Consider the following 57671-nt stretch of genomic DNA (forward strand, 5'->3'; position numbering starts at 1 on the left):
TTACGGCTTCATACATATTAGCGGGGCCATCTGCACTAATGGCCGTACTTGGCCGCATTGCCCCGGTTAAAATAACCGGGCGTGCATCCCCAATCACGTTATCCAGGAAGAAGGCCGTTTCTTCCATCGTGTCAGTTCCGTGAGTGATCACAACGGCATCAGCTTCGTTATTGGCAAACGCTTGCCGAATACGTTCAGCCAACTTGAACCAAACCTGACTGTTCATGTTCTGAGAAGCAATGTTGGAGATCTGCTCCACCTGCAATTGTGCCAGTTTTTCAACTCCCGGCACACCTGCAATCAACTGCTCACCAGTTACGGCACCAGCATCATAGCCAATGGCAGAACGAGTATCGGCCTTACCGGATATTGTGCCACCTGTAGCCAGCACAAGCACACGCGGCAAGGAAACCTGCTTATGCGCAGCAGGAGGTGCACTGGCCCCTTCTGCGTGGGAAAAAACAGGCATAACAGAAGCTACCCCCAAAATTGCAGCAAGAATAGGCAGACCACGCACAGAAACCATAAAAGAACACTCTTTCCGACACAGAGAGATAAGGGAATGCCCTTACCTCTCCTTCTCATCGTTTAAAAAACCAAACCTACCGGAAGAAGAACCCTCTCCTTCCAGACACAACGTTCATTACGCCTGAGGCTTCACAAACTCAGCATGATATTCCTCAACCATCTTGCGCAATGAACGACCAATTGCGGCATACTGGAATTCATTCAGATTGGCGAGAGATGCACGGGCTGATGGGCGTGTGGTTCCAAACCCTGCGCCGGGAAGCAGCACAATACCGGTTTCATCTGCAATCCGGAACAGAATTTCACCTGTGCTGGCACGCTTGAGCATCCACTGAGCAAAGTCTTCGCCATACAGAGCGCGGCAGGTATCTTCCAGATCAATCAGCGTGTAGTAATCTACCGCGTTTGCATCTTCTGATGGTGCCACACCTAGTTCATGGTAGAGCGCGGCTTCTCGACGGCGGATAACACTCTTGAGTGTAGCTTTATATCGGCCTTCGTGATCCATAAGTGCAAACAGAGAGAAAAGCACCATCTGAACCTGTTGTGGCGTAGAAAGGCCCGCCGTGTGGTTAAGTGCCACAGCACGACTATCCGCCACCAACCGGTCAATAAACTTCAGATCAGCGGAATCTGTGGTCAGGCTGGAATAACGCTTTGCCAGTGCTGCTTTTGCATCTGCCGGAAGCTGCGCCAAACGTGCATCAATCGCGTTATCCTTGTGCATACCGATAACGCCGAGACGCCACCCCGTTGCCCCAAAATATTTAGAGAAGGAGTAAACAAGGATCGTATTGCGCGGGCAAATTGCATACAGCGAGCGGAAGCCATCGGCAAACGTGCCATAGACATCATCTGTCAGGATCATCAGATCTGGACGATCTTTAACAATGGATGCAATTTTCTCCAGCGATGCATCATTCATTTTGACTGATGGCGGGTTGCTGGGGTTTACACAGAAGAACATTTTAACTGCTGGATCACGCAGCTTTTCCAACTCGCTTTCCGGATACTGCCAATCCAGAGAAGGATCTGCCTGTACAGGCACAACTTCAAGACCGTATTCTTCAAGCTGTGGAATTTCGATATAGGGAGAGAAGATTGGCATACCGATAGCCACCTTATCTCCCTTTTTGATAAGATCATTCTGCTTGAGCGAATTAAACACATAGGCCATAGCCGCCGTGCCGCCCTCGGTTGCGAAAAAATCTGTGGAATCCAGAGAGATCCGGCCCCCCACCATTTCACGCAGCACATATTGGCCAACAATTTTCTCGCTCAGTGTCAGCATACGTGGGGGAGTTGGATAGTAACAGCCCAGAATACCTTCCACCATTTCAACAAGAAATGTATCGGCAGGCAGCCCCATCTGATCACGCACATAACTTAGGGCATGCCCCAAAAGTGCTGCTTCTTCTTTATCTTCATTGCTTTCAATAAAGCGATCAAAGCGTGCTTCAATGCCTTCAATCCGTACCGTGCCCCCAAGCCCCGGTGACAGGTAGGAAAGAGATAGGCGCGCTTCTGCCAAAGCATATTGCCCCAGCAGGAAAAAAGCAGCACGCGGCAGTGTTGCCAAAAAGTTGGGGTTCCCCCGGCCTGCATTTAGCATAACGCGATCAGCCTTTGATGAAGCAAGACTGATGAGCGTATCTTTAAGTTCAAATGGGCTGAGATCACGAAACTTCGAATAGTCGAGTGTCATTATTGCGTTTCCTTTTTTCAGTATTCAGGAAAATGCGACCACAAGTGGTCCAAGTAGCGTAAGCAGTACGTTTGCAACCGCGTAAGTAATGGCAAAGGGTGTGGTGGGAACAGCGTTACCCGCCTTGTTCAGCACCTCACCAAAGGCAGGGTTGGCACTGCGAGAACCTGCCAGAGCACCTGCAAAAATGGCTGTATTATTATAGCGCAGCACATAGCGCCCAAAGAGCATGGTGAGGATAAGTGGCACCAGTGTAACAACCACGCCCAAGAGAAAGAGCGTTATGCCATGCTGCATGATGGTGGCAATGGCTTGCTGGCCCGTTTGCAAACCAGTTACGGCCACAAAACCAGCCAACCCGAAGTCTACCAGAAAAGTTGAGGCCCCCTGCGGCATATTCCCCATAACGGGATGGCGGCTTTGATACCAACCAAACAACAGCCCAGACAGCAAAGCTCCGCCACCACTGCCAAGTGTAAGCGGAACAGACCCCATATGCACCACACCCAAACCAATCAACAAACCAAGGGCAACACCCAGAGAATGGAAAACAAGATCGGTTTTGATACTGGGGAGAAGGATTGTGCCAATTTGTGCTGCTGCCCTCTGCACATCTGCTGATGTACCAAGCAACGTCACAATATCTCCGTCTTTTACCTGCATGGAGCCCGTAACAGGCACGGCCTTACCAGCGCGGGAGAGCGCAACAAGGTAAACACCATGGCGCACAGCAGCAGAAAGAGACTGCACGCATTGATCAACAGTTTTTCCTACAAAATCCTTACGGGACAAGACAACATCCCGGCGAATGAGGGAAAGATCCAGACCCGGAACTTCACCAATTTCCTGCCCGATGTTCTGCCCAGCGGCCAGAACATTAGGGCGTTGCCCAACAAGCAGAACCTGATCACCCGGCAATAACGGCGTGTCGGCCCCTACTCCGGCCGGTTTACCATTACGCAGTACCTGCTCTACCGTAACACCAGCGGCCATGCTTTCCACGCTTGCAACAGTCAGATCAGACTGTGTTAAACGGTACGCACGCCCAACAAGATTAGGGAAAGCAGAAACCTCACCTTCGCCCATAACATGCACACCGCCTGCCTGCTCGGCTTCAGCGCGGATGGCATCTTCACGGATACCACGCTTCATGAACCATGGCAGAACGTTAACGCATAGAAGAATGGGCCCGATGGAACCAAAGATATACGTTACGGCATATCCAACAGCAACATTGCCCTGAAGCTGCTGCACCTGTGCAAGCGGCAGACCAATTTTTTCCAATGATGACCCTGCCGTACCAATAATGGCTGACTGGGTAAGCCCACCTGCGGCAAGCCCCGCAGCAAGCCCTTTATCAAGATGGAATATGCGCGCAACAGCTACAACGGTAATTAACCCCGTAATAGCTAGCACAACAGCCATCAGAATTTCCTTAAGAGACTGCCGCCCCAAGGACCGGAAAAACTGCGGGCCACTTTGATAGCCTACAGCATAGATAAAAAGAGCGAACAGAACGCTCTTGATGCCAGAATCAATATGAACGCCCACTTGGCTAATAAGCACGGCCGCCAAAAGCGAGCCCGCTACACCACCAAGCTGGAACGAACCGAAACGAAAGCGCCCAATCCAGCACCCTATAACCAGCGCAAGAAACAGAGCCATTTCCGGACACGCACCAAACAGGCCGGATAAAAGAGCGGTGAATGCGTGCAAAATGAAGTTCCTTAGAATTTATTCTATCCGAACTGCGCAACATATATATGAACTGACACACTTGTAATTGATTCGAGTCAATTAATTTAATTTTATTTTTGCTATTACATTCCATTTAAGTAATAATACTTAAATTATTCTTATTTTATACTTTATTTTAATATTTCTTGTTTATTTATTTTAATTTTTACCATCGTTAATATGATTACTTTAAATATATTATTTTTATTTTATTGTCATATAAAGAAATAATATATTATTGTTTTCCTAAAATAACGTATAAACATAATTTTTTAATTATAGATATAAAAAATGCAGCTTCATAATTGCCCAATTAAAATAGACACTTATGTCAAATTTTTCTTATATACCGGCTACGCAAAGCATCAATAAATACCGTAATTATACATATCTCCACTTAACTTTTAAGATAAATCTTACCCTTAGATTCTTTCATCAATCAGCAGAATATTTAGAAAACCAAGATGTATCCGTATAGCAACTTCTCATGATCAATTAATTTCCTGCTTTGCAATAAAAACAAAGTAGCACTCTCTCTCACCAAGAGACTGTAAATTCTCACAAACACCACAATGCTTTAAGATATTACGTGTCCATCGCTATCAGAGCTATGAAATATTAAATTGAACTTTCATGCCTCTGATACGTTTTAAAAAATCACCTTATCTTCTTTGACGAGGCGTATCATTATGTCTTCAGAAGATCCTGATAATCAGGCTTTATGCATTCCCTATATTGCCTACCGGCAAAACCTATTTTGGAAAAAACAGAAAATTATCGTCATTCCAGCCTGCAATGAGGAAAACCATATCATCCCCTGCTTGCTCGCACTCGCAGCGCAATATCTTGCACTTCCAGACAAGGTTATTCTGTGGATTAACAATACCACAGATCAAACCTATAAACGGGCGTTATCTCTACAGAAGAAGCTTCCATTCACGCTGGAGATTATACAAATCGTCTATGATCCTACCATAGCAAATGCAGGAACAGCACGCAGGGAAGCTATGGCGTATGCGGCTAAAAATGCACCTCATGATGCCCTGCTATTTACGACCGATGCTGACGGTGAGGTTTCTAGAGATTGGATATACCGCACTCTTAAAGCTTTTGCACAGTACCCTGTTGAAGCTGTTTTTGGGCAAGCTCAGCTTTTACCGTCTGAATATGCAAAAATTCCTCTACACCTCCATGAAGATGAAAGAGCAGAACAAGCTTACGGTGCCCTTCTGGAACAGATTACCTTGCTTCTTTACCCGCAACCTCATGATCCGTGGCCTCGGCATATAGAACATTCAGGAGCGAGTATTGCAGTCACTCACCAAGCATGGACACAGGTAGGAGGAATTCCGAATGTTCCATCCGGAGAAGATCGACAGTTTTATGAAGCCTTAAGGCAACATGACATTTGCGTACGTCACGCGCCAGAAGTAATTGTTTATGTTTCTGCGCGCCTTGCAGGCCGTGCGCAAGGAGGTATGGCAGAAACTCTGGCACGAAGAATGATCGCGCAAGACAAATATATTGATGATGCTTTTGAGACGGTATCCAGACGGTTATTCCGCGTTCGCAGAGAACTTGCTTACCGACAGACAAACCCATCTGCTCCCATAAGCAAGGCACATACTGAACTTTTACCCACCCGCATCCTTCGGGAGGATCTGCCCAAGCACTATAAACGTGCCGAGCGCGTTCTCAACTTTCTCCGTCGTACAGAATATTGCCTTTCTGAGGATTGGGGAAGTAAGACAACCGATCAATACGGTATCCCTCCCCGCGTTCACTATGATCCTGTCGCCAATGCTGGTTCTGACAGGCCTGAATAAAACAGTCCGCGGCCTCATCCCCTGTGCAGGGTGTATCTGTCGGGCCAATCCAGTTTACAATCAGAATACTGCCATCTGATTTCAAACTTTTTATTACACATTCAGCAAGGCACTGGATATCTAACGGACTGAGGAAATAGAGAACTTCTGAAATAAGAACCAAACCGCACCCAGATACTTCTGCCGCAGGATAGAATTGCGGCAAAAAAGCCTTGATAAAACTGATATGTTTTTGCTGTGCACATCGTCTTTTGGCTATAGCAAGAGCAGTTTCCGAAGCATCTATACCCACAATACGCTTGCAATGTTTTGCGAGTGCCAAAGTGCTTACACCAATTGCGCACCCCAACTCTACAGCCAAAGAAACCGGCCCCGCAGGAAGACATTGTAGAACCCTTGTGAGTTTCTGCTGCTCGTAAAGACTATTTTCAAAATTCCACGGATCCGGACTTTTCTGAAAGAGATTTTCAAAAACACCCGGTTTCCACGTCTCATTACTCATGATGTAATGAACACTTCATAGGGCTGAAGCATTTTTTCCAATAAATGTTCTGGCAAAACAAAACCATTTGGATCATCTTCCACAACCAATCCCATCTGGCTTCTATATTCCTGAATGGCATTCCGTTTCTGGCTCAGAAAACCCTCAATATTCAGGCGCCATCCAACAGGTAATGCTTCCTCAATATCCATTTCAGGGGGAAGCGTAATACCAACCGTTGATTGCTATAACCCATGAGCCCAATTGCGCAGTCCGATTGACATGATGCGCCAAGGTTGATCGACGAGCTGGTTCCAGGCATGGCAGGCGATATCGATGATATCGTCATAGGTTCTGAATATCCTGTTTGAGAGCCACGTATTGCGCAGGAACTGCCAGAGATTTTCCACTGGGTTCAGTTCAGGAGCCCGGGGAGGCAGTGGGAAAATAGTGATATTTTCAGGCACATTCAGTTTCTGACTGGTGTGCCAGGCCGCCTGATCCACTATGAGGACGGCGTGAGCGCCCGGCGCGACTGTGCGTGAAATCTCCGCGAGATGGAGTTGCATTCCGTGTAGGTTGCAGACAGGGAGCACGAGGCCTGCTGCCGTTCCCTTTTCAGGGCAGATAGCCCCGAAAATCCACGCGGATCTGGTGCGCAGGTCAGCTACAGCCCGGGGCCGGGTGCCCCGTTTCGCCCACCGCCGCGTCAGCTTCGTTTTCTGGCCGATCCGCGCCTCATCAGACCACCAGATTTCGATGTCTTTTCCCGGATATCTGGCCCTGATTGCCGCCATGACACCGGGGAACTCTTTTTAAAAATGTCCTGCGCTTCTGTATCCTGGCGGTAGTGCCGTGGCCGGGCTGTCAGCAGACGAAACCCTTCACGACGTATAATCTGACCCAGACGGGTTTCCGACAGGGTGACGCCATAGCTCTCATGCAGCCAGGCGCACAGATCGCACAGTCTCCAGCGGACAACACCATGCACCGCAGGAATTGGCCCTTCTTCGAGCCGGGTTTTCAGGGCAGACAGCATCTGTGGTGTCAGGCGGGCTTTTTGTCCCCCGCCATGACGATCCACAAGGCCATCCGGGCCATCCGCATTGAAACGCACCACCCAGTCACGGATACTCTGACGGTCTGTCCCAGCAAGCAGGGCCGCCTCGCCGCGCGAGGCGCCATCATAAATCGCCGCAAGCGCCAGCAGGCGACGCGACTGACCCGCATGCCGGCTTCTGCGCGCAAGGTGCCGCAACTCCGAACTATCATGATCGTCACGCAGGGACAGAGGGCTGCCCATACAGAATGCCTCCTTCTGAGAATACTCAGCATCCTGTGAATCACATTTTTGACCCGATGGGTACCCCCTGAGTCACCTCAAGCAACGGTTGGTATAAGCCCCCAAACAGGATAGGATAATATTCTCAACGCTGGCTGTAAGGATTTTAGCCTTTGCCCCATACTCCATACAGCCACATGGTCACAATGCGGATCGTGACGCCATGGCACAAGAATATTTTGGCAATTATACTGGCTTACAAGAGAGCGGAAATATTGCACTGCATTTTCAAAAACTGTGCCTACGGTTGGAACTGCTGCATCAGGCAAACCTAGAAACAGCAACCGATCAGCGGTAAGGCCGAGCGCAGCAACTGCATTTCGACTTTCTGTCTGCCGACACAAAGCGAGACGCTCAGGTGGCCATGTATGAGAGCTTGGATGGGAAGCGGAACCGTCCGAAACAATCACCACCACCGGAGGCCGACCATGCTGCACTGCCGTTGCTATAAAACCAGCGCACCCCAAGCTTTCATCATCAGAATGCGGGGCTAATATAAGTGATGTTCCCGGCGCAATTTTATCGAAAGAGGCATTTGGGAGGGCAGAAAAATGCTCGATAACCTGCTGAACTTTCATAGTTCCCCCTTGGGCCAATCATGGTTGACAAACCAGGCTGCGGCCTCAGTCAAAGCTTCGTCTGGTGCGGGCTGCCGCAGATAGGTCATCAAATCCCTCATGACCAATTCTACGGCCCTCCCTCTTACAAAAGCCGACACTCCCAAGCTTCTTTGAACAAGCGTGATCAACTCCAACGCTGCGCGTTCAACGGCAAGGCGTGCGAGATTAACTGTTGCAATCACGTCTGCTGGCTTCATCTTGGCCGCATAGGCTGCTTTGACAGCCTCCTGAACCCACATGCTCGCCGTTTTCTGTAAAATAAGAGCCTCTCCAAGCCGATACAGCTGATGCGGATTGTTTGCGCGCTCCCTATCCAGAAGTTCCTGCCGCAAAAGGTCAACCAGTCGGTCCATTCCCCCTAGGGCTACAGCAGATCCACGCCAAGCCCCGGCAGAAAATTCAGGTTGCCGTAAATAGTCTCCGACTGAGCCAAGAATACAATCTGAAGAAATAACAATATCTGTAAAATCGTAGGCACCTGTGCCGCTTGCTTGCATCCCCATCAACTTTCCGGGACCAGACTGCCTTCTGCCGAACTCAGTTGTGGGGGCAAGAACCATTATGGAATGCCCTTGTGGTGTTATGGCGGTTATAAGGGCCAGCTTGACTTGCGTAACACCGCTGGCAAACCCCTTGATACCAGCAAGCCTGTAACCCCTATTCTCTTGCTTGATCGTAACAGGGGGAACGCCATCCGTAACCCAAATGCCTGCTAATATTCCGCTTCGGAGGCGCTGAGCAAACTCATGACGTTGCTCTGATGTGCCATAAAGCTCTATCAATCGGACAACATTGACATGCCCTTCTAAACATCGCCCCAATGAAAGATTCAAATACCCCGCTCGCCGCAGAAGAGTTAAAAGCGCAAACCCTCCTTCTAATGACCGACACAGGTTGAGCCCTCCCTCTTCGTGCGACAAAAGAGCATTTAATGCGCCAATCTCACGGAAGGCATTGAGAATATCTGTTGGAAAAACATTTTCCGCAGGCATGGGAGAAGCATATTTCCACCTATCGAGCAGATTTTTGAGATCTGTTTGAAAGGTAGAAAGGTCGTTTTTAACAATCTTTCCATCTGAAGCCAGCATCCTTAGGCATCCCAATTTCGCAAAACGTTATACGTGTAACGTATGGCCTACGATGACAGATCCATGCCTCATGAACGCAAAATGCTCACTTTATATTGAGAAATATTTAAGCTGTTTGCTCAATTTCAGAAATATATGAAATTTTTATCTACAAGTAGGTAAATTTATAAAAATACTGCTTCCAATGAAAACACTATTCTTCCTGCTACCTGCATCCAAACATTCTGTGCCTAGAGGCACCAGCAATCTTGCTGATGCCTCCAGTATTGAGCACGAAGTCAGGTGTTTTTATGACTCTGCTGGCCAGCTTTAACATGTTGCTCATGTGTGCCGCCCCGAGTGCCAGAGCTATGTTCGCCCGTGCCCCTCTCATCGTGCGATGTTCCTGTATTTTTGTGGCTCTGCTCGCCAGCTTTTACATGCTGTTCATGCGTGCCGCCGCGCGTGCCAGAGCCCTGTTCACCCTGGCTTCTTTCATCGTGCGATGTGCCAGCATTTTTGTGGCTCTGCTCGCCAGCCTTAACGTGTTGTTCATGCGTGCCGCCCCGTGTGCCAGAGCTATGTTCCCCCGCATTCTTTTCAGTATGCGAACTACCGGTGTTTTTATGGCTTTGCTCACCAGCTTTTACGTGCTGTTCATGGCTGCCGCCTTGATTGACCATTGTGCTCTTCCTTTTTTTGAGATGAGACGGTCTTTTAATCTAGCCGCCAGACACAAAACCTCTCGGTCTGTGTGAAGTTTCAAAAAAGGAAAATGATTACAAATATTTTATAAGAAAACCGATACGATACTAAAATAAACAAGATATTTTTCTTTATGTTTTTATGCATTTACTACAATGAATATTCATAATATTTTGAAAAATAGGTGAGAAAATTAACTCACTCTCTTTCGTTGCCCGTGTAGCCAACATATTTTTATTCACATGGGCCGAAAAAACTTACTCTTCCAATCTTCTACCTATTAAGCAACACATCTACTTTTATTGCGCTACAAGACAGCACAATCGCCCGCACTTCTTACAGAAACCATGGTAAGCCCATGGTTTGAAATCTGTAAAAGAAGATACGGGCCGAACTGTATCGGAATAAAATCCAAGTTCAGTTTGAATAATGCATCACTCATGCAGTCCTGGCGCTTCACGTCCGGTTCGCGCAACGTATTCCGTATATCCACCATCGTAACGGAGAAGCCCTTCTGGGGTAAGTTCCAGAACACGATTGGAAAGAGCAGCTAGAAAGTGACGATCATGGGAAACAAAAAGCATTGTGCCTTCATAATCGGCCAAAGCTGTAATCAACATTTCCTTGGTTGCGATATCAAGGTGGTTCGTTGGTTCATCAAGCACCAAAAAGTTCGGCGGATCGTACAGCATCAATGCCAAAACCAAACGCGCCTTTTCCCCTCCGGAAAGAACGCGGCATAATTTATCAATATCATCGCCAGAAAAGCCAAAACTGCCCGCTAATGACCGTAATGATCCTTGAGATGCAAGCGGGAAAGCATCATTGAGCGTTTCAAAAATAGTACGGTCACCATCCAATAGGTCCATGGCATGCTGCGCAAAATATCCCATCTTGACGCTACCACCAAGGGTAACCGTGCCTGCATCTGGTTCTGTGCTTCCGGTAACAAGCTTCAACAAAGTTGATTTCCCTGCCCCGTTGATACCCAGCACGCAACAACGCTCTTGCCGACGGATCAACAGATCAAGGTTTTTGTAAATCACTCGGCTGCCATATGCTTTATCCACACCACGCAGGTTAACAACAGCATCACCAGAACGTGGAGCAGGAGGAAAAGTAAAGGAAAGCGTTTGGCGGCGTTTTGGAGGCTCAATACGGTCAATTTTATCTAATTTCTTAACGCGGCTCTGCACCTGTGCGGCATGAGAAGCCCGCGCCTTGAAACGTTCGATAAACGCCACTTCCTTGGCCAACATAGCCTGTTGGCGCTCAAACTGAGCCTGCTGCTGTTTTTCATTTAAGGCGCGTTGCTGTTCGTAAAACTCGTAATCACCTGAAAAACTGGTTAGCACACCGCCATCAATTTCAATTACTTTATTGATGATGCGGTTCATGAATGCACGGTCATGCGAGGTCATAAGCAAGGCGCCATCATAACCAGCCAGAAATTGCTCCAGCCAGATCAGGCTTTCCAAATCAAGATGGTTGCTTGGTTCATCCAACAGCATGACGTCTGGTTTCATTAACAGAATACGCGCAAGTGCCACGCGCATTTTCCACCCGCCAGAAAGACGGCCTACGTCACCGTCCATCATTTCCTGGCTAAAGCCTAATCCATGCAAAACTTCGCGCGCGCGGCCATCTAGCGCATAGCCGCCTAACTCCTCAAACCGCCCTTGCACTTCGCCAAACCGTTCGAGAATGGCATCCAGTTCATCCATGCGTTCTGGATCTGCTAGCGCGGCCTCCAGCTCGGCCAGTTCAGCCCCAACCTCGGCAACCGGGCCAGCACCATTCATAACCTCTGCCACAGCGCTGCGGCCGGCCATCTCCCCCACATCCTGATTGAAAAAACCGATTGTGATGCCCCGATCAATCAAGACATTCCCTTCATCGGGCTCTTCTTCTTTTGTAATAAGGCGGAACAATGTTGTCTTACCGGCACCATTTGGCCCAACTAGCCCGATTTTCTCACCTTTTTGGAGCGAAGCAGAGGCATCGACAAAAATGACACGATGGCCATTGTACTTGCTGATAGTGTCAAGACGGATCATTGGGCCTCAGATAACTAAAATGGAATAAGCAAAACCGGAGGCCCCTTATTGCGTAACCCTTGCTGAGCGTAAATAGGAAAGCTCAAATTTACATGTGAAGAGGCGTAACCGCGCGTAATCTGCCCCTGTTATCAAGAATATCAACAAAACAATGAATATATATTTTATTAAATTGTTTTTGTTATTTTATTAACTATAAAATCACTGGCATATTGTGCTGCGGCGCTAAGTTGCGTGTCCTGCAAATAGACCATTCCTACTTCCAACTGCATTTCAGGCAAAAATCTTAACTTTGTTTCGGGATCAATAATATCGCGACCAAGCTCCCTTAGCATCGTCAAGGGAAGCAGGGTAAATGCATCTGCAAGAGCGACTATTCTTTCCCCCCCCACAACAGAATTGATTTCAATACGCCGAGAAGGAAGAGAAAGACCTCTTGCAGCTAAAACACTATCAAATCGATCTCTCATAGCCATTCCGGAGATAGGGATAACCCATATTCCAGTAGAAAACTCATCCCACTTTTCAAGAACATCGGGGATTGAAAAAGTTTCTTTTGTTGTCGCGACAACATATTGCTCCGTACCCAACTGCTGGATACCAAAGCGTTTATTTTGCGGAATATCTGCAAGGTTTACAAAAACAAAATCATAATGGTTGGCCGCCAAGCCAGACAGAAGTTGTTGGCGGGATGCATATTCAAGCGTCAAGTTCAGGCCGGGATGGGTCTTTTTTATTTTGGCAACGCTTCTTACAATTGGATCTTGCAACAATGTTGCCTGAAAACCAATTTTTACGTTTCCATGAAAACTTTCTTCGTACAGCATAATATCGGCTGTAAGATTTTTAAGTTCAGAATCAATTCTTCTGCCCGCAATAATAAAGCGTTCACAAATAGGATCTGGAATCAGGCCGCCTTTATTTCTAATAAAAAGCTTTATGCCAAGAATGTTTTCTAATTCCAGACAAGATTTTGAAACAGCTGCTGGCGTAATATTGAGCTGCTCTGCGGCAAGCCGAATACTTTTGGTTGCAACCAGCATTTCAACAAGCCTGAAATGGCGTAATTTCATGTGTATGCGTAGGTCTGGCAGTTTAGCCACCTTCTTCATTCCAGCTTAATTCCTTATCAAGGTTAAGACTCAGCATACCAGAGATATAAATTTATTTTAAGCTTCTATTTGAAAAAACCAAACAGTTGCTTGGTGTCAACTTTTTTTCAATTCCCGTTTGTCAGCAAACCTTGTATATTTGTCATTGTGAAGGGTTTAATTATTGGCTGCTCTTATTGCTTTCGCAGACGGAAAATTCATCCATTACAAATATTTGTTTGAATAATATTTAAGAAAATAACCCAAACGACGGACGTTACAAGCTGAGTATTATGGATTGATTGTGCATGCACAAATGGCAACGCTGCGCTGTCTCTAGATGACCATCTACATCATGGCAGAATGGGCATTCTCTCCATAACGATCCGTGCTGCTGCCTCCTGCCTTACTCCGGCCTGAAGCTGACGAAACCGCCTTAACCAGCATTTTATCCGAACCCTTGGTTGGCGGGAAAATTTATTAAAATATGCTCTCAGCTTCCCATAGAACTATAATCGCATTTAACGGTTTATGCCTACCAAAGTGGGTTCTCTCAAATGTTGCAAATACGCCACAAATTTAAAGTTCCTCCACATAATACAAAAAATATGTTGAAAATATTAATCTACTTATATGATCGTGTTTTTAGGAATTCTATGCGTTTTTCAGGAGCTTATTGTGCGTTCATCCCGTTCGATCATGGCTCGTCCAGCTAACATCACACGCCCTCTCTTTTTGGGAACAACCTCCATATTCTGCTTATTGGCTGAGCCGGTGCATGCCCAGAATGAAAGCAGCTCCTTACCTAAACAGCATCAAACCACAGGGAAAAAAGCCCCTTCAACCTCCCGCGCCCGGCAATTAACGGTATCCGATCCGCATCCTGTTGCAGCACAACCCGTAACTGGCGGTACTGAAGCCGTTATTGTGACCGGCACCCGTGAAATTGGCAAAAAGGCACGAGATAGTATTTCACCTGTAGATATCATTACGGCACGCCAGCTTTCAGAAACAGGCATGCCCTCTCTCCGTGAAGCACTCACCCAACTTGCCCCTTCTTTAACCATGCCAACCAGTGGTTACGATGCAGGTGCCCTTACATCGGCCTTCAGCTTGCGTGGGCTAAGCCCGAATGAAACTCTTGTGCTTGTGGATGGTAAGCGTCGGCACACCACCGCCAATATTTATGCAGATCCCGGCCCCCAACAGGGAAGTACGCCTGTTGATGTAGACATGATACCTCTTGCTGCCATTGATCATGTTGAAATTTTGCGAGATGGCGCATCAGCCCAGTACGGATCAGATGCTGTGGCTGGTGTGGTGAACATCATTCTTAAAAAGCAGGATCATGGCTTTCATGCCCAATCCCTTACGGGCATCACGGCCTCAAAGGATGGGTTTGAGCAAGGCATTTACATGGATGGCGGCGCAAAGCTGACAGATCGCGGGTACATCCATGTCAGCGGTGATTATGTGCATGAAGATCACACATACCGTAGTGCACCAGACCTGCGCACGAACACAAAAATCAACAAACTTCTAGGTCAGCCTGAACAAACGCGCGAGACCGTGGCTGTAAAAGCCGGATATCATATACTGGATAATCTGGAAGCTTATGCGGTAGCCACCTATGCGCACCGCCATGCTGAATCCTTCCAGAATTATCGAACGGCCAGCTCTTTGGATAATTACCCGGCTTATGCCGCCATTTATCCAAATGGCTATTCCCCTGTCATGACAATGGATGAAAATGATTGGGAAGTAACAGCAGGCCTACGTGGCGAAATTGATAACTGGCACTGGGATCTGTCATCCGTTTACGGGCGTGATTATGACCGGATCGGAATTGCCAATTCAGCCAACCTTGCCCTTTCAACAGATACAGGACGCACGCCTACAAATTTTGATGCTCAGGGCTACAATAATGAACAATGGAGCAATACATTTGACCTCAGCAAGGCCTTCCATATTCCCGGCTGGCCTTATGCTATCAACGTAGCTGGTGGTGCATCCTATCGCTACGAAAGTTACAGCATTGGCACAGGATCTCCAGATTCCACCTATAGCAGCGGGTCTGATGCATTGCAGGGCACAGTAGCCGCCAATGCAGGCAATTATAGCCGCGATGTTATTGGTGGTTATATTGATATTGCCACTCATCTTGCCAAGAACGTGCAACTCGATCTGGCGGGCCGTTACGAACATTATACAGATGTAGGCGATACGGAAACAGGCAAGGCCGCGCTGCGTTATGATCCGCTGCCGTGGCTTGGCCTCCGTGCAACAATATCAAACGGGTTTCATGCCCCCACATTGGCGCAAGAATATTACAGTGCCGTTGCTGTTTCTCCCACAGCGGCGCGTGGCATTATTGCAGCAAACTCACCTGGTGCGCGTGCAAATGGCGCCAGTGCGCTTAAACCAGAACGCTCCACCAATGTTTCTGGAGGCATTGTGCTTGAGCCCGTCAAACGGCTGCATATCACGGCAGATGTTTACCAGATAAACCTGCGCGATCAGATCCTGCCGGGCGGTAACGTATATGGCACGGATGCTCTTTCTGCCTTGCAAATGAACGGATTTACACTTCCGGCTGATGCCGCCACGTGGGGTAGTTCTCTTTCCACCCACTGGTTTGCAAACGTGGCCAGCACGCGCACGCAAGGGCTGGATATTACCGCCACATATCCAACGGAATTAAGCCCTACAATAGGCCGTATTGACTGGGATGTGGGCATCAACCTGAACCGCACGCGCCTGACACACCAAAGCAACGCAGCAGATGGCACGCCCCTGCTTACAGCCCAAAGTATTGCCTACATCACAACAGCTTACCCACGTAGCAAAATGATCTGGGGTGGCCGCTTTACCAGCAGTGATGGCAAATGGACTGTAGGCGTGCATGAAATACGCTGGGGACAAACCACTTCAGAACTTACTGACTATACAGGGCCAACCAATAGCGCCAGCGTAAGCGCTTATTCCTTTACGCAATTCCACAACACGCCCAAATTTGTAACCAATCTGGACATTACGTACCGGGTTATGCCGCAACTATCCTTTACGCTTGGGGCAAACAACCTGTTCAATGCCCTGCCCTCACGCGTGCCAGACAGTAACCGCTACCTTGGCGTGCCTCAGTATTACATGAGCACATCACAGCTTGGTATCAATGGTGGTTTTTACTACTTAAAAGCGGATGTAAGGTTTTAGAAATATCGCATCCATCCTGCATCTACGGGGCCATCATGATCTGGCCCCGTAGAAAAATAGCTGTAAAACTATGCTGCACAAAAGCTGTAATGCCCTCGTGTTAGGCTTCAACACTGTTCGGCATGGAAGCCATATCTATAACAAAGCGGTATTTTACATCAGAACGCAAAACCCGCCCATAGGCCTCGTTAATCTGATCTGCGCGCACAACTTCAATATCGCTTGTAATATTGTGTTTGCCGCAGAAATCCAACATTTCCTGTGTTTCCTGAATGCCGCCGATGGCTGAACCCGCAAGGCTTCTCCGCTTAGCCACAAGGCTGAACGCGCCAATGGACATCGGCTTTTCTGGCAGACCAACAAGAACCATGTGTCCGTCCTGCTTGAGCAACGCAAGATAGGCATTAATATCGTGCTCAGCAGAAACAGCATCCAAAATAAAATCAAACTGGTTGGCTTCTGCTGCCATGGCCTCTGCATCACGCGAAATAACCACGCGATGAGCCCCCAAGCGTTTGCCATCTTCCACCTTATTTGCAGAGGTGGTGAAAAGCGTTACTTCCGCCCCCAGTGCCACAGCAAACTTTACTGCCATATGGCCAAGCCCACCTAACCCAACAATGCCAACCTTATGGCCAACCCCCACTTTCCAATGCGATAGCGGAGACCATGTGGTAATGCCCGCACAAAGCAAAGGCGCTGCAGCAGCCGGATCCAAATTTTCAGGCACACGCAGCACAAAACGTTCATCCACCACGATTGCGCGTGAATATCCACCAAACGTATAGGCATCCGTTTTGGAAAAATCGGGGTCTGGGCTATTGTAAGTCCACGTTGGTCCGGCATCGCAGTACTGCTCTAACCCGGCTTCACAAGAAGCACATGTCTGGCAGGAATTAACCATACACCCCACACCTACCAACTCACCGGGCTTAAAGCGCGTTACATCCACACCCACGGCAGCAACGCGCCCGATGATTTCATGCCCGGGCACACATGGATAAGACGCAGGGCCCCATTCGCTCCGAACAGTGTGAATGTCAGAATGGCAGATACCGCAATGGGTGATATCAATCTGCACATCGAGAGGGCCGCAATCACGACGCTGGAAGGTAAAAGGAGCCAGCGGAGTAGTGGCGCTGGAGGCAGCGTAGCCGACGCAAGTAAACATAAAACATCCCTATTAAAACTGAAAACAGGTTTCAGATAACCAGCCAAAACTAACAGAAATTTCCTGCCTGATGTAAGCACATCAACTTGACCTCTACGTTGTCATTTTTAGGCAGGCCCGTAACATCGGCGCTTCCTATGTTGTACGAGCAGCAAAAACCGCCCCCATAAAATGAAATACATATAAATAATAAATTCTTTTTCGAAACATCCATGTTCAGACCATAATTCTTACTCATTAGATGGCCTGTGAGTTCAAACACTATGGTATCGGCAGTATCAAGCGGCTGGAAATCCGGATAGAGTAAAAAGTCAACGGTTCTGATCATGCCCTGAAATGAGGGACCATTATCACTTCAATCAACGTTGCAAAGGAAACACTGCGCTGTAGCAACGTTAAATGCTGCATCAGATCAGGAGTCTATCTATGTCACGACCGCCCTTTCCACCTTTTGATATCGAGAGCGCAACACGCAAAGTCCGCCTTGCCGAAGATGCTTGGAACTCCCAAAACCCTGAACAAGTGGCACAGGCTTATACTGTAGATAGTCAATGGCGCAACCGGACGGAATTTATTCATGGCCGTAATGAAATAGTGGATTTTCTGGAACGCAAATGGAAAACAGAGCATGAGTATCGCCTCATTAAGGAACTCTGGGGTTTTCGCAATAACCGCATGGCTGTTCGCTTTGCGTATGAATGGCATGATGACGCGGGACAGTGGTTTCGATCTTACGGCAATGAGGTATGGGAATTTGATCCCGATGGGCTGATGCGCCGCCGCTTTGCATCAATTAATGATTTACCTATCGAAGCAGAAAACCGCTTGTTTCATTGGCCCCAAGGACGCCGACCGGACGATCATCCTGGGCTTTCCGATCTTGGACTTTAGCACCTAAAAAGAGAACGCTTTCCAAACTGCTATTTAATGAATTCGAGTTCCTTCATAAAATAGGTAATGCCTGTCTGCCAGATACCGAGCAGACAGGCAGTTTTCCTATACAGCAAAGGGAAATCATCTTTTAATATTTTTTACAGGCATTTCTACAAGCTGCAATTGCATTGTGGTGCCACTCTGCCATGAGTTCGCTCCTGCCACGACATCTGGTGTTGGTATATCGGCGCGGTTTTCTCTCTCACTCTGAGTGGAAATACCGAAACGCCTATCCCGGTCGTCTAAAAAATCCCGTCGGATTTGGCCATCTTTGGTAAACCCCATCATCAGTTGAGGAATACCGAGTGGAAGATCATGATCCCGATCTATCTGCCAAGTATGCCAAGTTTTCCCATAAGTGTTTACCAGATCGGCCATAAACGCATGCTCGCCCGGATTGGGAACCCCAGGTGCAACAAGCATACCTGATTTTACCTCATAGTGATGGCTATGCCATAGTTTCTTTTCTTCTTCAGGAAGCGTTTTAAATATTTTTTCACTCACAATATATTCAATTCCAATAAGTCTAGCATTTGGCTGATTAGCTTCATAAATCACGCACTGATGAAAATCTTCTGTCAGATGCGTACAAAAATGATTAGCTTCGACTTGTCGGCCCATATCGTCAGCATAAAAATGGAATCCATTCAAATATTCACTCATAGCATCAATAGGTTTTTTAACCTGCAAGGCGTCAGCCGCTGTATCGAGAACGTGGCTCCGCATTGATTTTGAGCTTCCTGAAACGGGCATCAGCTTCTTATCAGCCGCATTAGCTTTACCTCCGGATAAGGCCGCAAATGGGGCTACAACAAGTGCAGCACCAAATGTACGATTAAAACATCGTCGGCAGGAAAAGTTATGTAGGAATGACATTGTCTCTTCTTTCTACTGTTATAAGAAATGTTCCATCCACTACTCACTATAAAGTGCCAAACATTTTGGAAGATATTCGCTAGTATTTACTGGCGGTTATATAACCGCCAGTTGCCAGTAAATATCTCCATATTGCTTAAAGAGGGTAGACCATTGATTATATGATCCGAGCAAAAAGAACCTTTGCTTGGCTATCAGAAAACTTCCCCGCATCATACCGCGTGCTGATTCACGCTTTTTTCAGCAATGCGGGTTAATTTCTGATCGGCAGATTTCTCTTCTTCAAGGGTCTGCCGCAGAATGGCTGCACAATCAGAACGGCCAAGCTGTATGGCATAAGAAATTAAGCTACCATAACGGGTTATTTCATAGTGCTCTATGGCCTGAGCGGCTGAAAGCATAGCTGCGTCACACACTTCAGCATCATCACAATCACTGATAATTTCTTTTGCCTCAGCAATAATGCCATTCATCGCCTGGCATGTCACACCCTTAACGGGCTGACTGTGCATCTGAAATACTTGTTCCAACCGGCGAATTTGTTCTTCTGTTTCTTCCAGATGAAGCTGAAAAGCTGCTTTCAATTCTGGATCAGAAGCTGTTTCCACCATGGTAGGCAAGTTTTTGACGATCTGATTTTCAGCATAATAAATATCCTGAAGAGTATGCACAAACAGATCGTCGAGGGTTTTTATTGGTTTGAAAAAGAGGCCCATTGATCTTCTCCATTTTCGACAGCAGATCCTCAACCATAATGGTATGTAAGATATCGCTATCGTTCTTATGACAAACCTTTTGGTTCGAATGGAGTTTCAAAGATTGAAAGAAAATTCTTCAAATAAAAAAGGGAACTCTTTCCTTACTTCCTGCTTCATCAAATGATGTAAAGTCTTTGGCGAAATATCAGGATCTGTCATGGTTTCATCAAATATTATTCTAATACGGCATGCGAAAAAACCAGAAGAGTATCTGCATGAAACCGGGCTGGACCGTGATGGGCAAGATGATCCTTATTCATTAAGCTTGGAGGGCTGGAGGCAAGCAAAAGAACTGGCCGCACTTTTTGTTTCCAGAGACAGGATGCTACCGTTACCGGACCGTATTTTTGCTTCCGCATTCCGCCCCGGTGGCGGCCATAGCAGGCGACCGGAGCAAACTGTTTTACCTTTGTCTGAAATATTACAGTGTCCTATTGATCTGACTTGGGCACTACATGAAGAAACAGAGTTTGGTTCTGTTCTTGCTAACCTAAAAGGGACATCTCTCGTCTGCTGGCAACACCAAGGGCTTGCTGCACTGGCGAAAGCCATTGTGTTACCAGAGAAATTTTCCATTTCGTTAGATTGGCCGCCTGAGCGCTACAACATGATTTGGCAGATCCATCGTTCCAACGCGACAGAGCCTTGGAGTTTTAGGTCTTATAACATAGCTCATAACGACAGGTTAGAACTACATTCCATATACAAACTTGATGATGCGTATCTCTCCTTTATCAAGAAGAAATGAGATCCTTATATTCGGGATGCTTTGCAATAAAGTCCCGTAAAAAATCACATTTGATACTTAGTTTCATCTTATTGTTTTTTACATCATCCAATGGAAGTTCAATAACATGATGTAACGAAGGTAAAAGACGCGCAAAGGTGACCACAATAAGCACTGCGGCCATCAACAAAAGCTCCCAGTACGGCCATTTCATGTAGCGCCGGATCAGGCTGGCGCACATACATCCACAGAAGAACAAACCGATTGCAGTTCCGGTAAGGGCTGCGTTTTCCCACTAATGCAACGCAACAGATCGCCCGAACTACACGGTATTTCCGGTCATGATGCCGGGATATATTTTTCCGACATCCATACAAACCGTAACCTCTACAAAGGCGACAACAAAGGTTAACCCCACCACGCGCCGAAGCAGAACCGACAATGGAGTAGCCGGATGCGCCGGCAACGTGGAAGACTGTGTTAAATCAGGCGTCATTTCGCCTCTGGTGCGGAAAATTCCTTACGCAGCGCTGCTCCCTGCTCATCCAACCGGGGTGCACTGTGAGGAACTTTTTTACAAAACAAACGTTATTTTATTGACTCATTCCTCACGAAGGATAATTCAGATCAATACCATAACAACAGTTTCCAGATTAGCATTTTGCGTGGCAAGTATATTTTTAATAATATTAGCCACCTTCTTAATTATATCTGGAACAATTGGCCTTGTCTCAGCTTTTATAGTTTCCCTTAATGATGGAAGAGAGGAAATAGTTCAAGCCATTAGCTATGTCGTTATTTCTATTGCTGTGTTTGATGTTGCAAAATATTTTATTGAAGAAGAAGTTTTGCGTCCTAAAGAAAAGCAGTCATTAGGCGAAGATCGGATCAGTTTAACCAAATTCATGACAACAATCATTATTGCAGTCTTTATTGAAGGATTAGTTGGGGTTTTTGAAAGGAGCGGTAAAGCTCCAGAAGATATTCTGTATCCTGCCGCACTGTTAATAGTTGCTACATTTATGGTGATTGCTTTAGGCATTTACCAAAAATTGAGCGTGAGTGCTGAAGGCGAAAAGAAAGCAAATGAAACAACGTCCTTAAATCACATTATTAAAACGCCAAAAAATTAAATGAGTACTTCAGAATGATAAGACACTTAAAGAGACAGGCAGAAGCATTACGGCTTGGCATCACCATCTTTGTCTGACGAATGTAAGCAGCATGGCGGTTATCAGAAAGTCTATGGTAACGATCGTCTGATGGTGGGGATAGACTTTTGTGCATCTGAAACTCACACAAATAGAACGGATGATACAGAATTAACTTGCACACCAATGCCTTCCTGTTCTGTAGTGATCGATACAGAACAGGAAGGCATATAGCATGACAGACTTTTCAGGCAAACAGGCCCTCGTCATCGGTGGCAGCCGCGGGATCGGAGCCGCAATCGTCAGGCGTTTAGCTCGCGAGGGGGCATCAGTGCGCTTTACATGGGCAGGCTCACGCACAAAGGCCGAAGACCTTGCTCGTCAGACCGGAGCGGACGCTCTTCAGGCAGATGCAACCGACCGTTCAGAAATTCTTTCCATCACGCGCAGTGCAGGCCCTATCGATATTTTCGTTTTCAATGCTGGAATCTGCATTGCCGGAGACCCGCTAACACTCAATCCTGATGACATTGACCGCATGATTGATATTAACATTCGTGCCGCCTATCATTGTGCTGTTGAAGCGGCTCGTTCCATGCCTAATGGTGGTCGGATCATCCTGATCGGCTCCACGAACGCCAATCGCGTGCCCTTCAAAGGGCTGGCAGCTTACAGCATGACAAAATCTGCCCTGCAAAGCATGGTTCGCGGCTTAGCGAGAGACTTTGGTGACCGCCATATCACTGTCAATGTCATCCAGCCGGGGCCAACAGATACGGATATGAACCCAGCTAATGGCCCAGAAGCCAACCTCATGCACAGCGTCATGGCCATTAAGGAACATGGCTCCGCAGATGATGTTGCTGCTTATGTGTCGTTTCTGGCCAGCAGCGCTGCACGCGGTATTACTGAGGCCATGCAGACCATTGATGGTGGTTTCAGCGCGTAATTCTGGCAATCCATTTTTGTATCAATTAGTGTAGAAACTTCTACATTGAAACGGAGACACGACATGGCCCGGACAGGACGGCCCCGTGAATTTGATCGGGACAAGGCGTTGGATGCCGCGCTGACGCTGTTCTGGGCACAGGGCTATGAACCAACGTCACTGAACCAACTTAAAGCCTGTATGGGCAATATTTCGCCGGCAAGTTTCTATGCGGCGTTTGGCTCCAAGGAAACGCTGTTCCGTGAAGTCGTGCAGCGTTACTTGGAAACTTATGGGCAGGTTATAGCGCCACTGTGGGATGAAACTCTCGCACCGCGTGAGGCCATTGAACAGACCCTGCGAGCCTCCGCCCGCATGCAGACAACCCGTTCACACCCCACCGGTTGCCTGATTGTGCTGGGAGCCAGCAACTGCTCACCAGAAAACCAGCCTGTGCAGGCCCTTCTAACAGCTGAACGAGAACGCACCCGAAAGGGTATTAAAGCCTGCGTAAAACGGGCTGTGTCAAACAAGGAACTAACAGCATCGCCCGCTACTGAAACCTTACCTACTTTGTTCACAACCTTTCTTCACGGCATGGCCTGCGAAGCGCGAGATGGTGATAAATCCAAGAAACTAGACGCAGCCATTACAACGCTGATGCAAATTTGGGATAGCCTTGCAGTAAAGGCCAAACGCCGTTCTCAACATCAATAAACGGTCCTAATTCCTTCGTCCTCAGCCCTTTCGCTGATTTTATATGTATCAGTCGCTCCATAAAATGTTGACGCATTACCTTATTTCTGTACCGACTGATCTTTAAGTTTATGTAGTTCATCCCACCCATCCGCTGCTTACATACTTTATCAAAGGAAACCGATCATGAACCAGAATCACGTAGCCCTTGTCACGGGTGCTAATCGCGGGATCGGTTATAGTATCGCAAAACATCTGATTGCAGCGGGTATCAACGTGATAGGCACCTATCACATAAATGAGGCCGAAGCCCAAGCCGCAGAAAGAGCGCTTAGCACCGACAAAGCAAAACTGCACATGCTGCAACTGGATATTTCAGACCACACAACTTTTTCAACATTTTTAGTTCAGGTTAGAAAATTTCTTGAAAAAGAGTTCACAGGATCTGTCTTGAAATACATTGTACAAAATGCCGGCAACATCATCCACACCCGTTTTGATGCGGCAACACCAGAACAGCTCGACAATCAGTACAACATTCATTTCAAGGGGCCGTATCTGCTAACAGTGGGCCTTTTGCCACTGATCTGCGATGGTGGCCGTATTCTCAACATCACCTCAGCAGCCACACGCTTCTACCTACCAGATCATGGCCCCTACTCGGCCATGAAAGGCGCAACCGAAGTCATCTCACTCTACATGGCGAAGGAACTGGGGGAACGCCGCATTACCGTCAATGCTGTGGCACCCGGCGCTATTGCCTCTGGCTTTGGTGGTGGGCTGGTACGTGACAACGCTGAAGTTAACAAAAACCTGGCAGAAATCACACCTCTTGGGCGTGTCGGACAACCGGATGACATTGGCGCAGCCGTTGCAGCCCTTCTGTCTGACAATATGCACTGGGTGAATGGTCAACGCATTGAGGTGACAGGCGGCCAGTCTCTTTAATACAGCCTAACAATGATTAGGAAATATGATGATAAACGTTATGGCCAGCAGTGTGCTCAATACACCTGTGCCCTCCGTCTGGTCCCTCCTTCGGGATTTCGGGTCCATCGGTCAGTGGTTGCCGGGGGTCAAAAGTTGCCAGATTGAAGGAGATGACCCAGGCGATCGTGTAGGCGCCATTCGGCGGCTTGAGATGAACGATGTCGGCCTTATTCGTGAACAGCTTCTTGCTCTGTCCGATACAGATTATGCGGTAACATTTTCGATCATTGAATCAGCGCTCCCAATCTGGAACTATCGTTCAACTATCAGTCTATTGCCTGTCACAGATGGTAACCGCACCTTCATCCGCTGGGAAGGACAATTTGAGGCTGATCCAGACCATGCTGCCGCAATGCAGGCACGAATGCCCGTTCAAATTTATCAGCCTGCCTTTAACAAACTGGTAAACAGGCTTGCTGGCAAATAATTGCTACTCAACCCAATGCCATCAGGCCTCAGGCCTCAGGCCGTAAACAAGCGGGGAATGAGTTAGTAAAAAAATCACATTCAACAAGCCAATGGTAACATCCAGATAGACAATCTGTATTGATGCAACACAATGGAGTATACAGAAAATACATAGCTAAAAAGGACCGATTACAGAATGAAGATCATCAGAACTGCCGTGGCCATGGCTATTATTGCCAGTACGGGTGCCTGCACATCTACGGGTGATGCTTCCATAAAACATACAACACTTACGGAAGTTAACCAGAATATTCATGATGGCGTGACAACTTCATCCCAAGTGCATCAAATTTATGGTGAACCGGGGCAGAAAGGTTACGAAAACGGCTATGAGTTCTGGGTTTATAGTTTTACGGCCGGGAGAGAAGATGGTCTCTCAATAGCTCAGGATGTTGTTGGCCTGGGTATGCTTGGAGCAAGAACAAACAACAAAAGCAAAACGCTTACTATCGTATTCAACAATGGTGTTGTGCTGAACCATAGTTTTTCCACTGCGAATTTTAGCTCCAGTAGCGGAATAAGACAGTAACGTTATGAATTTATTTTTGGTGACACACAAAGGAAAATCGTGCCTGCTGCGCAGTATCGTAGATGACACAAGTTTTGGTTGTTTTCTTTAAAAATATGGGCCACGGAAGCATATACATGATCAGGAAACCAGTAGCTTTCATGGCCCCTTCAATATTGAAGCCACATCACGTGCAAACACCTATAAACATAGTAATTTTATCCCATGAATAACCAACCGGTTTCCGATACTCAACGCCGCTTGGTCATGCTTTGCGCTGTGCTCGGAATTGTATTGGGAGGACTGGATGGCGCCATTGCCAATATTGCTCTTCCTACCATTGCACGAGATCTTTCATGCAGCGAAACGCTGACTGTCTGGATTGTTAACGGATATCAACTTGCTGTTGCGGTCAGTTTACTACCTGCTGCGGCATTGGCTGAATCTCTTGGCCTTAAAAGAGTATACGCTTTTGGGCTCGCGCTGTTTACTGCGGCTTCTCTGGCTTGTGCGCTTTCCGGGTCCATTGGTCTTCTTGTTGGTTCACGCGTTTTACAAGGCGTGGGTGGCGCCTGTATGGCAGCGTTAAGCGGCGCACTCGTAAGAAGCGTTTACCCGCGAGAACTTTTGCATAAAGCCTTCGCAACAATTGCACTTGCGGTTGCTATTTCAGCTGCTACGGGCCCCACATTGGCTGCTGCGGTTTTATCTGTTGCCACCTGGCCTTGGTTATTCCTGATCAATCTACCAATCGGCCTTATAGCGGTTCCACTTTTCCTCCGGGTAGCACCACATAGCCCGCGCCGTTCATTTGCATTTGATTGGCTGGGCGCTTTACTAAATATTGGTGCTCTGGGTCTAGGTGTTCTTGGTGTTGATGCTCTGGGGCAGAAAGAGCCCAGATGGGCGGGTATTGAGATTGGAGCAGGCTTTTTGTGCGCCGTTATGCTGTATATGCAGCAGCGACGCCAGAAGGCCCCTATGCTCCCCCTTGATCTTCTAGCCATCCCACTGTTTTCGCTTTCAATCCTTACATCTGTTTGTGCCTATGCAGCACAAATTCTAGCCTATGTTGCTCTGCCATTTCTGTTTCAAACAGTTATGCATCAATCTGCGGTTACGACTGGCTTGCTTGTTACGCCTTGGCCGTTGCTTGTTGCCGTGGCCGCACCTTTTGCTGGGCGGTTGGCAGCCCGCCACCCCGCATCTGTTTTAAGCAGTATTGGGCTGACTATTCTGGCGGCTGGATTAACCATGTTGAGTATTATGCCTGCGCACCCACCATTTTGGGATGTCGCTTGGCGTATGGGGTTGTGCGGCATTGGGTTTGGTTTCTATCAAACGCCCAATAACCTTACAGTCATGACTTCTGGCCCAACAACGCGCAGTGGCGCTGCCAGTGGTATGTTAGCTGTCGCGCGTACGATGGGCTGGGCGCTGGGCTCAGCTTTGGTAGCACTGGTTTTTGGTTTGTCAGAAGGAAGTTCTGGAGCTGTTCATTGCCTAGAACTGGCAACAGGATTTGCCCTTACCGGTGCTCTTCTCAGCGTTTCTCGCCGTGTTATTCGAGATGAGCAATAGCACCAAAAAACATGAGAGGTTGTGAGCATTTAGATAAGTGCCTGAAGCAACGCTTTATGAAAGGCCTCCGGGTCCTGTAGTTGGGGTGTATGCCCTACATTGGGAAATTCAACCAGTTTTGCATTAGGAATGGCGGCTGCCGCTGCTCTGCCAAGTTCAGGGTAATGCCCCAACTTTGCGCGTACGTCAGAAGGCGCGCCATCACTCCCTATTGCGGTCACATCCTTGTCCCCTATCATCAAGGTTGTCGGAGATTTGAGGCGTGGCAACTCATAGATAACCGGCTGTGTTGCGATCATGTCGTATAGCAAGGCAGAATTCCACGCGACAATATCTGCATCAGGCCCCCGGTACATGCCCGCAAGCATCTGGACCCACGGTTCATACTCCGGTCGCCACTCATCTGCATAATAGACTTTTTGTTCGTAAGCCCGGATCTGCGCAGCCGTCTTGCCCCGCTCACGAGCATACCATGCGTCAACCGTTCGATACGGCACGCCCTTGGCCTGCCAATCCTCCAAACCCACCGGGTCAACCAGCACCAGCCGGGAAATATCCTGCGGAAACATAAGGGCATAACGAATAGCCAGCATGCCTCCTGTAGAATGCCCAACCATAGAAACCTGTAAGATATGAAGGTGTTTCAACAAAGCATGGGTATTACTGGCAAGCTGCCCAAAACTGAACTGATAGGCGCGTGGCTTGCTGGACTTGCAAAACCCAATCTGGTCTGGGGCAATAACCCGATATCCCCGATTGGCAAGGACATGAATTGTGTTTTCCCATGTTGCTGCACAGAAGTTTTTACCATGCAGAAGCACAACCACCTGTCCGTTGGGATGCTCCGGTCGGATATCCATGTAAGCCATGTGTAATGTCTGTTGCTGGGACTGAAACGAAAACTCCAAAACAGGCCAGGGGTATGAAAACCCCTGTAATTCAGCGCCATAAACAGAAGCATCCTGTGGGGCCGCCTTAGCATGTGAGCTAAAGAATAGGATCGTGGCGGCCAGCAACAGACAGAGTGCTGAGCACCAACCTGATGGAATGTTTTTCATCCTTCCACACCCGCCCCTAAAGGAATTCCGTCCAGACTATCTGGTAAAGGCATGGAAAGAACCAGAAATGGGGCCTGCACTTCATTCCGCCCATCATTCAAAAAAGCCAGTTTCTGTAACTGGGGGCATGGGATATACAGCCGGCGATTACGGTCTATGAAAAGCGCATCGGGAGAAATCATGCGGTGATCCTGCACCAGCGTTGCCCGCTTTCCTGATGGCGAAAGCACGGTAATCTGGCTGTTTTCCGCATCTGCAAGATAGATATTCCCACGCGTATCCATGCAGGTTCCCCCAATGCTTGGAATTTCCGCAACAATCTCGACCTTTTGCGCAAGCTGATCATCCGTCAGGGTCATGTCCAGAAGATCAGCAACGCCAATACGCTTCAAAGGGCCAGCCGGGACCGCAAAATAAAGCCACGTTCCACTGGCATCGACTTCAATATCATCACTGGCAGTATCGGGGCGCTTCCCTTTTCCATCTGCCAGAATACGCCCACCAATTCCCCTATGCAGATGCACACCATCATTCCGCATGACCTTTTGGCCAGACAGCCGCCGAAGCGTCTTTCCAGTAGAAAGATTATGGACAATAACGCCGCCAAGGCCACTATCCGTTACAAATATCAGATCACCGTGTATTCTCAGGTCATTAAACCGCGCACCGGGTGGCATAATGGCCGCAGGAAAGCTTAGCACCTGCATGATGTCGCCAGTTTTTACATCAAGTTGTACCAGCTTCTGCGCTCCCGGTTCCGGCTGACTGCCTACGGGCGCTCCCTGATCCACAACCCAGAGCGTATTATCTCGAAAGAGGTGAATAGCATTCACCATAACAAAGGCTTGAGAACCACTTTGCCCTTTTTGCCATGCGTTCCAGCGCCCTCCGGGAAAAGGTACTGGCTCTCCCCTGTTATTTACCCGTGCCACTGAGGGCGTTTTTTCCATTCCGGGGAAACGTGGCAGCCCCAGAAAAACCACTCCCTCGTGTGAGACAGCAACACCACTTGCAATAAAAGGAGAGTGGGCAACAACGGAAATCCGCTCTTTTGCTTCGACTTTTCCAAGAGGCGAACCTGCCACACCAACTGCTATGCCACTCAAAAACAGCCTTCTTGTTACAAAGCTTGATGACATGGAATATTCCTTAGAAAAGAGTGACCCACATTTTTCATGTTGGGCAAAAATTAGAAAAATAACCCTGCTCTCTCCAATTCCAGAACTTCCTGCTGGCAGCAGGTAACGTTGATAATGATAGCAATAACAAACTCTTATTATTTATTTTTCATGTAAAAACGTTGTTATGAAGCAAGCGTTTCTCTCCACCCTCGGAAATATGGAAAAATTTAATACTTTAGGATTGTATCAAAATGGAACGTGCATCCATCTACAAGTTCAGACAGCATCGCTTTGAGACTAGCGCCATGTTGTAATCAACAAGAGATTTCCCCAACTCATAAGAACTGCGTTTTTTAGGAAGGATAATGTCATGCCCAGCCTGTTTGAACCGATTAAATTGGGAAGCATTTACGCTAAAAACAGAATTCTCATGGCACCGCTCACGCGCGGCAGAAGCACCCGCCAGCATGTTCCAACCCCCATTATGGCCGAGTATTATGCGCAGCGTGCCACCGCTGGTCTGATCATCTCGGAAGCAACCGGAATCAGTCAGGAAGGTCTTGGGTGGCCCTATGCGCCGGGCCTGTGGTCACAAGAGCAGGTGGAAGCATGGAAGCCGGTTACTGCGGCAGTGCATGCAAAGGGCGGAAAGATTGTGGCCCAGCTCTGGCACATGGGCCGTATGGTGCATTCCAGTGTAACGGGCCAGCAACCTGTATCCTGCTCAGCAACAAAGGCGCCTGAGCCACTTCATACATATGAGGGCAAGCAGCCTCCCGAAGTTGCCCGCCCCCTTACCAAGGATGACATTGCCCGTATTCTGAATGATTACGAAAAAGCCGCCCGCAATGCATTGGAGGCTGGCTTTGACGGTGTGCAAATTCACGCAGCCAACGGTTATCTGATTGATGAATTCCTGCGAGACGGCACCAACCATCGTTCCGACGAATATGGTGGCTCTCCTGAAAACCGCATCCGCTTCCTGCATGAAGTCACGGAACGGATAATCGCCACGATTGGCGCGGACAAAACATCAGTCAGGCTTTCACCCAATGGCAATACACAAGGTTGCATCGACAGCCATCCCGAACAGGTTTTCGTGCCCGCCGCAAAGCTTCTGAACGATCTCGATATTGCATTTCTCGAACTGCGCGAGCCCGGCCCTAATGGCACATTTGGCAAGACCGATCAGCCGAAGCTTCATGGTCCGATCCGCAAAGTTTTTACAAAACCATTGGTTCTGAATCAGGATTACACACGGGACGAAGCGATCGAAACGGTCGCAACCGGTGTTGCCGACGCCATTGCATTTGGCCGACCTTTTTTAGCTAATCCGGATTTGGTGCACCGTCTGGAAAATAACCTTCCCCTGAATAAGGATGATATCCAAACCTGGTACACGCAGGGTGCAGAAGGCTATACCGATTACCCACTTGCTCAGTAAGCCCCATGCCCTTTTCCACTGGAGAAAGGAGCTCGCCGTTCTGGCGCAAGTAGCATGACAAGATTCAAGGTCGTTACAGTTTACACTGCAAGCTCATGTCCATTTCGGTTCATGTGCTAGACGCATTTTGACTGAAACACGCAAGAAATAACTAAGTTTTTTGGAAAAATGTAGGCCCTACTCAACAAAGTAGGGCCTTTTGAAAAATGACTATGTGTTAGCTTCTCAAGCTGAGAATTTTTCTAGATTAGCCATTTTTTCAGCATGAACCAAATAAGGACCAGCTGCACGAACACTTATGGAAAGAATGCCCATTTTGCCGTCAAGCAGATCGTCGCCAAGAGGTAGCTCTGCATTACCGTTGGTCCATGCACAATCAGTCCAATCGGTAGCATGCCAGCCTTCGGGCTTCTCTGCCTGAAGATGTGCCGTGATATCATAGTGATTTTTGGCAGAAAGCAGATGTATATTTGTAACAGCAACCCCCATGTAACGGCGATCATCTACAAAAGGCCCGATCACATCTGCCGGACGGCTAGCACGTGAAACGATGCGAACAGATTTTGTGCCGGGCGGCAGCATGAAGCTGTATTGCTGATTGCTGTTCCGCATTGGGCGAATAACTGCGCCTGTATGTGTGATCAGATGCAGGTCCGGATCATTTGTCTGTTCTGCAGACACTGTTGGAACCTGATAGCCAAGAACCATGCTTTCCCGGGATTTCAGCTTGTGGAAAAGAGGTTCTACAAAAGAACGGTCTACAACAAGTGGTGCGCCTGCATCATGTTCCCAAGTAAGAAATTTGCTGACCAGTGTGGTCACTGCACCTTCCTGACGGAAAGAACGGCGATTACCTGTGTCCAGATAGCTTTCAGTCAGCATACCATCTACCCGAATAACAAAATGCTGCTCTGTTTCCACGTGGTAGTAATCGTAAGAAGTGATGGATTTGTCGTAGAAGATAGAAACACCATTCACCAACATGCGCACAGGCACAAACTTGCCATCAAAAAACAGGCAGTGCTCAGAAGTAATCAGCATATCCTTGTAAGGTACACCTTCTGAGATGGCATCTTTAAGAATACGTACTGGGTAACCTGCTTCGTCATCTTGCAAATGTGGACGCACAACAACATGCGCTTTACCTGTCCAGGTCACAGTCGTAGCCTGAGAAATTCCCTGCACATAGGCAATAACCGTATCCCCCATGCGGATATTTTCGACCGGAACATCTCCTTCTGGGGTCTGGATCATGCTGCCTGCAAGAAAGCATACTTCAGCGGATGCGCCACCATGACCATCGTCAACAAGGGTAAAACCTTTATTTGCGACGTCAGAAATATTGAGAGTAATTGCGCTACCATTGGCCAGCGTAATAACAACCTGATTGGCTGATGGATAAGAGTAAGATGCTCCTGTCGCTGAAACCCCGGCCAGATCAATGCTATCGGAATCACCAGGCCCATTGCCGCTCCAGCCACTAATAACAGTGCTGACCGTGCCACCATTTTCCAAGCCAGAAATGGTCAGGCCGCTATTGCTGTCACCAGAAAGAGTGATTGTTCCGCCTGCATTGTTCCAGATCGTTGCAGATCCGCCATCCTGAAGGGTTATATCACCCGTAAGGGTAGCACCACTGGAAGCCGTTAATGAACCACCGCTCGATATGGTTGTGGTACCAATAACACTTCCTGCTTCTCCAAACAGTAAACCACCATTATTAACGGTATTTCCTGTTGCAGTGGCACCAGACGTAACATCGACTACACCAGCATTGTTTATTGTAGTGTTAGATGCAATGCCGGATACAGCAAACCCACCATTTTCTGAAACAACAGTATCATTAGCAAGACCACCCACTACGAGAAATGCTGTTCCCCCGTCTGAAATGGTTGCCGCAGACATTGTGCCAGACACATGCGCAAAGCCACTAATCTCTTGCCCCGATACGCTACCGCCAGGTGCAATATCTTCACTAGCATTAGCTGCCAGCACCGTACCGTTAACTAAGCCGCCACTGCCGACATAAAGATACTGTCCCACTTGTCCACCGCCGGCAAGAAGTCCGCCGTTTTCTATATCAACGTTTCCATTGACAATAGATCCCTCAACAGCACTTATAATTCCGCCTGATTGAACAATACCTCCTACCAGAGTTCCTCCACCAGCCAGATAGATTTCCCCTCCGCTTTCAGTAATATAAGTTCCACCTGCAGAAGTTTGCTGTGTTAGGGTCGCACCGTTTTCAACAACTATTTGTCCAGTGCCCGTAACAGTTTGATATGATCCTGAAGCACCTGAACTCAGCACCTCCTGATATGTATCAACTGTCGTATCTGTAACTACCCCTCCTGCCGCAACATGAATACTTCCTCCTGCCGGCAATGCTGCGGCAGATAAAATACCCCCTGAAAGCACAGTAATATCTGTATTGTCCGCATACGTTTTGGAAATAACCGTTCCCGAAATAACATCAGTAGCCATTTGTTTTTCCCCTTCGGAATCACAAAATTGATTTTTCAATCACCAATTCTGAGGTGATCAGTCTGGTGCACTCAAACTACCCGGTTGGTATTTTTGTGCTTTAGGCACCACAGAAACCGTGGTGATCGAAACGTTCCTTGGGTTCGTTCCAGCATGAATTATCGGCATGCCAGTTTGATGGCGCGGTCGAGCGTTTCGAATTCTTTTGTCGGATGAGTTAAGGCGAGAGACCGTGGCATGGCATGTCCGAAAGCCAAACCAGCCGAGCTATTGATAAGCCTCCCCCTGCAAAGCATTACTGCCTCGTCTTTAATAATCAGATACCCATATCTCTGCATTCCATTGCCTTTGACAATTAACGCAGAATAAAAAATACAATGGAATTCATATTGATTCTCCAAAGTAAGATATGGACTACCTATTCTTTCGCTTTAACCGAAAAATTCATTTGATTTTCATCTTTCCCTGACAATCAAATGAATAAAGCATACTCCTCATTACTTGATTAGAAATGTATCATATTAGTTAACACACAAAAAACGAAAAAAAGTTGATGAATCAAAACCGTTTGGTTTTTTCAAATTCTTCTATTGAGTTGGTTACATGCCCGATCGTAAAAACTTAATTTAGAAGTCTGAAAATCTAATTCTGGCTTTCCCACCGCTATGGATGGCAATGAGATCTCTCCTCACCTAAAAGTCAGAGGAAGATTTTTATAATCATCGGCCCGATGTATATTTGTATATAAAATCAAAAGGATACATAATTTTTTCAGTAATATAAAAACTATGCCACAACCCAATTCACGCTATAAGGACGAGGCAGTCTTTTTCATTTCTGTTCGTTTGCAACCACCATTACAAAGCCAGATCTTACTATTTTAAAATCTCAAAATACATGATTATATAAGTAAATGTTCTAAAATATATCCACACCATAAAGCATGGTAATCGATCCCCACCGCGCCAATGCGCAATCAGCATAAAGGCTGTGTGCTTGTAAGCTAAACATCCACAAAACGCTTTCGGGATAACAGTAGGAAGCTTTAACTGCGCTCAATTCATCCCCGCGTGTGCGGGGAACACTTTTGAAGCTCCTTTGTAGCCCGTTTGAACGCCGGTTCATCCCCGCGTGTGCGGGGAACACCCAGACAATCCGCGTCCAGCGGGTATGCAGAACGGTTCATCCCCGCGTGTGCGGGGAACACTACAGCTATCTATCAATTCAGCCGCCTCGCCTCGGTTCATCCCCGCGTGTGCGGGGAACACTCTTTGTGGAACCGATTGATTTTAAAACATTATTTTACTATCAAAGAAGCTACCAGATGAATGACTGTTTTTTACCCTCTTCCACGCCGCCTTGGAAGGGTCATTACAGCAGGGCCTGGTTGCATCGGAAGAGCTGCTTCACGACCAAAGGCAACCAACCGCAGACCATCCATATCTACCGGCACCCGACGGTTCTCCCCGCACGTATCAAATTCAAAACCGGCGTCATTTGGAGCCGCCCAGGCGATCACAGCATTGCCATCTTCAATATAGGCGCACACCTGCCCCCATATCATTTCCCGCACACGCCGCCCGTAGCTGCCAATATAAACACCGGCCCGCACTTCCAGAAGCCATACAGCCAGCCGCCCGCGTAAACGCGGGGGCGCATTTTCAACCACGATGACCAGCATCACCCAGCCCTTTCGGGTCAGCAAACGCAATGGGCATCGCTTCCTTCTGCACAGGTGGCGGCTCTGCTTCACCGGCAGCCAGCACATCTTCTATTAAGGGAATAAGACGCCCTAAAATATTCGTTTTACGAAACTGATCCCGGCACCGATGCCGCACGCTTGCCACTGGATCTATAACCCGCTGCCCATCAAGAGGCCGATCCCGTTGCACTGCGGCTGCCACACGAAATGCCTCTGGCACCACAACTTCAAACTTCACAATATCTGCAATGTCATACACAAAGCTCTGTGGCTTTCCTGTATGCAAAAAACCTATTGCAGGCGCATAACCCGCGGCCAGAATTGCGGCCTCCGTAATCCCATATAATGCGGCTGTCGCGGCAGACAGGCATCGGTTAACCACGTTTGCCGTATCCCACTCATGAGGATCATACCGACGGCCATCCCAATCGGCTCCATGTGAACGGGCCAGCAAGCGATATGTTTCCCGAACCCGCGCTCCCTCAATGCCCCGTAACTGATCTACAGACCGCCTCTCTGGCGCATCTTCTCCAAAACGGAGCGCATACATCTTGCGCACTACTTTCAAGCGGGCCGTATCATCAAGCGCCAGCCGTGCCTGAAACAACAACCTGTCCGCCCGCGCCCCGCCGGGTTGGCCAGAGGCATATAACCGCACTCCAGCGTCCCCTACCCAGATCAGCAAAGTCCCTGCGCGCGCTGCCAATGCCGCCGCCGCATGGCTTACCCGCGTGCCGGGCTCCAGCATAAGACAAACCAGCCCGCCTATAGGAATGTGAGTGCGAATGCCGTTCTGATCAACAAGAACAAACGCACCATCCAGTACATCAAGCTGCCCCATCGCAACGAACAGGATTGATGAGCGCTCTTTCAAAGGAATAGGCCGGGGCGGCGGTAACCCAGGCATGGGACGAGACACAAGCTTGCCCTCCTTGTTAAAAAGCACGCCGAATAAGCATCAACCCACATCCAAAAGCCCGCGCCCGCCCAAAGCCTTGCAGAAGAGCAGATGTAAAAAGCGCAGGATCTGTAACGCGCAGCACACCCGTTACATCAACGACACCAAGCGTTGCTTTCCCCTGCCCTTGCGCACGCGGAATACGCAAAACGTCGCAACTCTCAATACTCAGCGCTTCTGCCGCTAGATCAAAACCAGTCCGTGCACCTTGTCGTGTCAGCCATGCTGCCATAACCGCAGGCACTACACTTTCACGCGCCGCTGCACGCTCTCCAGATGGAAGTTTATACAACGCATCCATCACAATATCATGGCGCTGACTACGCGTGCGCCCCGGCACCTTACGATCAACAGTCGCATTAGCTCGTAAAAGAAAACGTAAAGAACTTTCCTTTTTCAACCGAGGAGCAAATTCACGGCTCTCAATATCAAATAGTCCATGCTGATCTACTGGTTCCCTGATCGACAGCACCATAAAATGACCAGGATCCGTCTGCCGCCATAGAAAATCACGTGTGCGGTCAGCGCTATCCCCAAACAAAGTCCACAGTAAATGATGTGCAGCACCATGCTGCTGCCCTTCACCCTGCGGTACCAAAAGCCGGGCAATAGCTTGAACGGAGGCATCGCGCCGCAATGCAACGCGGGAAAGAAAACCTACACTCATACGCCTGCCTCCTTTGCACACAAAATCAACGCTTCTTCCCTCAGCCCAAATTGCCAGCGTGTGCGTGAAAGAGGATGGTCACGGCGCATCTCTCGCCGAAGGATAGTATGCCCCGCTCCGTGTTCAGCCACATCTGCGGCATCCAGCACAACAAGCGTCTCCGTACGTGAATTGCGACCTGCAAGCTGATCTTTGAATAAGCCAAAGCGGTTACGCATACTACTTTCTGGCCCACTGTCTTGGCGCTCCAGAAGAACCGCTGTGGCACTCTCCCCCTCCACAAGTTCTGGTGCAAGAGGCAAGCCTGGAGGGCAGGATTTACGACCCAATGAAGGGGTAAATACCGGCTCCTGCAAGGCATCCCGTATCTCTGCCAGTGACCAGCGGGGGTTATCCCCCCGCACCCAGAGAGCCCCCAGATGCCAACTTCCCATCCGGTAATCTCGGCGTGAAAGGATAGTCGCCACTTCCCCCGGTGCCTCGGCTAATTCCTGCGCACGCGTTGCAGGACGCCAGTTCCGCCGAGACGGTGCGGTCTGGGCTGTATGGTAATCCGTCAGAAGCCGACCTGAAGCATGGCAAAGCACTGCAAGGCCATACCCTTGAGCCAGAGCATTTTGTCCGGCCTCATCCTCACGCGTGAGTCCTAGACAGGCTCCCAACAATCCCAGCACGGCAGACCGAGCTGGCCGATCCCCTCCGTCCCGCCTCTCACCCACAGCAAGCGTGCCGAACGATGCCATGGGGGCCACCATGGCAAATGTCAGAAAGTGCCCCATATCGCTCAGGTCCGGCAAAACGCGACAATGTCAGCCAGCGTCGCGCTTTTCTTATCTCCTAAAGCCAGTTCACATGTTTCATCCGCACTGGCGCCATAAACCCGGACCAGTTCTGCCCGGAACTCTTTCAGCGCTTTGATGGACTGTTCCATCAAATCTGCACCGCCAACAGGCCGAGCAAAAGCCCCAGCCAGTGTGCGGGGTTGAGCATTTCCTTTTTCAGCCAGCACATAACCTGCACGGGCAAGAGCAGCGAAGCTGTTCTGCTTCCCAGATGGTGAGACCGTCATAGCCGCCTCTACCAATGAGCCGAGAGCAGCTTCCGCTACGCCTGTTTCACTCTCGTCACCAAGATTTTTCTTTAGCAGGTCACGGTTTATGCAAAGATATAGATAAAATACCCCTGACCCAAAACCAGCCTCCCCCAGAAATCCTGCGCCTGCGTCCTCTTCATCCTTAAGATCGTCAACAGCCGTATAATAATCATCCTCAACCGTGACACGATGCGTCGTGATAGCATGAGCTACCTGTACGGCAGCTTCACGGTTAAAGGCAGGAGCGCTCGCCAACATCCGACCAAACAGAGCAATATCCGCCGCTGAATCCGTTCTATGCAGGAGCGTATCCTGCTCTTTTTTTAGATCAACTTTTTCCCCAGATGCCAGACGATCCGCCACCGCAAACGCAGCCTCACGCTCGGAAGGAGAAATGAACACAAGCTGCTCGGTGCGCGTAGGATTAGCGTCCTTTTCCCCCTTCACCTTGCCGTAGACGCCAGCAATCTCGCGTGCAATGGCAACAGCTTTTTTCTCTTCCACACCACTTTCACGCAAATGCGCCAGAACTTCTTCCCCCAAACGCTGGGTTCGCTGGCCCATGTGCCCCGTTAGCGCGGATTCAAAAACGCCTGATGTACGCCATGCACGCTTGAGCGCCTGTGAGGAAATACGCAGGCGTGTCACACCACCCACTGTAGCGGTTTTGGGATTACCTGTATCATCACGGTTGACATTAGAAGGAGGGTAAAATGTTAGGAGATGAAGCTGAAGGAAACGATGCATTTCAATATTCCTTTTCAAATCAATTTTTTTTATCGAACGCAGAATCTGGATGACCTGCGCTCCAGTAATCATAGACCCACTGCCGCCGCACCTGATCCCCTACGAAATCATCCGGCATATCTTCACGCGGCCACATCATGACAGAACGAGCCAGATCGGCGACATCCAACGCGCCGCCTGCCAAAACAACAAGCCGACGAAAAACCCGCAGACAGTCATCATAAGTTTCTGCGTCCAGCACTTTTCGAAACCGAACTGGTTTACACAGCGCTGTTGCATCATCGTTTGGATCAACAGGACCAATCTGCCGGGCTATGCTGACATCAGCCTTGTTTGACCGCACATGCGCTAGAACAGATGCTGCCAATGCCAATCGAGACAGCTCAGAACCCCGCTTGGCGCCGCATTTACGTACAAGCGCCTGAGTTTCTGGCTCGAACAAGGCTTCCGTAACACTTGCACATCGTCGCAAACGCGCCAGCGCTGCACGATCACCCTGCTGTTTTTTCTCCGGGTTGGGTTGCAGTCCGTACCACCAGTTTACAACCTGCTGAACGGTTTCCTTATCACCGACGAACATCAGGACACCTTCTCTGTTGCCTTTTGTTTCTTTTTGACAGGAGCAGGAATACCCAGATTATCTCGGATCTTTTCTCCCTCCTTCCCCCGTCCCGATACTGCTGCTCCCAGACGCCTGCGTGCCAGTGCAGAACGCTGAGCCTCAGTGATGCCCATGTCAGGCTCAAGGATAACCGTGGCATCAAATTCCTGGAGAGCCACACGGGCAAGCGTCTGAAGCCAGGATTTCCTCAGAGCTATGTTTTCACTATCTGCACCCGCAGCATCCCGTAAAAGAGCAAAGAAAGAGGCCTCTGTTTCTGCCCAAAACCGCTCCCGCACATTGGAAAGGAGCGTGACATCAACAGAAACCGTGCCTTTCCCAAAGAGGGCCTCCCGCACACTTCCGCGTAAAATATCAGCGATCTGCGTGGCAGCGCCCACACACTGAAGAGCCAGACTATCAATGTTCTTCTGCTGATCTGGATCCTGTGAACCAGGTAGTGGCATCTCACTTTCTACAAAGCTACGTGCCTTCATATTATCCATATCAAATCCGGTAGCCAGCAAACGTGCATTTGGCAAAAGCCCTACCTCATCTGCACGCTCATTCCGCCAGTTTGCCACGCAACTCGCAGGAAGTCTGTTTTGATCAGCACTTTCAGCCACAACCCCGGCCCAATGCCGATAACCAATACCTCCCGGCTGTGGATGTACGGCCAGCCATTCAGTTTCCTTTTTTTGGCGATACCGCGGCGTTAGAGGATGAATTGCGCACCCCGCGCCATATGGCATGCCGATCCAGCCAGCATATTTTGGGCCATATGGCCTTTGCCGCCAGCCTGACACCAGAATATCATCAGACTGTCCTGTAAGATTACAGACCCTGCCATCACTTTTTTCAAAATCAAGCCGTATCCGTCTTGGCATTCCCCACCAGCATTGGAGCGGATGTGCGTTTTCTTTCGCGCGCACATCCGTACCGGCTTTTCCTGAAATCACCGTTGGTGCCATCCATGGAAAAACCTTTTCCATATCCTCAACTGTTACAGGTTTTCCGGCAGGAACATTTGCCCATATAATTTCCCACAAGCTTGCATCTTCTGATGGCAAAACCAAAGTTGTTAACGGCCCACCACCGCGCAGACCTGTCATATTGCCTGCTCCACCGCTTGGCGCCCATGACTGCAAGGTGAATAATGCCATAGCTGCTGCTGCACGGGCCAAATATTCAATCTGCCCTCGATGGACAAAGAGATCTGCATTCCGCTTTACGGTGCTTTCCCCCGGCGCATCAATTAACAACCTTTCGACGGGTTCCTGCCCGCTCTGGATATCTTCGTAATCCTGAAGAAAGCGCGGCCCCGGGCCATCAAGCCAGAATGCATCTGCAACACGCGCAAATGCTTCATCTAGCTTTTCTACGGATGGAGGAACGCGCCAGCCTTTCGGCCACACTCTGTAATCAGCAGGTGGACACGCCGTGGCCACAAGCCCGATCAAAAACTCAAAGGATGCAATGCGAAAATCAGCCCTTGGCCAAGCAAATCCAACAATCGGATCATCCTCAAGCCCTTCTACTATCTGGGCTGGCCGAATAATACTACACGCCCCGGACTTATGGCTCACAGGTAGCCATGCTTCTGAGATGAGGTTTAAAGGCTCTGATGCCATCTCTTCTTTCCAATCAATTAACCTAAAAATTAAACACCCAAATAAAAAATACAAACATGACTAATATTTATGTTAGCGTTCCTTTTAATACCTGAAACCCATATTCCTTGTCATAACAGACCACAACATCTTGCTCAGCTTCATTGCGCCCAACGCCTCTCCAGCCTTCTTCTGTTTCCTCAAGAAGCAACAATAAAAACTGATCCTCTGCATCACGCTCCCAACGTGGCCACTCTGCACGGGCTGCCGATACAGCCTCCTGCTGAGTGCCCGCAACAGGACAAGTTGCAAGAACATGCCGCGCTACGGAAACTTCTGAAAGCGCCCAGGCACGCTTCCGCTCATGAGACACTGCCAGAGCAACTTCTTGCAATGCAGCCCAAGGGCACACCTGCCCATCTTTCATGATGCCCAGACGCACTGTTACATAAGGGCGCTCTTCCAACCGTGTTGATGTGCGAACTTCCCGTTCCCACAAAGCGCTATCCGGTGCATATCCTGCTGCGTAATCCAAAACATTTCGCATGGCTTCGCCACGTGCCGCCCGGCCTTTCCCTTCCGCTTCATCACTTGCTGCCATCAACCCATCTGGCACATCAGAAACGTTACCGGCCTCCTCAATCAACTCCCGTATTGCATCAGGGCTTTGGATCTTTCCTTTGCGTTGCAGCACTTTTGCTGTGCGCCATAACAATGCGGGATCACGATACACCGCAGCTGTGCCTGGCAGAAGCCGACTGATCCACTGCGGGTCTGGGTCCGCCACGGGATCAGGTGAAAAAATGCATATTTCGTCGCAATCAACGGGACGCTGCTTGCGTGTGTGACGACGCAACCGGCCCGCTCGTTGGATAATCAGATCCATAGGCGCCAGATCTGTGCAAAGTACATCAAAGTCCAGATCCAGAGACTGTTCAATAACCTGACTTGCTATTAGAACAGCCGCGCGCTCAGTTGCTGTTCCGTTTTTCCCAAATCGCGCCAGTACCTCGCGCTCAATCGCCAAACGATCCACAATGGCAAAGCGAGCATGAAACACCATGGTCTCAATGCCTTGTTCCTTCAGTGCTTTTGCCGAAGCAATCACATCATCTACCGTATTGCGCACCCATGCAACCGCAGCTCCTTTGGCGGCTGCCAAAGAAACTTCAGCCATAACAGCGGCTTCTTCCCGCACTTGCCGAACGGTGATGCTGCGTTCCAGACCAGGCCGCGGCGCACAGGGTGATTCTTCCACCCCCGCCTTCCCGACAACTGTGACAAGTGGATAAGCCATGCAGGATAAACTAACGGACTCTTCCTGCCGCAACCCTTCTCGGAATGCATCTGTCAGTTTCTGGCGTACAGCTTTGGTCAATGTCGCGGAAAGAAGAATGGCAGAGCCTCCCATGGCAGCGTGGAAACGGAGCAATGCCACCATCTCCTCCTGCATATAGGGATCATAAGCATGGCACTCATCAACCAGCAGCACCTTCCCCGCAAGACCTGCCTGTCGCACCGTGGCAAACCGAACGGGTAAAACTGCCATCAAGGCCTGATCGATCGTTCCCACTCCGACCTGCGCCAAGAGTGCCCGTCGCGCTTCACGACCCAACCACGCTGAACAGCAAATTTCTGCGGCTTGATCACGATCTTTCTTCAATGCTGCACCATCCAACACATCATCAGGTGCCAAAACCGAGACAAATCGCTCATCAAGTAAAGCACGACCATGCGCCAATGCTAGAGAAGGATGAGAGGACGGCTGAAATAAGTTCCGATATGCCGTGGCAAGCCGATCAAACATGGCATTGGCGGTGGCCATTGTCGGCAGCGCAACAAATAGTCCAGATGCACGCCCGGATGCCATCAGCCGATGCGCCGCTGCTAACGCCGCTTCAGTTTTGCCGGAACCCGTCATATCCTCAATCACCACCAGAGCTGGTCCGGCAGGAAGAGACGTAACGTCCAGCAGCGCCTGAACCGGCGAAGACGTCCTGATATGCGGAAACAAATGTGTAATGCCTTGGAATGGTGAAATGCTTATGGGAGCGAGACCCGCATGCACAATCGCACTTTGAGCACGAGGAAGGGCTTTGTTCCAGAAATAGCCTGAAAGATCATCAACATCATCCGGCCTGACATATGGAAACCATTCCCGCCGTGAGCCAATCCAATCCGCCTGAACTGTCAACCCGGCTAACTGCCATTCCAACTGGAGTAGATGATCTAATGAATGATAGGGCTTGATAGGAGGAGGACGAAAAACATCAAATAACAAACTGACAAGTTTGTGAGCATATGGTGCCGATAGCTTAATATCAGAATCTTGAGTTTGATAATCGTTTACTGAGACTGGCTGTCCATGATGCCCTGCCACAGCACGCCACAACCGCCTTTTATCCGAAAGCAGCCAATCCCCTCCTTCGGAATCAGTGCCAAATAGCGGAGCCAGTTCCTCTCGGCAAACGCGATCAAGAAATAATACGCCATCCACGTCATGACGTGATGCCACGACTTCATCAGGACACTCTCCCAATGCCTGCTCCGGCCAACACTCTGGAACTTTTGCCTGAAAACCTGGCGTTAGCTTGCCAATATCATGCAAAGCAACCAGCATCCCCAGTTGGCGATTGTCCAACCCTAACCGCTGACTACCGGGCAAAAGAATTGCTACTGCCGCCACATCCAGCATATGCGCGATAAGCGGATGTATTGAAGAGTCTTCCACCAAGCCGACTGATGCCGGGCGAGCCTTACCCCAGAAAAATTTTAGCCCTTTCCCCTCTTGTGTGTCCGGCATGTTTCATTCCTTTTTTCTGACGATCAGCGATGCAGCTATTTCTTGCTAAAAACATAGCGGAATTTACCACGGACCAGCACAAAACCCTTACAAACTCAAGGAATACTGACGCTCGGTGAATCTGCTCAAAGTCGGGGAACGCTTAATCTGGAAAACAGATTGTGCCAATCCCGAGCCAAGCCTTGTACTTTAATACAGGACAAGGAAGGTGTAGAGACTGGACGGGCAGTGCCTAAGAACCTGATATTTTAGGTTTATGGCAAAGGGACAGTCCAGACCACGAACGTTGCATGGTATAGATGCGACGGCAGTGAAAACTGAAGTGGTATGAATCCTGGGGCCGTGGGTTCGAATCCCGCCGCGGACACCATTGCGGGTTTTTTAGCATTTGAGATAAGTTGTGAGACAAAAAAACCCGCCTGATGAGGGCGGGTTTATCGTGTCCGATCGAGGACTTATATTTGGTTGCGGGGGCCTGCTTCCCCTGCTGTCATAAGCCGACTTTCCTTTTTGCCGCTGACGTCATTTGCAACGTCGAGAATACCCATCAGTTCGCCGCGTAATGTAATATGAACTTCTCCCCGCTTCTCGCCTGGGGTAAAAATAATCCCTCCGATAAGGGAGCGTAAAGCTTCGGTTGCTTCCTTGCCGCCATCCGGGTCGTCCAGCGCCTCGGTAAACCGCTCCACGTTCCGCCGATAGTGACCGGCGATATCCGGATGTACAACGGGAACATCAGGCGGGGCTTCACTCAGGCGAGCCACTATGTCCGCCTTCTGCACCTCGAGGCTGACCAGTCGTGCCTTCATCGAAGACTGATACATCCCGTCCTCAATTGCCGCCATAATTCCGGCAATGCCTCGCTCGACCTTCCCGAGCGCCTTACGATCAGCAGCACTCTGCACATGCCATGTCTGGTTAAGACGCTTCACTTCCTTTGCAAAAGCCTGAACGGCCTCGGCAACCACCTCGGAAGACACCAATCTCTCTCTTAGCCCAACGAGAACCCGAGCCTCGGCTTTCTCACGCATGAGCGTCCGGTTATTAGCGCAGGTGCCACGGCGAGAGTGGTTCAAACATCCAAACCGTCCATTTACGATGATCCCAATCTTTCCACCGCAACACCCGCATGAGAGCAGCCCTGACAGGAGCGACATAGGCCTATTTGCCAGGTGCAACCGCCGTGCTCGACCTTCCCGCGTATTCGCAGGGCATGGACCGACTTTGGCAGCAATCTCCTTCTGGCGCGCCCGCACGGATTGCCACAGATCGTCAGGGACTATCCTGAGTTCCGGCACTTCGGTCCTGATCCACAGATGTTCTGGATTGGGCCTGGAAACGCGTTTTTCGGTAATCGGATCCTTGATGAAACGTTGCCGATTCCATACCAGTATTCCGGCATATAATTCGTTATTCAGGATCCCGGTTCCACGCGACACATGACCCCGGATGGTCGTGTCACTCCAGGCACGGCCCATCGGACCCGGAACCCCCTCCCCATTTAATCCCACGGCAATAGATCTGGGGCTTTGCCCGGCGGCGAAAGCTCGAAAAATACGACAAACGACTTCAGATTCCTCAGTTATAATTTCCCGTTCACCCCGGACTGGCTCGCAGTTAGCATCGAGCTTTTTTACTGCCCGATAGCCGTAACACAGACCTCCTCCAGACTTGCCCTTAATCACCCGGCCCAAAAGTCCACGGTGCGTGTTCCTGGCAATAGTTTTGATGTACATAGCGTTCATCGTGCCCTTGAGACCAACATGGAGTTCGTTGATCTCGCCTTCGGCCAAAGTGATGATGGCGATGCCTGCGAAGGAAAGACGCTTAAATAGCGTCGCAACGTCCGCCTGATCACGCGAAATACGATCCAGCGCCTCAGCCATTACAACATCGAACACTCCTGCCTGGGCATCGCGCAGGAGAGCCTGAATGCCAGGCCGTAAGGCCATTCCCGAACCAGAAATAGCAGCATCATGATAACTACCGACCACCGTCCACTTCTCACGCATCGCGTGTTCCTCGCATAGCCGGAACTGATCTTCGATTGAACTCGCACTCTGTTTGTCGGTAGAGTATCGAGCGTAATGAACTACGCGTGTCATTTTAGTAGTCTCCTTCCTGCGTTTCCTTCATTTTCTTTGGGTCGTCAGACGAAGCGCAGTTGTCGTTAGCCGCCTGATAAGAGGCGAAATACTCCCGTGCCATTCTCCGACCGATAAGACTGGCAACTGCATAGACCGCTGCTTGAGCGGCTTTTTCGACACCTTCTGGTGTCAGATTGTCATTTGCGGATATCAGATCCGGTGTGGGATTTTCATGAGTCTGCGTCACTGTTTTTCCCCTGCGAAAAGCGTGACATCACTATTGCACACCAGCCTGTGGCAGCCTCAAAAGGGCACGCTACCTCAATTTCATATGCCACGAAAAAGTGACCGAAAATTCTTAATATTTTTTGTCTTTCTTTTCAGCATATTGCACGTTTTCCGCGACTATCAGGCGTTATGAAACACCTCATAGAAAAATCGAAATTTAGGACAAACTCCGAACCTCCAAAGAAACGGACCAGCCGTCATGGGCTGCCCCGTGTCACTGGATAAGCGCTAGTCGCTAATGTCTCTTTAATTTCTTTCGGCAATTCATTCTTAAACAGGAATGAATTATGCATTTTTTGCCCGCTCAATAGTCCGACGAACCCGCTCTGTCTGTGCGGACACGTCGCAGACCTCGTCGATATGGATCACCTCTACAGGTGCAACACCCATGTAGCGCATCAGACGTTCCTCAATGCCTACCCGGAATTTCTCAGCATTTTCAGAGACCGACTGCCCGGCACTCGTAACGGTCCCGGCAACCTCAATGTAGACTGTGGGGTGTCCTTTGAAATACAGACCGAAATCCGCAAATCCTCTGTTTCCCAATTCTCGAATGGGTGGCTGAACCATAATATTGAGGCCGCTCTCCTGTGCTTGCAGCAGGCGCCGATAAACAGCCAGTTCCACAATGGAGCCGATCCGGTAGTTATTGACGCGAACCTGCTCCTGCCAGGCAGGGATATCCCGGTGATACACTGCCACACGCTGGCGAAAGGCGCGCCATAAGGCCTTGTCGCGGTTATATCGGGCAACCAGTTCGTGGCCTCCATCACAGAATTCCAGCATCTGCGGCGTCGGCGTCACCAGCAGATCATGAGAAAGTTGCGCGTAACGCTCAATGTCGTTCGGGCGGAAAAAACCAGTGAACATCCAGGCTGGAAGAGCATTATTGAAACGATCATTGTTCGGTAAAGAGGGTGTCATTTGAAGTATCCGTAAGGTGGACGCACGTTCCCCTTTGTTCATTGAGCATTCTGAGAACATGCGTGTATTATGGAAAGGGAAAGTTAAGCTGTAGCGGCTTACTGCTCATTCGCAGCATGAGTTGCAGTCATCGCGGGAAAAGGCATCCCCACCCAGCACCCTGTTGGCAACCAGACTGACCTTCCGGCCAACCATACGCGTCAGAATGACGACGCCCTCCAGGACACTGTCATCCACGTTGCCCGCAAGCGCCTCACTGACAGCAAAATCAAGCAGCCTGTGCAGGGCGACAATTTGCATGAGGTCCACCTCGGTGGCGGACGAAATCGTAGTGCGATCAGACATTGTTTTCTCTCGTTTAAGTTGTGAAGGAACGAGACGCCCCACCCCAATCCTCACTCCCCTACGATACAGGGAACAAAATCCTCTGGGGAATTTAGGGTCATGCGCCTCACAACGCCCAGCTCGAAAAAATGACACCGTCACACCCCGTCATCAGGGCGCACCGCAGGTGCAAGAGACCTGAAAGCAGAGAAAAAGAGCGGCTCTGGTTTTTGCTTCGCAAAAATACCGCGATAGAGAAGAAAAAAACGCAGCGATTTCATATGCATACGGAGTGTGCATATGAAATTGAGGTAGCGTGCCCTCACACACCAAAAAGCCGGGACACACCGGAAAAAGGAAAAATAGCTGTTTTCTGCCGTTTTCCAGGCCTCATGACATCAATGACGCCTTGCGTGACAGCTGTCATGGCCCCGTCATGACGGCTGCAATGACAGCTCCTGACAGTGTCACCGAACGCATGACACCATTTGAGGTGGCGTCATGACGCCGTCATCCCGGCAGCTCAGGGAGCACCAAAGGTGCGATAGAAATGACACCCGTGTGACACCGTCATGACAGCAAGATCACCCCATAAAGACAAAATTTACTGGAGCGTTTTTCTGCACGAAAGCCAATGGTAGAATCCTGTTGACGATGCCATCCCGATCGCCTACCACAATAACATGAAACCAAATGGCGCACAGAAAATGGATCTGTTGGCAGTCGCCAGCATCACGGCGGGGCACCCGTTCAGAGGACGGATTGACCCGACCGATGGGGCTGAAACAGCTGTCGTGCAGATGCGGGACACCTCACCTTCTGGCGTGGACTGGACGTCCTGCGTGCGCACCGAAGTGGCCGGACGGCGTGAGCCAGACTGGCTGCGTCCGGGAGATATTCTCTTCCCTGCCCGTGGCAATGTGTCACTGGCGGTTCTGATCGATGAAAGCATCGGCAGCCTTCAGGCTGTCGCCGCTCCGCACTTCTTTTTGCTGCGTGTGTCGCGCTCGGATGTGCTGCCAGCCTATCTGGCGTGGTGGCTCAATCAGGAACCGGCGCAGCGGCATCTGGAACAGAACGCCCAGAGCTCCACCCTTGTGCGCAACATCGCCCGGCCGGTGCTGGAGGCCACGCCCGTTCTGCTGCCTCCTTTGCCTCGACAGGAACAGATTGTCGGTCTGTCCAACGCCATGCAGCGCGAGGAAGACCTTCTTCGCCGCCTGCGCCAGACAAACCAGCAGATCATGACCGGCCTTGCCAGAGACCTTCTGGCGGGCTGACACTCCTCTTACGTTTTGAAACAGGATTTGAGTTCGTGACCGAGCAGATTTCACAGGACACCATCAACAAGGCGCTGTGGAGCGCCTGCGATACCTTTCGCGGCACCGTCAGCCCTGACACCTACCGTGACTACGTGCTGACCATGCTGTTCCTGAAATACATCTCCGATGTGTGGCAGGACCATTATGACAGCTACAAAAAAGAATACGGCGACAACCCCGCCCTGATCGAAGCCATGATGGCGCAGGAACGCTTTGTTCTGCCCAAGGGCTCGGATTTCTATACGCTCTATAAAGAGCGCAACGCCCCCGGAAACGGCGAGCGGATTGATAAAGCCCTGCACGCCATTGAAGAAGCCAACGGCACCAAACTAAAGGACGCGGGCAAGAGCGTCTTCCAGGACATTAGCTTCAATTCTGACAAACTGGGCGATGAAAAGCAGAAGAACACCATCCTGCGGCATCTGCTGGAAGACTTCCACAAGCCGGACCTGAACCTGCGCCCTTCCCGCGTAGGCAATCTGGACGTGATCGGCAATGGCTATGAGTTCCTGATCAAGAACTTCGCCGCCAGTGGTGGGCAGAAAGCTGGGGAGTTCTACACCCCGCCGGAAGTCAGTGAACTGCTGGCCCGCATTCTGAACCCGCAACCGGGTGAGAGTATCTGTGACCCGGCCTGCGGCTCGGCCTCCCTGCTCATGAAGTGCGGTCGGCAGGTGACGCAGAACCACAAGGGCAGCAGGGATTACGCCCTGTATGGGCAGGAAGCCATCGGCTCCACATGGTCCTTCGCCAAGATGAACATGTTCCTGCATGGCGAGGACAATCATCGCATTGAATGGGGCGACACCATCCGCAACCCCAAGCTGCTGGATGACAAGAACCACCTGATGCGATTTGACGTGGTGACGGCCAACCCGCCCTTCAGTCTCGACAAATGGGGGCATGAAGACGCAGCGGAAGACGTGCACCATCGCTTTGCCCGTGGCGTGCCGCCCAAGACCAAAGGCGATTACGCCTTTATCCTGCACATGCTTGCCACCCTGAAAGACCGCACGGGCCGCATGGGTGTGGTGGTGCCGCATGGCGTGCTGTTCCGGGGGAGTTCGGAAGGCAAGATCCGCCAGAAGCTGATTGAGGAAAACCTGCTGGATGCCGTGATCGGCCTGCCGGAAAAGCTGTTCTTCGGCACAGGAATTCCAGCCGCCATCCTGATCTTCCGCAAGGACCGCAAGACAAAGGATGTGCTGTTCATTGACGCCAGCCGCGAGTTCAAAGCAGGCAAGAACCAGAACGTGCTGACTGAAGAGAACATCACGAAGATCGTGGACACCTACCGTGCCCGCAAGGAAGTGGACAAATACGCCCACCTCGCCACGCCGGACGAGATCAGGGAGAACGACTACAACCTGAACATTCCGCGTTATGTCGATACATTTGACGAAGAAGAGGAAATCGACCTGAACGCCGTGCGAGCTGAACGGGCGGAGATCAAGGCGGAACTGGCCACGCTGGAAGCCCGGATGGACGGTTATCTGAAGGAGCTGGGTTATGCTTCCTGAGGGCTGGGAACGTAAAACAGTTGACGATATTTTTGATGTTCAGCTTGGAAAAATGCTCAATAAAGAAGCTAAAGAGAAGCACCCTCAATACAATTACCTAGGAAATTCTAATGTTTTATGGGGAAGTTTCTCCATGAATAAATTAAACGAAATGTATTTTTCAGAAAAAGAGAAAATTAAATTTCATTTGAAACATGGTGATATTTTAATGTGCGAAGGAGGAGAGGTCGGTCGTTGCGCTATTTGGACAATGGAACATTCTGAAATTTTCTTTCAAAAAGCTATTCACCGGCTACGTTCCAAAGGAAGCGTCTGCCCCACTTTTTTCCAGAATTTCATGCAATCTATTTCTGGAACGAAATTACTGGATGACTATACTACCAAAACAAGTATAGCGCATTTAACACGTGAAAAATTACTCGCCATTCCGGTCCCTCTCCCCCCTCTTCCCGAACAGAAGAAGATCGCGGCGATCCTCTCGACGTGGGATCGTGCGATTGAGGGGACTGAGAAGCTTCTGGCTAACAGCCAGCAGCAGAAAAAAGCCCTCATGCAGCAACTCCTCACAGGCAAAAAACGCCTGCCGGGGTTCACGGGGGAGTGGTTTCATTTACCATTTAAAAAAGTGGCCGAACTTATTTACGGCAAAGCACTTCCTGAAAAATCATCGGCACACACTACGGTCTATCCTGTATATGGAACTGGCGGAATTATTTCTTACAGTGATGAATATCTTTTCGAAGGGCCATCTATTATCATAGGTCGAAAGGGAACCATTGATACGCCGCGCTACGTAAACACTCCATTCTGGTGTATAGATACAACTTTTTACTGCAAATCAATACACGATAATGATGTGAAATTTCTATATTACTCTACATGTTTTGTGAAACTGAGAAGGTATGTAGAAGCATCGGGAGTGCCGAGCCTGTCTCGCGATACAATATATTCAATTCCGTTAATGCTTCCTCCTTCTCTCTCCGAACAAAAAGCCATCGCAGCTGTCCTCACCACAGCGGACGAAGAAATCACCACCATTGAATCCGACCTCACCCGCCTGCGTCAGGAAAAGAAAGCCCTGATGCAGCAACTTCTCACCGGCAAGCGCCGCGTGACGGTCGATTAAGTCATTTCAATTCGCAGGATATTTGAAAACTATGCCCCCCGCCCCGAAATTTCAGGAAGAATACAGCGCCAAACTGCCCGCACTGGCCCTGCTCAGCACACTCGGCTGGCGGTTTCTGCCCCCATCCGAAGCGCTGGCCTTGCGGGGCGGCAAGCAGAGTGCCGTGGTGCTGGACACCCTCCTGCGGGCGGAACTGAAAAAGCGCCGCTTTACGTTTGAAGGACAGGAACACAGTCTGTCCGATCAGGCCATTGAACGGCTTGTCTCTCACGTCACGCACCCGGACTTCGTCTCCGGCCTGCGGGACGCCAATGAAAAGATGACAACGCATCTGCTGTTCGGCATCGCCATTACCGAGTTCATTAACGGGCGCAAGGCCAACCCGACCATCGCCCTCATCGACTGGCAGAACCCGGCCAATAACAGCTTTACCTTTACCGAAGAGTTCAGCGTCCTGCGCACGGATCTGACACAGACGCGCAGACCGGATATCGTGTGTTTCGTCAACGGGATTCCGCTGGCCGTGATCGAGGCCAAGCGCCCCGATGGCCAGCCGGGCAAAGGCCCGACGGTGGAGGCCGGAATTTCCCAGAGCATCCGCAATCAGAACAAGGATGAAATCCCCCAGCTTTTTGCCTACAGCCAGCTTCTGCTCTCCATCACCGGGCATGACGGGCGCTATGGCACCTGCGGCACGCCCAAAAAGTTCTGGGCAAGCTGGAAGGAAGAGGACATTCCCGAAAGCCGCATGGAAACCCTCAAGAACACACCGCTTTCTGCGACCCAGAAAGGCTCGCTGTTCGCCGAACGGAAACCGTCTGACCGGGCATGGTTCGAGGACTGGGCGTCCCGCCCTCTCGCCGTCACGGATCAGGACCGGCTGCTGATCGGACTGCTCTCCCCCGAGCACCTGCTGGACATGGCGCGGTTCTTCACGCTGGTCGACCGAAAGGCAGGCAAGATCGTCGCGCGCTATCAGCAGGTTTTCGGCATCAAGCGCCTTCTGGAACGTATCAAATCCCGCCGCAGCGATGGCGGGCGCGAGGGCGGCGTGGTCTGGCACACCACGGGTTCGGGCAAGTCGTTTACGATGGTGTTCCTCAGCCGGGCGCTCATTCTGGATGACGATCTCAAACAGTGCCGCATTCTGGTGGTGACAGACCGCAAGGATCTGGAGCGCCAGTTGAGCGCGACCTTCTCCACCGGCGGCGAACTGGCGGACAAGAAGGATAAGGAAGAGGCACTGGCCACATCCGGTCGCCGTCTGGCACAGCAGATCGGGCACGGGCAGGAGCGCATCATCTTCTCGCTCATCAACAAGTTCCACACAGCGACCACCCTGCCCGAATGCCATAATGACAGTGGGGATATCATCGTGCTGGTGGATGAAGGGCATCGCAGTCAGGGCGGGGAGAACCATGCCCGCATGAAGCACGCGCTTCCCAACGCAGCCTTCATCGCCTTTACCGGCACGCCCCTGCTCAAGGGCAGCGAGACCACCAGCCGGTTCGGCAAGATCATTCACTCCTACACGATGCAGCAGGCTGTCTCGGACGGTACGGTGACGCCACTCCTCTACGAAGAGCGCAAGCCCGATCTGGATGTGAATGACCGCGCCATTGATGCCTGGTTCGAACGTATCACGCAGGGGCTGACCGAAGAGCAGGTCACGGACCTCAAGAAGCGCTTTGCCCGCGCCAATCAGGTTTACAAGGCGGATGACCGCATCCGGCTGATCGCCATGGATCTGGCGACGCATTTTGACAGCAATATCGACAACGGCCTCAAGGGTATGCTGGCCTGTGACAGCAAGCTGTCCGCCATCCGCTACAAGCAGTATCTGGATGAGGTCGGTCTGTTCGAGAGCGCCATCGTCATGAGCCCGCCTGATACGCGGGAAGGCCATACGGAAGTGGATGAGCGCAGGCAGCCGGAAATTCAGGACTGGTGGAAGGAGAATGTCGGCAGTCAGAACGAAGAGGATTACACACGCGGCGTTATTGAGCGCTTTGAGAAAGACCCGGACCTCAGGCTGATCATCGTAGTCGACAAGCTGCTGACCGGCTTTGATGAACCGAAGAATGCGGTGCTCTATATCGATAAGCCTCTCAAGCAGCACAATCTGTTGCAGGCCATTGCCCGCGTAAACCGCCTGCATGACCAGAAGAAGCATGGGCTGCTGATTGATTATCGCGGTATTCTGGCGGAACTGGACACCACGCTGGCCAAATACGATGAACTGGCGGCTGAGAATGTCGGCGGATATGACCCAAAAGATATTGCCGGGCTGTATAGCCAGATGAGCACGGAATACCGCGAACTCCCCGCTCTGCACAAAGCACTCTGGGCCATTTTTGAGGGCGTGAAGAACAGGAGCGACCTCCAGCAGCTTCGCGCCGTGCTGATGCCGCGCATGGTGGAGGAGCACGGCCAGATGGTGGACGTGAACCTCAAGCGTCGGGATGACTTCTATGAAGCGCTGACGAAGTTTGCCGCCTGCCTGAAAGTGGCGCTGCAATCTGTGGCCTTCTTTGAAGACACCAGCTTTACGGAAAAAGACCGCGCCACCTACAAGGAGACGCTGAAGCAGATGACCAGCCTGCGCCAGATGGTCATGCAGGATACCGGTGAAACCGTGGACTTCGACCAGTATGCCGAGCAGGTGAAGAAGCTGCTGGACCGGCACGTGGCGGGTGTGAAAGTCCATGAGTCCGAAGGGCTCTATGCCGTCGGCAAGATGGGCCAGAAACCCGAAGACAATGAGCCCGAAAACTGGAGCGAGGAGAAAACCCGCAACGAGACGGACCTGATCCGCACCCGTGTGACGAAAATGATCGACCACGAGATGCAGGATGACCCGTATGCGAAGGAAGCCTTCTCGGCGTTGTTGCGGAAGGTGATTGAAGAGGCAGAAAGCCTGTTCGATCATCCCCTCAAGCAGTTCATGCTGTTCCAGGAGTTTGAGGAACAGGTGGCCCAGCGCAAACTCAACAATATTCCGTCTGTTTTTGACGGGCATCGCCATGCGCAGGCCTATTATAGCGTGTTCCTGAAAACACTGGCGGCCATCTTCAACCATAAGCAGACGGACGAAGAAAAACAGTACTGGATTGATCTGGCGTTCGAGATCGACAGCATTGTGGACAAGGCTGTGCGGGAGAATTCTCTTAGTCGCCCGGATATGGAAAAGGCGGTCAGGAAAGAACTGCTGCCACTCCTGTTCGGCACCGGCCAGAAAGCTGGCTTTGGCGTGGACAAGGCGCAGGAGATCATCGAGCAGGTCATCCAGATCATGCGGGCTGGTCCTGCTGATACTTTACGCGGCTGAACAATGGGCGATGACCGGACACACCGCTTTCTGACCTATGGGAGTGAGCAGATCCGCGTGAACCTGATCCCCCGAGCGGGCCCCGGCACAACCCTGAGGATCAAGGTGCATCCGGATCTGCGTGTGGAGGTTTCTATACCAGATGGGACGACAGAAGCTAATCTGGAGAAAGCGTTACACCAGAAAACCCGCTGGATCTGGCAGAAGCTGCGGGACTTCCGGGCGGTGCAGGAACATGCCACGCCGCGTGCCTATGTCAGCGGGGAAAGTCATTTCTATCTGGGGCGGCGGCATCTGCTGAAGGTGTATCATCAGCCCGATGCGCCAGAGACCGTGCGGATGCTGCGGGGGCGGCTGGAGGTGTCCGTGCAGGAACGACAGGCGCTGCGGGTTCAGAAGCTGCTGGAACTCTGGTATTTTACGCGGGCACAGGAGGTGTTTAGGAACCGTCTGAACGCTCTCCTCCCCACAACACTGTGGGTGACAACGCCCCCTGCCCTGAAACTTCAGGTGATGCAGACCCAGTGGGGCAACTGCTCACCGGGGGGCACCATCACACTGAACCCTCATCTGGTCAAAGCCCCGCGTGACTGCATTGATTACGTGATTCTGCATGAGCTTTGCCACCTGAAAGAGCATAACCACGGACCTGCTTTCTGGGGACTTCTGGAACGTGTCATGCCTGACTGGGAGCGGCATAAGGCTCGACTGGACGGGATGTCAGAACTGGTCCTTTCTTGCTGATGTGGCAGCTATGGGGGGAGAGCAGACAGTCTGCTCATGGGCTGTGGAGTTGAGAAAACGGCTGTTCCCGAGGTCGTCATGTTTCGATTGCGAAGCGCCCTCATTTGGTCATGGCTAGGCACTTGCCTTTATCTTGAAAGAGCACATTTTACCGAGATCTGGTGTGTCTTGCAACTAACGCCACCAGTGATCCGACGCTGCTGGCTATAGCCTCACTTCTATTTTTTGTATTACGTTGGTAAAACTTTCAAACCCTTCTGGAACGAGAGTCATTGCCAAAGCCCACGTTAAAGACGGTAGCATCGAAACCGCCGCGCGAAACCGCCGGCCCATCCGCGTTCAGAGCCTTTGACTTTCAGGTGAACGTGTCGATAGCGCTGGTTCTCGACATCTTCAAGCAAGGCAAGGAATTCGTCGCCCTGTTCGATCATCACGACGATCTCGTCGTTTTCGTTGGAGAAGGTGAGAACTCAGAGCTTTCATTCTATCAAGTGAAATCGAGCAGCGAACTGACTTGGACCGCCAAGAGGCTCGCTAGGCGAAGCCCGAAGGGTGAACTGCCGAAATCCATCATTGGCAAGGCGTACTATAATATTGCACAGTTCGGCCCAGAAATTCGCCGAGCATCAATATTGTCGAACCGACCGCTGAACGCAACCTTGGCTACGGCCACCCAATCTGGTCTCCACGATGGCGAGCTTTCGATCGCCGATCTCTGCTCCGCTGATCAGAAAGCACTAATGAAGGCGCTAGAGGAGGATTTCCCTACCGGTTTCGACAAGAGGCACGCGACGCTTCTGACTTTCGAGCGTGTTCCATTCGATCTGGAAAGCTATCGCGCCACGGTGCTTGGCAGGATCGTAACGATGTTAGAAGAACTCGATCCGGATTTTGTAGCCGTCTCCAGCCCTTTCTATACGACTCTCCTTGCTGCCGCGGGTGAGTGTACCGGCAACAAGACCAAGTCGGCGACTGTCGAAGAATTGCGTAAGCGTGTTGCTTTGGACCGCGAAGCGATCAACCGCCTGATCTTACGGGTTCAGAGCAGGCGGAAAAATCTAGTCGAGTGGTGGTCTAGCGTGAAAGACGAATTCGCTGCCGATGGAATGAAAGCGATACAAATCCAGCGTATTAAGAACATGTGCATAGCGTATGTTGATGCCCGTCGCGTTGGAATCAGGGCGGCCACCAATCTGAGCGATGCGATCCGCGGCGCAATCGACAAGACCGCAGTGAGCACGATGGAGAGCGTAAAGGAGGCGGCCGTAGCCTTGAAAGCCCACGGCCTCGTTGAGCCCACATCAGAGCCCTACGATCTCCAGTCCGCGATGATTGTCGAGTTGATGGAAGCCATGACATGACAGACGACAACACGATGAGACTGCGGCGTGTCCTTCGAAAACTCAGTGAGAGTAGCAATGCCAACGGTAAAATTCAAAAATCTCTACCTGTTGTCGCAAGTCGAAAAGAGAGCGTTGCACGTACCATTGCGTTCACAAAAACTGTTGATTCAAGGCGCAAACGGCTTTGGAAAGTCAGTTATAATGAAGAGCTTGTACGAGACTCTAGGAGCGACGCCGAACAAGATTGACGACCGCTGGAAGAAAGCCAACGTATCGAGTTGCCTCGAATTTGAGTTCGCGGGTGCGATCTGGTTTTCGGTAAAGGCCCACGGAGTGCTTTCGCTCTTCGATGACAAGGGCAACAGACAGTTCTGGGGGCTGCGACTGGTCAAGGATTGGGGGCCAAAGCTTGCCGAGTTCTTCGGCTTCAAGCTGGAGATGGTGGACAAGGATGGGGAAACATTAACGCCGCCGCCCGCGTATCTGTTCGCACCGTTCTACATTGATCAAGATGGAAGCTGGGACAATACTTGGGTCTCCTTCCGCCAGGACTTCTACCTGCCAGAGAGTGCGCGCACGCTTGCGGATTATCATTCAGGCATACGGCCGGATGGCTACTATGCCGCCAAGGCCGAACTTACGAAGGAGAAGATCGTCCTTTCCAGCTTGGAGACTGCCGTCGACACGCTTCGCCAGGCGATGACCCAGATTGAAGAGATCGAAGGCACGACCCCAATCTACGACTTGCAGGAATTTACCAGCGAGTGCGATGATCTTGTTGCGGAAAGCGAGCGTCTTCTTGTGCTGCAGGCGAGACATCGTCGGACGATGTCCGACCTTCATGAGGAATCTCATCTTGTCAGGGCCGAAGCGGCTCTCCTCAGGAATACTCTGAACGAAATGCGAGGTGAGTTCGACCTCGCGTCCTCGTTACCACATCAGGTTGAGTGTCCCACCTGCGGGCACGAGTACCAGAACTCCCTTGCCGAAAGGTTCGCCTTGATCGAGGACGAAGGCGTCTTATCGAAGGCGCTGACCGAGGCAAAGTATAAACTGGGAAGACTTGCCGAAAAGGAACTGGCCGAGCGAGGAAAGCTTGACGTGATCAGTGCAAGCCTGACGCGCATCCAAAAGATTCTCGGAACGGAAAAACAGTCGCTGTCCCTCAACGACGTGCTCGTCGCGGCCGGCAAAACCGAAGCCGCCAAGCTTCTCCGG

The 57671-nt window shown here is 50.2% G+C and carries 45 protein-coding genes and 3 pseudogenes (2 of these 48 cut by a window edge); 19 read left to right on the forward strand and 29 right to left on the reverse strand.

Annotation, left to right across the window (positions count from 1 at the left end; all coding sequences use genetic code 11):
• From ACP7IZ_RS10285 to aspT, 3 genes are all read right to left on the reverse strand, one after another.
• Nucleotides 1-526, reverse strand: the beginning of a protein-coding gene (locus ACP7IZ_RS10285) for an asparaginase (RefSeq protein ID WP_426849033.1). 575 nt of this gene lie to the left of the window's left edge; the window shows 526 of its 1101 coding nt (coding positions 1-526); its start codon is at nt 524-526; its stop codon lies beyond the left edge, outside the window.
• 117 nt (nt 527-643) lie between these two features.
• Complete coding sequence (locus tag ACP7IZ_RS10290) at nt 644-2233, reverse strand: bifunctional aspartate transaminase/aspartate 4-decarboxylase (RefSeq protein WP_426849034.1); 1590 nt, start codon at nt 2231-2233, stop codon at nt 644-646.
• A gap of 24 nt (nt 2234-2257) precedes the next feature.
• A complete protein-coding gene (aspT, locus tag ACP7IZ_RS10295) occupies nt 2258-3949 on the reverse strand; it encodes an aspartate-alanine antiporter (protein ID WP_426849035.1) in 1692 nt (563 codons plus the stop codon).
• A gap of 710 nt (nt 3950-4659) precedes the next feature.
• Between aspT and ACP7IZ_RS10300 the strand changes: the two genes are divergently transcribed.
• Nucleotides 4660-5796, forward strand: coding sequence for a glycosyltransferase (locus ACP7IZ_RS10300; protein ID WP_426849036.1), 1137 nt, complete (start codon nt 4660-4662; stop codon nt 5794-5796).
• Nucleotides 5797-5866: 70 nt separating this feature from the next.
• Here the strand turns inward: ACP7IZ_RS10300 and ACP7IZ_RS10305 are convergent.
• The 8 genes and pseudogenes from ACP7IZ_RS10305 to ACP7IZ_RS10340 form a co-directional block, all read right to left on the reverse strand.
• Nucleotides 5867-6298 (reverse strand): annotated as a pseudogene (locus ACP7IZ_RS10305) (class I SAM-dependent DNA methyltransferase); the annotation flags it as partial.
• A pseudogene (locus ACP7IZ_RS10310) lies at nt 6295-6510 on the reverse strand (PIG-L family deacetylase); the annotation flags it as partial. The pseudogenes ACP7IZ_RS10310 and ACP7IZ_RS10305, both read right to left, overlap by 4 nt.
• A gap of 12 nt (nt 6511-6522) precedes the next feature.
• Nucleotides 6523-7580 (reverse strand): IS630 family transposase gene (locus ACP7IZ_RS10315; protein ID WP_426849037.1). Its coding sequence is split into 2 segments (ribosomal slippage): nt 6523-7088 and nt 7088-7580, totalling 1059 coding nucleotides; the frame shifts between segments, so codons are not numbered across the junction.
• A gap of 95 nt (nt 7581-7675) precedes the next feature.
• Nucleotides 7676-8197: pseudogene (locus tag ACP7IZ_RS10320) on the reverse strand (PIG-L deacetylase family protein); the annotation flags it as partial.
• Nucleotides 8194-9327, reverse strand: coding sequence for an acyl-CoA dehydrogenase family protein (locus tag ACP7IZ_RS10325; protein ID WP_426849038.1), 1134 nt, complete (start codon nt 9325-9327; stop codon nt 8194-8196). The pseudogene ACP7IZ_RS10320 and the gene ACP7IZ_RS10325, both read right to left, overlap by 4 nt.
• A 278-nt stretch (nt 9328-9605) precedes the next feature.
• The gene (locus ACP7IZ_RS10330) at nt 9606-9989 is read right to left on the reverse strand and encodes a hypothetical protein (protein WP_426849040.1); all 384 of its coding nucleotides are present in this window, start codon (nt 9987-9989) and stop codon (nt 9606-9608) included.
• A gap of 456 nt (nt 9990-10445) precedes the next feature.
• On the reverse strand, nt 10446-12068 hold the full coding sequence (locus tag ACP7IZ_RS10335; protein WP_426849041.1) for an ABC-F family ATP-binding cassette domain-containing protein: 1623 nt from the start codon (nt 12066-12068) through the stop codon (nt 10446-10448).
• Nucleotides 12069-12235: 167 nt separating this feature from the next.
• Complete coding sequence (locus tag ACP7IZ_RS10340) at nt 12236-13180, reverse strand: LysR family transcriptional regulator (RefSeq protein WP_426849042.1); 945 nt, start codon at nt 13178-13180, stop codon at nt 12236-12238.
• Nucleotides 13181-13858: 678 nt separating this feature from the next.
• On the opposite strand from ACP7IZ_RS10340, the gene ACP7IZ_RS10345 reads away from it, so the two are divergent.
• Nucleotides 13859-16372, forward strand: coding sequence for a TonB-dependent receptor plug domain-containing protein (locus tag ACP7IZ_RS10345; RefSeq protein WP_426849099.1), 2514 nt, complete (start codon nt 13859-13861; stop codon nt 16370-16372).
• Nucleotides 16373-16472: 100 nt separating this feature from the next.
• Here the strand turns inward: ACP7IZ_RS10345 and ACP7IZ_RS10350 are convergent, their stop codons facing one another.
• Complete coding sequence (locus ACP7IZ_RS10350) at nt 16473-17543, reverse strand: NAD(P)-dependent alcohol dehydrogenase (protein WP_426849043.1); 1071 nt, start codon at nt 17541-17543, stop codon at nt 16473-16475.
• Nucleotides 17544-17969: 426 nt separating this feature from the next.
• On the opposite strand from ACP7IZ_RS10350, the gene ACP7IZ_RS10355 reads away from it, so the two are divergent.
• A complete protein-coding gene (locus tag ACP7IZ_RS10355; RefSeq protein ID WP_426849044.1) occupies nt 17970-18434 on the forward strand; it encodes a DUF1348 family protein in 465 nt (154 codons plus the stop codon).
• 123 nt (nt 18435-18557) lie between these two features.
• On the opposite strand, the gene ACP7IZ_RS10360 is transcribed toward ACP7IZ_RS10355, so the two are convergent.
• On the reverse strand, nt 18558-19352 hold the full coding sequence (locus ACP7IZ_RS10360; RefSeq protein ID WP_426849045.1) for an OBAP family protein: 795 nt from the start codon (nt 19350-19352) through the stop codon (nt 18558-18560).
• Between the two features lie 212 nt (nt 19353-19564).
• On the reverse strand, nt 19565-20068 hold the full coding sequence (locus tag ACP7IZ_RS10365) for a ferritin-like domain-containing protein (protein WP_426849047.1): 504 nt from the start codon (nt 20066-20068) through the stop codon (nt 19565-19567).
• Nucleotides 20069-20267: 199 nt separating this feature from the next.
• On the opposite strand from ACP7IZ_RS10365, the gene ACP7IZ_RS10370 reads away from it, so the two are divergent.
• The 8 genes from ACP7IZ_RS10370 (at nt 20268) to ACP7IZ_RS10405 (ending at nt 27159) form a co-directional block, all read left to right on the forward strand.
• Nucleotides 20268-20858 (forward strand): phosphoglycerate mutase family protein, encoded by a 591-nt coding sequence (locus tag ACP7IZ_RS10370; protein WP_426849049.1) that lies wholly within the window; start codon nt 20268-20270, stop codon nt 20856-20858.
• 569 nt (nt 20859-21427) lie between these two features.
• Nucleotides 21428-21970 carry a hypothetical protein gene (locus ACP7IZ_RS10375; protein ID WP_426849100.1) on the forward strand — a complete coding sequence of 181 codons (543 nt, stop codon included), beginning with the start codon at nt 21428-21430 and terminating at the stop codon, nt 21968-21970.
• A gap of 253 nt (nt 21971-22223) precedes the next feature.
• Complete coding sequence (gene bdcA, locus ACP7IZ_RS10380) at nt 22224-22937, forward strand: SDR family oxidoreductase (protein WP_426849051.1); 714 nt, start codon at nt 22224-22226, stop codon at nt 22935-22937.
• Between the two features lie 63 nt (nt 22938-23000).
• Complete coding sequence (locus ACP7IZ_RS10385) at nt 23001-23633, forward strand: TetR/AcrR family transcriptional regulator (RefSeq protein WP_426849053.1); 633 nt, start codon at nt 23001-23003, stop codon at nt 23631-23633.
• Between the two features lie 165 nt (nt 23634-23798).
• Nucleotides 23799-24560, forward strand: coding sequence for an SDR family NAD(P)-dependent oxidoreductase (locus ACP7IZ_RS10390; RefSeq protein ID WP_426849054.1), 762 nt, complete (start codon nt 23799-23801; stop codon nt 24558-24560).
• 28 nt (nt 24561-24588) lie between these two features.
• Nucleotides 24589-25029, forward strand: coding sequence for an SRPBCC family protein (locus ACP7IZ_RS10395; protein ID WP_426849102.1), 441 nt, complete (start codon nt 24589-24591; stop codon nt 25027-25029).
• A 177-nt stretch (nt 25030-25206) separates the two neighbouring features.
• On the forward strand, nt 25207-25599 hold the full coding sequence (locus tag ACP7IZ_RS10400; protein WP_426849055.1) for a hypothetical protein: 393 nt from the start codon (nt 25207-25209) through the stop codon (nt 25597-25599).
• Between the two features lie 204 nt (nt 25600-25803).
• On the forward strand, nt 25804-27159 hold the full coding sequence (locus tag ACP7IZ_RS10405; protein WP_426849056.1) for an MFS transporter: 1356 nt from the start codon (nt 25804-25806) through the stop codon (nt 27157-27159).
• A gap of 29 nt (nt 27160-27188) precedes the next feature.
• Here ACP7IZ_RS10405 and ACP7IZ_RS10410 read toward each other — a convergent pair whose 3' ends face one another.
• The gene (locus ACP7IZ_RS10410) at nt 27189-28028 is read right to left on the reverse strand and encodes an alpha/beta fold hydrolase (RefSeq protein WP_426849057.1); all 840 of its coding nucleotides are present in this window, start codon (nt 28026-28028) and stop codon (nt 27189-27191) included.
• 185 nt (nt 28029-28213) lie between these two features.
• Nucleotides 28214-29356 carry an SMP-30/gluconolactonase/LRE family protein gene (locus tag ACP7IZ_RS10415; protein ID WP_426849058.1) on the reverse strand — a complete coding sequence of 381 codons (1143 nt, stop codon included), beginning with the start codon at nt 29354-29356 and terminating at the stop codon, nt 28214-28216.
• Nucleotides 29357-29708: 352 nt separating this feature from the next.
• On the opposite strand from ACP7IZ_RS10415, the gene ACP7IZ_RS10420 reads away from it, so the two are divergent.
• Nucleotides 29709-30782: an alkene reductase gene (locus tag ACP7IZ_RS10420; protein ID WP_426849059.1), complete on the forward strand. Its 1074-nt coding sequence runs from the start codon at nt 29709-29711 to the stop codon at nt 30780-30782.
• 225 nt (nt 30783-31007) lie between these two features.
• On the opposite strand, the gene ACP7IZ_RS10425 is transcribed toward ACP7IZ_RS10420, so the two are convergent.
• From ACP7IZ_RS10425 to ACP7IZ_RS10485, 13 genes are all read right to left on the reverse strand, one after another.
• Nucleotides 31008-33266: a Hint domain-containing protein gene (locus ACP7IZ_RS10425; protein ID WP_426849060.1), complete on the reverse strand. Its 2259-nt coding sequence runs from the start codon at nt 33264-33266 to the stop codon at nt 31008-31010.
• Between the two features lie 1339 nt (nt 33267-34605).
• Complete coding sequence (gene cas2e, locus ACP7IZ_RS10430) at nt 34606-34947, reverse strand: type I-E CRISPR-associated endoribonuclease Cas2e (protein ID WP_426849061.1); 342 nt, start codon at nt 34945-34947, stop codon at nt 34606-34608.
• A complete protein-coding gene (gene cas1e, locus ACP7IZ_RS10435) occupies nt 34928-35887 on the reverse strand; it encodes a type I-E CRISPR-associated endonuclease Cas1e (RefSeq protein WP_426849062.1) in 960 nt (319 codons plus the stop codon). Before cas1e ends, cas2e begins: the two co-directional genes overlap by 20 nt.
• A 16-nt stretch (nt 35888-35903) precedes the next feature.
• Nucleotides 35904-36593, reverse strand: coding sequence for a type I-E CRISPR-associated protein Cas6/Cse3/CasE (cas6e, locus tag ACP7IZ_RS10440; RefSeq protein WP_426849063.1), 690 nt, complete (start codon nt 36591-36593; stop codon nt 35904-35906).
• On the reverse strand, nt 36590-37372 hold the full coding sequence (cas5e, locus tag ACP7IZ_RS10445) for a type I-E CRISPR-associated protein Cas5/CasD (RefSeq protein WP_426849064.1): 783 nt from the start codon (nt 37370-37372) through the stop codon (nt 36590-36592). Before cas5e ends, cas6e begins: the two co-directional genes overlap by 4 nt.
• Nucleotides 37373-37377: 5 nt before the next feature.
• On the reverse strand, nt 37378-38433 hold the full coding sequence (gene cas7e, locus ACP7IZ_RS10450; RefSeq protein WP_426849065.1) for a type I-E CRISPR-associated protein Cas7/Cse4/CasC: 1056 nt from the start codon (nt 38431-38433) through the stop codon (nt 37378-37380).
• Nucleotides 38434-38452: 19 nt separating this feature from the next.
• Nucleotides 38453-39013, reverse strand: coding sequence for a type I-E CRISPR-associated protein Cse2/CasB (gene casB, locus ACP7IZ_RS10455; protein WP_426849066.1), 561 nt, complete (start codon nt 39011-39013; stop codon nt 38453-38455).
• A complete protein-coding gene (casA, locus tag ACP7IZ_RS10460) occupies nt 39013-40665 on the reverse strand; it encodes a type I-E CRISPR-associated protein Cse1/CasA (RefSeq protein ID WP_426849067.1) in 1653 nt (550 codons plus the stop codon). Before casA ends, casB begins: the two co-directional genes overlap by 1 nt.
• 67 nt (nt 40666-40732) lie before the next feature.
• Nucleotides 40733-43447, reverse strand: a complete 2715-nt coding sequence (cas3, locus tag ACP7IZ_RS10465) for a CRISPR-associated helicase Cas3' (RefSeq protein ID WP_426849069.1) — start codon at nt 43445-43447, stop codon at nt 40733-40735.
• 455 nt (nt 43448-43902) lie between these two features.
• Nucleotides 43903-45552 (reverse strand): recombinase family protein, encoded by a 1650-nt coding sequence (locus ACP7IZ_RS10470; protein WP_426849070.1) that lies wholly within the window; start codon nt 45550-45552, stop codon nt 43903-43905.
• A 1-nt stretch (nt 45553) separates the two neighbouring features.
• Nucleotides 45554-45781 carry a hypothetical protein gene (locus ACP7IZ_RS10475; RefSeq protein ID WP_426849071.1) on the reverse strand — a complete coding sequence of 76 codons (228 nt, stop codon included), beginning with the start codon at nt 45779-45781 and terminating at the stop codon, nt 45554-45556.
• Nucleotides 45782-46107: 326 nt separating this feature from the next.
• Nucleotides 46108-46746 (reverse strand): hypothetical protein, encoded by a 639-nt coding sequence (locus tag ACP7IZ_RS10480; RefSeq protein WP_426849073.1) that lies wholly within the window; start codon nt 46744-46746, stop codon nt 46108-46110.
• 105 nt (nt 46747-46851) lie between these two features.
• Nucleotides 46852-47091: a hypothetical protein gene (locus tag ACP7IZ_RS10485; RefSeq protein WP_426849074.1), complete on the reverse strand. Its 240-nt coding sequence runs from the start codon at nt 47089-47091 to the stop codon at nt 46852-46854.
• Between the two features lie 662 nt (nt 47092-47753).
• On the opposite strand from ACP7IZ_RS10485, the gene ACP7IZ_RS10490 reads away from it, so the two are divergent.
• The 7 genes from ACP7IZ_RS10490 to ACP7IZ_RS10520 form a co-directional block, all read left to right on the forward strand.
• Nucleotides 47754-48350, forward strand: coding sequence for a restriction endonuclease subunit S (locus tag ACP7IZ_RS10490; protein ID WP_426849075.1), 597 nt, complete (start codon nt 47754-47756; stop codon nt 48348-48350).
• A gap of 35 nt (nt 48351-48385) precedes the next feature.
• Entirely contained in the window at nt 48386-49912 is a 1527-nt protein-coding gene (locus tag ACP7IZ_RS10495; RefSeq protein ID WP_426849077.1) for a type I restriction-modification system subunit M, read from the forward strand.
• A complete protein-coding gene (locus tag ACP7IZ_RS10500) occupies nt 49902-51038 on the forward strand; it encodes a restriction endonuclease subunit S (protein ID WP_426849079.1) in 1137 nt (378 codons plus the stop codon). The genes ACP7IZ_RS10495 and ACP7IZ_RS10500 overlap by 11 nt, the downstream gene beginning before the upstream one ends.
• A 31-nt stretch (nt 51039-51069) precedes the next feature.
• Nucleotides 51070-54366: a type I restriction endonuclease subunit R gene (locus tag ACP7IZ_RS10505; RefSeq protein ID WP_426849080.1), complete on the forward strand. Its 3297-nt coding sequence runs from the start codon at nt 51070-51072 to the stop codon at nt 54364-54366.
• Between the two features lie 3 nt (nt 54367-54369).
• Entirely contained in the window at nt 54370-55110 is a 741-nt protein-coding gene (locus ACP7IZ_RS10510; protein WP_426849082.1) for a M48 family metallopeptidase, read from the forward strand.
• 272 nt (nt 55111-55382) lie between these two features.
• On the forward strand, nt 55383-56471 hold the full coding sequence (locus ACP7IZ_RS10515; protein WP_426849084.1) for a dsDNA nuclease domain-containing protein: 1089 nt from the start codon (nt 55383-55385) through the stop codon (nt 56469-56471).
• A 57-nt stretch (nt 56472-56528) separates the two neighbouring features.
• Nucleotides 56529-57671: the 5' portion of a hypothetical protein gene (locus tag ACP7IZ_RS10520; RefSeq protein ID WP_426849085.1), read on the forward strand. Its footprint extends 552 nt past the window's final position; only the first 1143 of its 1695 coding nucleotides appear in the window; its start codon is at nt 56529-56531; its stop codon lies off the right edge, out of view.

It is taken from the genome of Acetobacter sp. AAB5, from assembly GCF_050106715.1.
Lineage (GTDB): Bacteria > Pseudomonadota > Alphaproteobacteria > Acetobacterales > Acetobacteraceae > Acetobacter > Acetobacter oryzifermentans.

What these genes read in the sequence shown, in the direction of transcription:
- ACP7IZ_RS10290 (WP_426849034.1), bottom strand. Translation starts at nt 2,233, where the DNA reads ATGACACTCGACTATTCGAAGTTTCGTGATCTCAGCCCATTTGAACTT.
- ACP7IZ_RS10300 (WP_426849036.1), top strand. Translation starts at nt 4,660, where the DNA reads ATGTCTTCAGAAGATCCTGATAATCAGGCTTTATGCATTCCCTATATT.
- ACP7IZ_RS10325 (WP_426849038.1), bottom strand. Translation starts at nt 9,327, where the DNA reads ATGCTGGCTTCAGATGGAAAGATTGTTAAAAACGACCTTTCTACCTTT.
- ACP7IZ_RS10330 (WP_426849040.1), bottom strand. Translation starts at nt 9,989, where the DNA reads ATGGTCAATCAAGGCGGCAGCCATGAACAGCACGTAAAAGCTGGTGAG.
- ACP7IZ_RS10335 (WP_426849041.1), bottom strand. Translation starts at nt 12,068, where the DNA reads ATGATCCGTCTTGACACTATCAGCAAGTACAATGGCCATCGTGTCATT.
- ACP7IZ_RS10340 (WP_426849042.1), bottom strand. Translation starts at nt 13,180, where the DNA reads ATGAAGAAGGTGGCTAAACTGCCAGACCTACGCATACACATGAAATTA.
- ACP7IZ_RS10345 (WP_426849099.1), top strand. Translation starts at nt 13,859, where the DNA reads ATGGCTCGTCCAGCTAACATCACACGCCCTCTCTTTTTGGGAACAACC.
- ACP7IZ_RS10350 (WP_426849043.1), bottom strand. Translation starts at nt 17,543, where the DNA reads ATGTTTACTTGCGTCGGCTACGCTGCCTCCAGCGCCACTACTCCGCTG.
- ACP7IZ_RS10355 (WP_426849044.1), top strand. Translation starts at nt 17,970, where the DNA reads ATGTCACGACCGCCCTTTCCACCTTTTGATATCGAGAGCGCAACACGC.
- ACP7IZ_RS10360 (WP_426849045.1), bottom strand. Translation starts at nt 19,352, where the DNA reads ATGTCATTCCTACATAACTTTTCCTGCCGACGATGTTTTAATCGTACA.
- ACP7IZ_RS10365 (WP_426849047.1), bottom strand. Translation starts at nt 20,068, where the DNA reads ATGGGCCTCTTTTTCAAACCAATAAAAACCCTCGACGATCTGTTTGTG.
- ACP7IZ_RS10370 (WP_426849049.1), top strand. Translation starts at nt 20,268, where the DNA reads ATGGTTTCATCAAATATTATTCTAATACGGCATGCGAAAAAACCAGAA.
- bdcA (WP_426849051.1), top strand. Translation starts at nt 22,224, where the DNA reads ATGACAGACTTTTCAGGCAAACAGGCCCTCGTCATCGGTGGCAGCCGC.
- ACP7IZ_RS10385 (WP_426849053.1), top strand. Translation starts at nt 23,001, where the DNA reads ATGGCCCGGACAGGACGGCCCCGTGAATTTGATCGGGACAAGGCGTTG.
- ACP7IZ_RS10390 (WP_426849054.1), top strand. Translation starts at nt 23,799, where the DNA reads ATGAACCAGAATCACGTAGCCCTTGTCACGGGTGCTAATCGCGGGATC.
- ACP7IZ_RS10395 (WP_426849102.1), top strand. Translation starts at nt 24,589, where the DNA reads ATGATAAACGTTATGGCCAGCAGTGTGCTCAATACACCTGTGCCCTCC.
- ACP7IZ_RS10400 (WP_426849055.1), top strand. Translation starts at nt 25,207, where the DNA reads ATGAAGATCATCAGAACTGCCGTGGCCATGGCTATTATTGCCAGTACG.
- ACP7IZ_RS10405 (WP_426849056.1), top strand. Translation starts at nt 25,804, where the DNA reads ATGAATAACCAACCGGTTTCCGATACTCAACGCCGCTTGGTCATGCTT.
- ACP7IZ_RS10410 (WP_426849057.1), bottom strand. Translation starts at nt 28,028, where the DNA reads ATGGCTTACATGGATATCCGACCGGAGCATCCCAACGGACAGGTGGTT.
- ACP7IZ_RS10415 (WP_426849058.1), bottom strand. Translation starts at nt 29,356, where the DNA reads ATGTCATCAAGCTTTGTAACAAGAAGGCTGTTTTTGAGTGGCATAGCA.
- ACP7IZ_RS10420 (WP_426849059.1), top strand. Translation starts at nt 29,709, where the DNA reads ATGCCCAGCCTGTTTGAACCGATTAAATTGGGAAGCATTTACGCTAAA.
- ACP7IZ_RS10425 (WP_426849060.1), bottom strand. Translation starts at nt 33,266, where the DNA reads ATGGCTACTGATGTTATTTCGGGAACGGTTATTTCCAAAACGTATGCG.
- cas2e (WP_426849061.1), bottom strand. Translation starts at nt 34,947, where the DNA reads ATGCTGGTCATCGTGGTTGAAAATGCGCCCCCGCGTTTACGCGGGCGG.
- cas6e (WP_426849063.1), bottom strand. Translation starts at nt 36,593, where the DNA reads ATGAGTGTAGGTTTTCTTTCCCGCGTTGCATTGCGGCGCGATGCCTCC.
- cas5e (WP_426849064.1), bottom strand. Translation starts at nt 37,372, where the DNA reads ATGGGGCACTTTCTGACATTTGCCATGGTGGCCCCCATGGCATCGTTC.
- cas7e (WP_426849065.1), bottom strand. Translation starts at nt 38,433, where the DNA reads ATGCATCGTTTCCTTCAGCTTCATCTCCTAACATTTTACCCTCCTTCT.
- casB (WP_426849066.1), bottom strand. Translation starts at nt 39,013, where the DNA reads ATGTTCGTCGGTGATAAGGAAACCGTTCAGCAGGTTGTAAACTGGTGG.
- casA (WP_426849067.1), bottom strand. Translation starts at nt 40,665, where the DNA reads ATGGCATCAGAGCCTTTAAACCTCATCTCAGAAGCATGGCTACCTGTG.
- cas3 (WP_426849069.1), bottom strand. Translation starts at nt 43,447, where the DNA reads ATGCCGGACACACAAGAGGGGAAAGGGCTAAAATTTTTCTGGGGTAAG.
- ACP7IZ_RS10470 (WP_426849070.1), bottom strand. Translation starts at nt 45,552, where the DNA reads ATGACACGCGTAGTTCATTACGCTCGATACTCTACCGACAAACAGAGT.
- ACP7IZ_RS10480 (WP_426849073.1), bottom strand. Translation starts at nt 46,746, where the DNA reads ATGACACCCTCTTTACCGAACAATGATCGTTTCAATAATGCTCTTCCA.
- ACP7IZ_RS10485 (WP_426849074.1), bottom strand. Translation starts at nt 47,091, where the DNA reads ATGTCTGATCGCACTACGATTTCGTCCGCCACCGAGGTGGACCTCATG.
- ACP7IZ_RS10490 (WP_426849075.1), top strand. Translation starts at nt 47,754, where the DNA reads ATGAAACCAAATGGCGCACAGAAAATGGATCTGTTGGCAGTCGCCAGC.
- ACP7IZ_RS10500 (WP_426849079.1), top strand. Translation starts at nt 49,902, where the DNA reads ATGCTTCCTGAGGGCTGGGAACGTAAAACAGTTGACGATATTTTTGAT.
- ACP7IZ_RS10505 (WP_426849080.1), top strand. Translation starts at nt 51,070, where the DNA reads ATGCCCCCCGCCCCGAAATTTCAGGAAGAATACAGCGCCAAACTGCCC.
- ACP7IZ_RS10510 (WP_426849082.1), top strand. Translation starts at nt 54,370, where the DNA reads ATGGGCGATGACCGGACACACCGCTTTCTGACCTATGGGAGTGAGCAG.